Consider the following 57193-nt stretch of genomic DNA (forward strand, 5'->3'; position numbering starts at 1 on the left):
TCCCTCGGCGACAGTTTTTTGGTGGCGAAGCGGTTCCTGGCGTTTGGGGCACGTTTCTTTGGGCCCCTCGCCGACCCCCCCCCCCCCCCCCCCGGCGGCCCCCCCCCCCCCCCCCCCCCCCCCCCCCCCCCTGGGCCGTGCGTGCGTCAGCCGGTGTGCCACTCCTGCCCGAGGCCGTCCTCCGGGTCGAACGGGTCCTCCGTGGGGGACTGTGACGGCGGCTCGGTGGTGGGCGTCTGGGACGGCGTCTGCGACGGCGTGTGGGACGGCGACTGGGTGTGGCTCGGCGTCTCGGACGGAGTCTGCGACGGCGGCGCGGAGGAGGTCGGCGGCTCGCTGGTCGGCGTGTGCGTCGGCGTCCGGGAGGGCGTCGGCGGTTCGCTGGTCGGCGTCTTCGTCGGTGCGACGGCGGCGCCCTGGGTGGTGTCCAGTTCGAACGCGGACCGGTCGGTCACGCCGAAGGTGTAGGCGGCCCATATCTCCGCCGGGTAGCCGCCGCCGTTGATCCGGCCGGGCGCCGGCAGCAGTCCGGTCGCGCCCGTCATGGAGACGTGCCGGTGGGTCTTCGGGTCCTCGCCGAACAGGCCGACGGAGGTGACCAGGTCGGGGGTGTAGCCGGTGAACCAGGCGGACTTGTTCTCGTCGGAGGTGCCGGTCTTGCCCGCCACCTGCTGGCCGTCGCGCAGCGGGTTGGCGGCCACGGACCGGCTGGCCGTGCCGTCGTCCACCACGCCGGTGAGCACCGAGGTGACCGTGTCGGCGGCCGTGCGGCTGATCACCGAGCCGCCGACCGGGTCCGGCAGGTCCACGGCGCGGCCCCGGTTCTCCGCGGACTTGACGATGGTCGGGGTCACCTTGTGGCCGTGGTTGGCGAAGGTGGCGTAGATGCCGGCCATCTCCAGGGGGCTCGCGCCCATCGAGCCGAGCGTCTGGGCGGGCACCGCCTGCATGCCCTTGGTGTTCATGCCGAGGCTGTTCGCGGTGCTCATGACGTTGTCCATGCCGACGTCCACGCCCATCTGCGCGAAGACGGAGTTGACGGACTTGTTCATCGCCTGCTGGACGGTGATCGGGCCGTAGTCGACGTCGTCCTCGTTGGGCGGGGCGAAGCCGACCGGGCGGCCGTGGTCCCGCACCGGGCGCCGGTTGCTGCCGTCGTAGACGGTGTCGGCGGTGATGGGCTTGCCGTCCTGCGTGGTGGCCTCGCGCTCCAGCGCGGCGGCGAGGATGACCGGCTTGAAGGTGGAGGCGGGCTGGTAGTCCCTGCGGGTGGCGTTGCTCACGTAGTGCTCGTAGTAGTTCGAGCCGCCGTAGAGCGCGACGATCTTGCCGGTCTCCGGGTCGACGGAGACGGCGCCGGGCTGGATGTCGCCGTCGACCTTGCGCTTCGCCTTGTTCAGCTTGCCGGTCAGCTCGTTGCGGACGGCCCTCTCCAGCGCGGCCTGCTTCTTGCGGTCGATGTTGAGGGTGATGGTCCAGCCCTTCTCCATGACCGCGTTCTCCGCCTGCGACGGGGTCAGGCCCTCCTCGGCCATGAGCCGCTGCTCGAGCTGCTGGTTGGCGAGTTCGACCAGGTAGCCCTTCTGCCCGTCGAGGCCGGGGGCGCCCTTGGGCTCCTTGATCACGGGGAAGCGCATGGCGGCGCGCGTGGCCTTGGGGAGCCAGCCCTCCTCGACCATGTTGTCCAGGACGTAGTTCCAGCGCTCGGTGACCAGCCGCTTGCCGGTGTCGGTCGCCACGGCCCAGTCGTACTGGCTCGGCGCCTGGAGCAGCGCGGCGAGATAGGCGCCCTGCTCGACCGTGAGGTCCTCGGCGTCGACGCGGAAGTAGGCCTGGGCGGCGGCCTGGATGCCGTAGGCGTTGCGGCCGTAGTAGCTGGTGTTGATGTAGCCGGCGAGGATGTCGTCCTTGGACTTCTCGCGGTCCACCTTCAAGGAGATGACCAGTTCCTTCAGCTTGCGCGTGACGGTCTGGTCCTGGTTGAGGTAGTAGTTCTTGACGTACTGCTGGGTGATCGTGGAGCCGCCCTGCTTGCCCCTGCCGCGCAGCGTGTTGAGCAGGCCGCGGGCGGTGCCCTTGAAGTCGACGCCGGAGTCGCTGTAGAAGCTCTTGTTCTCGGCGGCGACGAAGGTCAGCTGGACCTTGCGGGGCACCTTGGACAGGTCGACGATCTCGCGGTTGACCTTGCCGCTGCGGGCCAGCACCGTTCCGTCGCTGAACTTGTAGACGTTGCTCTGCTGCTGGGCGGCGGCGTTGCCCTCGGGGATGTCGACGTACAGGTACAGGCCGACGAAGCCGAGGATGGCCAGCAGGCACACCCCGAAGACGGTGCCGAGGATCTTCTTCCAGGTGAACATGCGGCGCAGGAGGCTCTTGGCGGGCTTGCCGGCCGCCGCGGGTTCGGAGCGGCGGCGCTGGGGCGCCGCGCGGTGACCGCCACGCTGTCGCGCTCGTCTCTCTTCCGCTCGTCCCATGGGTCCCTACGCTCGCTTCCGTCTCGGGGTCAGCTCCGAAAGCTAACACCCGCCTATATGACAAAGGGCGTCCGATCCGGTCTTTTGCGGACGTGACAATCAGCACCCGCCCCCAAGGAACCGACGTTCGGGAGTGATACAGGGTTGCCTGCTCCGCTAAAAGTGATATCACTTAGCTAGACCAACGCCAGAAGACACCGAACCGGGGGGTCACCCATGTCCGACATACCCGAGATGCCCGCTCCGCGCGTACGTGAGTTCCAGGCGCACAGCATCGGCGGCGGGCTCGCCCTGCTGCTCGGCCTGCTCGGGCTCGGCGCCGCGGCCGCGCTGTTCGCCTCCGCCGGAGCCGCCGCCTCCCCCGGCGCGCGGGGCGCCCTCGTCGCGGCCGGCGTCGTCGTGCTGCTCGCGGCCCTCGTCGCGATGCGCGGCCTGAACACGGTCGCGCCGGGCGAGGCCCGGGTCGTCCAGCTCTTCGGACGCTACCGGGGCACGATCCGGCAGGACGGACTGCGCTGGGTGAACCCCTTCACCTCCCGGACCCGGATCTCCACCCGGGTGCGCAACCACGAGACCGCCGTACTGAAGGTCAACGACGCCTACGGCAACCCGATCGAACTGGCCGCGGTCGTGGTGTGGAAGGTGCGGGACACCGCGCAGGCCACCTTCGAGGTCGACGACTTCGCCGAGTTCGTCGCCACGCAGACCGAGACGGCCGTACGGCACATCGCCATCGAGTACCCCTACGACGCCCACGACGAGGACGGCCTCTCGCTGCGCGGCAACGCCGAGGAGATCACCGAGAAGCTGGCCCGCGAACTCCAGGCGCGGGTGGAGGCGGCCGGAGTGGAGATCGTCGAGTCGCGGTTCACGCATCTCGCGTACGCTCCCGAGATCGCCTCGGCGATGCTCCAGCGGCAGCAGGCGGGCGCGGTCGTCGCGGCCCGGCGGCAGATCGTGGACGGCGCCGTGGGCATGGTGGAGGCGGCACTGGCCCGGATAGCGGAGGCGGACATCGTGGAGCTGGACGAGGAGCGGAAGGCGGCGATGGTGTCGAACCTGATGGTGGTGCTGTGCGGGGACCGCGCCCCGCAGCCGGTCCTGAACACCGGAACCCTCTACCAGTGACCGACCCGTCGCAGACCCCGCCGGACCGGCCGCGGCAGCGCAAGCAGGTGCTGCTGCGGCTGGACCCGTCGGTGTACGAGGCACTGGCCCGCTGGGCCGGGGACGAGCTGCGGTCGGCGAACGCGCAGATCGAGTTCCTGTTGCGGCGCGCCCTCGCGGAGGCCGGGCGGCTGCCCCGGGACGCCGGCCCGCTGCCGCGCCGGGGCAGGCCGCCCGGCGACTCCGGCACCACCCCCGGCACCCCGCCGCCACCGTCCTGAGCCGGACCCCTCCGTTCGAGGGGCCCGGCCGTCGCCGTACCGGGGTCCCGGCTGTTACGGAACCCTGACAAAGGCGCCCCACCTGCGCCGACACACCTTCGCGCCGACTCTCTGCACGGTGTGTATACATCGTGCGTATACACGGTGTGTAGAGTGCTGCCATGTCCATCGGTCACACCCTCCTCGGGCTCCTGGAGTCCGGCCCGCGCCACGGCTACGACCTCAAGCGCGCCTTCGACGAGAAGTTCGGTCACGACCGGCCGCTGCACTACGGCCAGGTCTACTCCACGATGTCCAGGCTGCTGAAGAACGGTCTCGTGGAAGTCGACGGGATCGAGGCCGGCGGCGGCCCCGAACGCAAGCGGTACGCCATCACCGACGCCGGCGTCACCGACGTCGAACGCTGGCTCGCCACCCCGGAGAAGCCGGAGGAGTACCTCCAGTCGACCCTCTACACCAAGGTCGTCCTCGCCCTCCTCACCCACCGCGACGCCGCCGACATCCTCGACACCCAGCGGTCCGAGCACCTGCGCAGCATGCGCATCCTCACCGACCGCAAGCGCAAGGGCGACCTCGCCGACCAGCTGATCTGCGACCACGCCCTGTTCCACCTTGAGGCAGACCTGCGCTGGCTGGAACTCACCGCCGCGCGCCTCGACAAGCTCCGTGCGGCGGTGACCCGGTGACCCCTCCCCCCGGCTCCCTGCTCGCCGCCGAGGACCTGCGCAAGGCCTTCGGCCCCACGGTCGCGCTCGACGGCGCCCACTTCTCCATCCACCCCGGCGAGGTCGTCGCCGTGATGGGCCCCTCCGGCTCCGGCAAGTCGACGCTGCTGCACTGCCTGGCCGGCATCGTGCCGCCCGACTCCGGCTCCATCACCTACGACGGACGCGAACTCGCCGGCCTGAGCGACACCGAACGCAGCGCGCTGCGCCGCCGCGACTTCGGCTTCGTCTTCCAGTTCGGCCAGCTGGTCCCGGAGCTGACCTGCGTGGAGAACGTGGCCCTGCCGCTGCGGCTGAACGGCAGCCCCCGCAAGGAGGCCGAACGAGCCGCGCTCACCTGGATGGAGCGCCTGGAGGTGGACGACCTCAAGGGCAAGCGGCCCGGCGAGGTCTCCGGCGGCCAGGGCCAGCGGGTCGCGGTGGCCCGCGCCCTGGTGACCGGCCCCCGGGTGATCTTCGCCGACGAACCGACCGGCGCGCTCGACTCCCTCAACGGCGAACGGGTGATGGAGCTGCTGACCGACGCGGCCCGCTCCACCAACGCGGCCGTGGTGCTGGTCACCCACGAGGCCCGGGTGGCCGCCTACTCCGACCGGGAGATCGTCGTGCGCGACGGCAGGTCCCGGGACATGGAGCGCGCCATATGAACATCCGGCAGTGGGCCAGGGACCTGGGCATGGGCGTCCGGTTCGCGGTCACCGGCGGGCGCGAGGGCTGGGTCCGGATGGTGCTGACGGCGGTCGGCGTGGGTCTCGGCGTGGCGCTGCTGCTGCTGACGACCGCGCTGCCGAACGTGCTGGCGGTACGGCACCAGCGCGAGCAGGCCCGCACGGACCTCACCTACAGCGCGGCCGTGCCGCCGAAGGGCGAGAACACCGTGCTGGTCGGCACGGCCGACACCAAGTGGAACGACAAGGACGTCCGGGGCCGCTTCCTCGAACCCGAGGGCCCGCGGGCGCCCCTGCCGCCGGGCGTGGACCGCTTCCCGGCGCCGGGCGAGATGGTGGTCTCCCCCGCGCTGGGGAAGCTGCTCGCCTCCGACGAGGGCAGGCTGCTGCGGGAGCGGCTGACGGACCGGATCACCGGCACGATCGACGAGCCCGGGCTGATCGGCTCGCACGAACTGGCCTTCTACGCGGGCGCCGACCACCTGGTGGTCAAGGAGAACAGCTCGCGCGTGGTGCGGCTGACCGCGTTCGGGGACCGGCACCCGACATCCGAACGGGCCGACCCGGTGCTCATCATGATGACGCTGGTGGTGTTCGTCGCCCTGCTCACCCCGGTCGCCGTGTTCATCGCCGCGGCCGTGCGGTTCGGCGGCGAGCGGCGCGACCGCCGGCTGGCGGCGCTGCGGCTGGTCGGCTCCGACCGCCGGATGACCCGCCGGATCGCCGCGGGCGAGGCACTGGCCGGAGCACTGCTCGGCCTGGCCGTCGGTACGGTGTTCTTCCTCGTCGGACGGCAGACGGCGGGCTCGGTGGAGGTGCTGGGCGAGAGCTTCTTCCCCAGCTATCTGAACCCCTCCCCCGTCCTGGTCGTCCTGGTCGCGGTGGCGGTCCCGGCCGCCGCGGTGGGGGTGACGCTGTTCGCGATGCGCGGGGTGGCCGTCGAACCGCTCGGCGTGGTGCGCACGGCCAAGCAGGCCCGGCGGCGCCTGTGGTGGCGGCTGCTGTTGCCCCTGGCGGGCCTCGCGCTGCTGTACCCGATGATCGGCAAGGGCCGGTCCAACGGCGACTTCAACGAGTACCTGGTCATCGGCGGCGTGCTGCTGCTCCTGGTCGGCGTCAGCGCACTGCTGCCCTGGCTGGTGGAGGCGGTCGTGGCCCGGCTGGGCACGGGCCCGGTCTCCTGGCAGCTGGCCGTGCGCCGGCTCCAGCTGAGCAGCGGTACGGCGGCCCGCATGGTCAACGGCATCGCCGTGGCGGTGGCGGGGGCGATCGCGCTGCAGATGCTGTTCGCGGGCGTGGAAGGGCAGTACACCCGGGACACCGGCCAGGACCCGGAGCGGGCGTCGGTGGAGGTCGACCTCTCGAACGGGTCCGCGCTGCCGGCGGCGGCCCGCGAGTTCCCCCGCACCAAGGGCGTACGGGCGTCGGTGGCGATCTCCTCCGGTTCGATCGGCGACCGGCGCCTCGACCCCCGCGCCACGGTGAACATCACCGTCGGCACCTGCGCCGCGCTGCGCGAACTGGCCCGGCTGCCGTCCTGCCGGGACGGTGACGTGTTCGACATCCCGGACCCGGACGACAGCCCCGAGGGCCGGGCCTTCGTCCGGCCGGGCCGGCAGGGCTTCATCGACGCCACCTACTCGGGCGGCGTGCGCGGGCGCGAGGTCCCGTGGACGGTACCGGCCGGGGTGCGCCAGGTCGGCGCGCGCAAGGACGCGCTCCAGGAGCACGTCAGCGGCCTGCTGTTCACCCCGTCCGCGCTGCCCGCCCGGGCCGAGCCGACGCTGTACCACCAGGTCTACCTCCGCCTGGACCTGTCGGTGCCGGAAGCGGACCAGTACGTGCGCAACACGGCGGCACGGGTGGACCGGCTCTCGGCCGTCTGGCACTGGACGGCGACCTCCCAGTCCCGGAAGTACACCTCCCTGCGCACCGGCCTGTTCCTCGGCGCGGTCTGCGTGCTGGCGCTGATCGGGGCGAGCCTGCTGGTCTCCCAGCTGGAGCAGTTGCGCGAGCGGCGCAAGCTGCTGTCGTCGCTGGTCGCCTTCGGCACCCGGCGCCGCACGCTCGGGCTGTCGGTGCTGTGGCAGACGGCGGTGCCGATCACGCTCGGGCTGCTCCTGGCCTCGACGGTGGGCCTGGCCCTCGGCGCGGTGCTGCTCAAGATGACGGACACGACGGTGTCCGTGGAATGGGCGAGCGTGCTGTCGATGGCCGGCGCGGGCGCGGGAGTCGTCCTGGTGGTCACCCTGCTGAGCCTGCCGCCGCTGCTGCGCATGATGCGGCCGGAGGGACTGCGGACGGAGTAGGCGGCGCCCCGCGCCCCCTACGGGCGCGGGGCCGCTACCCCGGACCGTCCAGCACCCGGACCGGCAGGGCCCGCAGCGCGTCCCGCAGCGCCGCCGCCAGTTCCTCGTACTCCGCCGCGCGGGCCGCGCCCGCGCGCATGGCGAAGGCCACCCGCCGGCTCGGCGCGGGGTCGGCGAAGGCGCCGGTGAGCAACTGGCTGCTGCGGGAGGTCTCCAGCTTCAGCGCGGTGCGCGGCAGCAGCGTGCAGCCGAGGCCGCCCGCCACCAGCTGCACCAGCGTGGACAGTCCGGCGGCCGTGGTGGTGACCGGCGCGTCCTCGCGGCCCGCCTCCCGGCAGATGTCGAGGGCCTGGTCGCGCAGGCAGTGGCCCTCGTCCAGGAGCAGCAGGTGCAGCTCCTTCAGCGCCTCGCGGGGTATGCCCTCCCGGCCGCCGAGCCAGTGGTCGAGCGGGGTGACGAGCACGAAGTCCTCGTCGAACAGCGGGAGTTCGACCACGCCGGGCACGCCGAGCGGCACCGCCAGCAACAGCAGGTCGAGCCGGCCGGAGTGCAGGCCGTCCAGCAGGCTGGCGGTCTGCTCCTCGTGCACCTGGAGGTCGAGCTGCGGGTAGCGCTCGTGGACCAGCCGGAGCACGGCCGGCAGCAGATAGGGCGCGACCGTCGGGATCACCCCGAGGCGCAGCGCGCCCGTGAACGGCGCCCGGACCGCCTCGGCCTCCTCCAGCAGCGCGCCGACCTCGTCCAGCACCGCCCTGGCCCGCACGGCCAGCCGCTCCCCCGCCGACGAGAGCAGTACCTTGCGCGTCGTACGCTCGAGGAGGGTCACCCCGAGGGTCTCCTCCAGCGCGGAGACGGCGCCGGACAGGGCGGGCTGGCTCATCCCGATGGCCGCCGCCGCGTCCCGGAAGTGCAGGTGCTCGGCCACGGCGACGAACGCCCGCAGCTGCGACAGCGTGGGCTGCCGTCGCTTCCCGTTGCCGGTCGTCACTGATAACCGCCTCCAATCAACACGACCGAGTGTAGCTATTTCCCTAATCAATGCACCCTGTGCCACCATCGTCGGAGTCCAACCCCTGGGAAACACCCCAAAAGGGAAGTTTCTTCGCTGCAAGGAGAATCTGTGCTCACTGTCGGTGACAAGTTCCCCGAGTTCGATCTGACCGCCTGCGTCTCGCTGGAGAAGGGCAAGGAGTTCGAGCAGATCAACCACAAGTCCTACGAGGGCAAGTGGCTCGTGGTCTTCGCCTGGCCCAAGGACTTCACGTTCGTGTGCCCGACCGAGATCGCCGCGTTCGGGAAGCTGAACGACGAGTTCGCCGACCGGGACGCCCAGATCCTCGGCTTCTCCGGTGACTCCGAGTTCGTGCACCACGCCTGGCGCAAGGACCACCCGGACCTGACCGACCTGCCGTTCCCGATGATGGCGGACCCCAAGCACGAGCTGATGCGCGACCTCGGCATCGAGGGTGAGGACGGCTACGCCCAGCGCGCCGTCTTCGTCGTCGACCCGAACCACGAGATCCAGTTCACGATGGTCACCGCCGGTTCCGTGGGCCGCAACCCCAAGGAGGTCCTGCGGGTGCTGGACGCCCTGCAGACCGACGAGCTGTGCCCCTGCAACTGGTCCAAGGGCGAGGAGACCCTCGACCCGGTCGCGCTGCTGGCTGGTGAGTGACCCGTGTCCCTCGACTCCCTGAAGTCCCGGATCCCGGACTACGCCAAGGACCTGAAGCTCAACCTGGGCTCGGTCATCGGCAACTCGGACCTGCCGGCGCAGCAGCTGTGGGGCACGGTGCTGGCGACCGCGATCGCCGCCCGCTCCCCGATCGTGCTGCGTGAGCTGGAGCCGGAGGCGAAGGCGAACCTGTCGCCGGAGGCGTACCAGGCCGCCAAGTCGGCCGCCGCCATCATGGCGATGAACAACGTCTTCTACCGCACCCGGCACCTGCTGTCCGACCACGAGTACGGCACCCTGCGCGCGGGCCTGCGGATGAACGTCATCGGCAACCCGGGCGTGGAGAAGGTCGACTTCGAGCTGTGGTCGTTCGCGGTCTCCGCGATCAACGGCTGTGGCATGTGCCTGGACTCGCACGAGCAGGTGCTGCGCAAGGCCGGCGTGGAGCGCGAGACCGTCCAGGAGGCGTTCAAGATCGCCTCCGTGGTGCAGGCGATCGCCGTCACCGTGGACGCCGAGGCCGTCCTGGCCGAGTAGGACCCGTCCCGAAGACCCCGCTCACCGCGTGTGAGCGGGGTCTTCGTCGTCCTCGGCCCCCTCGCGGGGAGCGTTCTCCGCGCTCTCGCCGGGGGCCTTCTCCCCGGCGGGAGCGGCCTTCCCGTCGCTCTCGCCGGCGGCCTTCTCGCCGCCCCCGCCGGAAGACTCCTCGCCGCCCCCGCCGGGGGCCGCGGCGCCCGCCTCGCCCCCGGCGGGTGCGTCGTCCTCGTCCTCCCCGGCCTGCTGCCGCGCGTACGTCCGCAGGTACCCCACCACCGTGTTCGTCACCGCGACCAGCGGTACGGCCACCACCGCGCCGCCGATGCCGGCCACCATGCCGCCGGCGGCCACGGTCAGGACCACCGCCAGCGGGTGCACCCGGACCGCGCGGCCGAGGATGAACGGCTGGAGCACATGGCCCTCGATCTGCTGGACCGCGAGCACCACCACCAGGGTCATCACCGCCGTGAACACGCCCTGGGTGACCAGTGCGACGATCACCGCGAGCGCACCGGAGGCGACCGCGCCGACCAGCGGGATGAACGAGAACAGGAAGATGAACACGGCCAGCGGGACGGCCATCGGCACGTCCAGGAAGTAGATGCCGATGCCGATGAAGATCGCGTCGATGAGGGCGACCAGCACCGTGCCACGCACGTACGCGGTCAGCGTGCGCCAGGCCCGCGGACCGGCGCCGGCCACGCCCGGGCGGGCGGCGGCGGGCACCAGCTTCAGGAACCACTCCCAGATCCGCTTGCCGTCGTAGAGCAGGAAGAGCGTCGAGAAGAACACCAGCAGGATGCCGGTCAGCGCCTCCACGATGACCTGGACGCCCTCCAGGCCCGCGGACGTTATCTGGTCGGCGTTGGCGCCGATCGCCTCGCGCAGGTTCTTGGCGATCTGGTTGATCTGCTTGTCGGTGACGTGGAAGGGGCTCTTCAGCAGCCAGTTGCGCAGGTCGTCGATGCCGGACTGGATCTGGTTGGAGAGCGTGTCGATGTTCTCCATGACCTGCCAGGTCACGAACCAGCCCATGAGGCCGATGACGACGAAGCCGCTGATGGCGGTGAGCGCGGTGGCCGGACCGCGCGGCACCCCCCGGCGGGTGAGCCGGGCGACCGTCGGCTGGAGCAGGGCGGTGACCAGCAGGGCGATGACGAAGGCGAACACCACCAGCTGGACCGCGCTGATGACCCGCATCAGCACCCACAGGGTGCCGGCCAGCACCAGCAGCCGCCAGCCCGCCTCGGCGGCGACCCGGACACCCCAGGGCACGGCCTCGGCGGGGTCGGGCCGGCGCCCGGACGGCGGGGCGGCACGGCGGGCGGGTCCCGGCGCGCTCGCGCGGGCGGCCGGGGCCGCCTCGGCACCGGACGTCCCGGCCGCGGACCCGGGGCCGACGGGTTCGTCCCGCTCCTTCTCCACCTCCGCGCGGCGCTCGTCGAGCCGCTCGCTCATCTCGGCCAGACCGCGCCCGATCCGGCCCAGCCACCGTGGCACTCGCGCCATGCTCCGTCCTCTTCCCCCGCGTCTCCGCGTCCTCGCCACCACTCCCCCGAGGAGTCGTCCGCGTTAGACCGTACAGGGCGAAAGCCCCTCCCCTGAGGACGGGGAAGGGCTGCGCGAGGGTGAGCTGCGGCCGGACGGGCCGGCGGGCGGCCTAGTACCAGTGGTTGCCCTGCCAGAACGTCCAGGCCTCGCAGGGGCTGCCGTACCGCTCGTTCATGTAGTTGAGGCCCCACTTGATCTGGGTCGCCGGATTGGTCCGCCAGTCGGCGCCGGCCGAGGCGTACTTGCCGGCGGGCAGGGCCTGGAAGAGACCGTAGGCACCGGAGGAGGCGTTGACCGCCTGGTAGTTCCAGCTGGACTCGTGGTCCACGATGTTGCTGAAGCACTGGAACTGGTTGCCGGCCACCATCTGGCGCGCCATCGCCTGGATCTGCCCCACGCTGTAGCTGCCCTGGGCCGGGAAGCTGGAGGAGTCGCGGACGTCGGTGCCGCCGCGGCTGGCCTCGGCCTTGGCCTCCAGACGCTCCTTGGCCTCCTTGGCGGCCTTGGCGGCCTCTTCCGCCTTCTTCTCGGCGGCCGCCTTCTTCGCGATCGCGGTCTCGGCGGCCGCCATGCGGGCCGCCTCCTCGGCGTCCTTCTTGGCGGTCGCGTCCGCCGCGATGGCCTGGGCGTCGGCCTGCTGCGTGAGGGACGCGGTCTGCACCTGCGCCTGCTGACCCGCGGGTATGTCCGCGAGGAGCGTGGTGTCGGCTGCCGTCGCCTCGGCGGCGTCGTTGGCCTGCGCGGTGCTGCCCGAGGCAACGCCGACGACGCTTCCGACAGCGGTGACCGCGGTGGCCGAGGCCACTGCGAGTCCCCGGACCGAAATCCGGCTCACACGGTTTCCTTCCAGCATCGCCCGCTTCGGTGACCCTGGCGGACGCGATCGTGCCCCTGGCACAGGCCTCCCAACTGCGGGGTCACGGGAGGCACGGGCCCGGTGGGCAACTCCCCGAGGGGGAGCGCCGCGTGGTGCGCGGGCGGCATACGACGATCTGTATGGAGTTGGCGGGGCCTGCGGGGCGCCGTACCGCTGGGGGTACGGCTGTGTCGTATGCGGGGCCTGACAGGAACGAGACTCTGCCGTAACCGGACGCCGCGTGGCAATTCTGTGTTGCGTGTGAAAGCTCACATCCCGTTTGGCCCTGAGGATTTCAGGAAAGTCCCACGCACGACGGCGCCGCCCGGCTAGGCTCTTTGCCTTTGCCGGGCGGCGCCAACCGCTGGGCGGGGTGCGTCAGATGTGGCCGTCCTCCAGCATTTCGGTCACAAGTGCGGCGATCTGGGATCTCTCGGACCGGGTCAGCGTGACGTGGGCGAAGAGCGGATGCCCCTTCAGCTTCTCCACTACGGCGACCACTCCGTCGTACCGCCCCACCCGCAGGTTGTCCCGCTGGGCCACGTCATGGGTGAGGACCACCCGGGAGCCCGCCCCGATCCGGGACAACACCGTCAGCAGGACGTTCTTCTCCAGCGACTGCGCCTCGTCCACGATCACGAACGCGTCGTGCAGCGAGCGGCCGCGGATGTGGGTCAGCGGGAGGACCTCCAGCATCCCGCGCGCGGTGACCTCCTCGATGACCTCGCGGCTGGTGACCGCCGAGAGGGTGTCGAAGACGGCTTGCGCCCAGGGGCTCATCTTCTCCGCCTCGGTGCCCGGCAGATAGCCCAGTTCCTGCCCGCCGACCGCGTACAGCGGCCGGAAGACCATCACCTTCTGGTGCTGGCGGCGCTCCAGGACGGCTTCCAGGCCCGCGCACAGCGCCAGCGCCGACTTGCCGGTGCCGGCCCGCCCGCCCATCGAGACGATCCCGACGTCCGGGTCGAGGAGCAGGTCGAGCGCGATGCGCTGTTCGGCGCTGCGGCCCTTGATGCCGAACGCCTCCCGGTCGCCGCGCACCAGGCGGACGTTGCCCTCGGCGGTGACCCGGCCGAGGGCCTTGCCGCGTTCGGACTGGATGGTCAGACCGGTGTGCACGGGCAGGCCGGACGCCTCCGGGACGTACACGTGTCCTTCCTCGAAGAGGATGTCCACCTGTTCGCCGGGCAGGGTGAGTTCCGACATCCCGGTCCAGCCGGAGTTCTCCGTGATGGCGAGTTCGGCCCGGTACTCCTCGGCGAGGAGACCGACGGAGGACGCCTTGATCCTCAGCGGGAGGTCCTTCGACACGACGGTGACGTCGTATCCCTCCGCCTGGAGGTTGCGGGCCACCGCGAGGATGCGGGAGTCGTTGTCGCCCAGTCGGTAGCCCGTGGGCAGCACGCTGGGGTCCGAGTGGTTGAGCTCGACCCGGAGCGTTCCGCCGAGTTCCCCGGTCGGAATCGGGGCGTCGAGGCGGCCGTGCCGGACCCGGTAGTCGTCGAGCAGGCGCAGGGCCTGCCGGGCGAAGTAGCCGAGTTCGGGATGGTGCCGCTTGGCCTCCAACTCCGTGACCACCACGATGGGGAGCACGACCTCGTGCTCGTCGAAGCGGGTCAGGGCGTTCGGGTCGGCCAGCAGGACGCTGGTGTCGAGAACATACGTGCGCCGGTCGGGCTTGTGGCGCTGTGTGCTGGTCACCACGGAAGGACGTACCCCCTCGGATGTGGTCGGGGAGCGACGAGGAGTTGCTGGACCGGTGTCCGGCCCCCGCGCACGGCGGGCCGTGAACCGGCCCTCCGCGGCTGATGCCGTGCCGTGAACGCACGGTCGGGCTGGTGCAAAGGGCCTCCCGGGCGGACGGCCCCGAGCCGCCCGCTGAGATACGACGCCCGTGGTTCGGGTGTCGACCTGTTGGGTTTATGCCCTCGAACGGGCGGCGCCATGCAAATGCGGCCACCGGCGCGCTGGTGAACTCCTTGTGACGTCCGTGCCAATCGGGGGGCACGACGACGCCCCGTCACCGGGCGGGGACGGGGCGGGGCGGGGGCGGTCAGCCGCCGTAGCGGCGGTGACGTGCGGCGTAGTCGCGCAGGGCGCGCAGGAAGTCGACCTTCCGGAAGGCCGGCCAGAAGACTTCGCAGAAGTAGTACTCGGAGTGAGCGGTCTGCCAGAGCATGAATCCGGACAGCCGCTGTTCGCCGCTGGTGCGGATCACCAGGTCCGGGTCGGGCTGGGCGCCGGTGTAGAGGTGACGGCCGATCATGTCGACGTCGACGGACTCGGCGAGGTCCTCCATCGACAGGCCCCGGTCGTGCGCCTCGTGCAGCATGGAACGCACGGCGTCGGCGATCTCCTGCCGGCCGCCGTAGCCGATGGCCACGTTGACGAGTATGCCGTCGGTGTGGGCCGTGGTCTCCTCGGCCTCCTTCAGCGTGCGCTGCATGCCGGCGGGCAGCAGGTCCATCGCGCCGACGTGGTGCACCCGCCAGCGGCCGTCGGCGGCGAGGGTGCGCACGACGTCCTCGATGATGCCGAGCAGGGGGACCAGTTCCGCCTGCGGCCGTTCGAAGTTGTCGGTGGACAGCAGCCACAGCGTGACCACCTCGACGTCGGTCTCGGAGCACCAGCCGAGGAACTCCGTGATCTTGTCGGCGCCGGCCCGGTGCCCGTGCTCGGTGCTGGAGCCGGACGCCTTCGCCCAGCGGCGGTTGCCGTCCACGATGACGCCGATGTGCTTGGGCACCTGGCTGTGATCCAGGTGACCTTCCACCCGGCGTGCGTAGAGCCTGACGAGCAGACCGCGCAGCTTGTCGCGCAGGTTCACGTGACCCTCCGGGGGTTGGGCGCGGGGTAGGGGGGTGCCGGAGCCTTGGGGGTGCCGGGGCCGTCGAGCCTACCGCTGCCGGAGGCTCGGTCCGGCCCGGGGCTTGGCCACGCGGCGGCGGTGCGCGCCGCCGGGGGCCGCGCCCCTCCGGGGGGACGCCGGGCCGGGGCCGGCCGGTTCCGGAACCCCGCCGTCCTCCCGTACGAAAAAAACGGGCCGGTCCGTGGGGGGGAGACGGACCGGCCCGAGGGGGGGTTTCCACCATAACCCTTCGTAAGGGATGGTGGGTGCATCGGCGTGCCACAACTACTCTCCGGAATCGCCCGGCGACGCCGAGGGGACCACGGAATACGGTATTCAGGGTGGTTGCACGGGCGATTCACAGCGGAATCCCAGGAGAATCCGGTCGGACGCGAAGGGATTCGCAAGGATTAGGCCGTCTTGGGGGATTCATCGGGCGGGCGCCCCGGATCCCTCCGATGGGCGACCCGGCCGGCGAACGGTGGACTTGACCGTTCCGCTACGGCGTCCCGGCCGGGGCCCGGCCGCGCCCCGGCGAAAGCCCCGGATGGTTCCACGGCACCGCGCGGCCCCCTCCGCCGCGCGCCGCCGGCCGCGCGGCTTTGCCGACGCGAATTACCTTGGTCTGAACTTATGTGACCGGTGGGGCCCCTGTGAACCAGGGGTCGATAACAATGCGGAAACCCGGTGTCGTCAGCGTTCCGGCTTGCGCGCGTCGAAGAGGTGCCGGGCGCTGTGCGCGACGAACGGCCCCTCCTTCCCGATGCGCTCGTGCAGCGCGCGCAGCCGTGGCTCGTACGCCTCGACCGTGAAGCCCGGGACCATCCAGACGACCTTGCGCAGGAAGTGGACGACGGCGGCGATGTCGTGGAACTCCATCCGCAGCCGCTCGGCGCGCAGGCCGGCCACCTCCAGGCCCGCCGCCTCGGCGTCGGCGCGCTCCCGCTCGGGGTCGCGGGCGCGGCGGACCTCCTCCGGCTGGGGCCCGAGGAAGTACTCGACCAGCTCGAAGACGCTGGCGGGCCCCACGTGCTGGGCGAAGTACGTCCCGCCGGGCCGCAGCACCCGGGCGATCTCCGTCCAGTGGGGGCGGACCGGATGCCGGCTGAGCACCAGGTCGAACGCCTCGTCCGCGAAGGGCAGCGGCGCGTCGTCCGGGGCGGCGACCACGACGACGCCGCGCGGCCGCAGCAGGGCGGTGGCCTTGGCCGCGTTCGGCGGCCAGCCCTCGGTCGCCGCCACGAGCAGCGGCCGGGCCGGCTCCGCCCGCCCCAGCGCGAAGTCCAGCACCTCCCCGCCGCCGGTCTGGACGTCGAGCACGGCACCGGCCCCGGCCAGCCGCTCCCCGGCCGACCGGGCGTACCCCCACGACGGCCGCGCCTCGTCGGCCCGCCCCTCGAACCACGAGAAGTCCCACCCCTCGGTGGGCACGGCGACGCCCTCGGCCACGAGATCTTCGAAGGAACGCTCGGCACTCATACGGCCATGCTCCCAGCGGAGCGACACGCGGGCCCGCGGTTTTCCCGCGACGGGCGGCCTCGGCCGAGGCCGCCCGGCCCCGGCCCGGTGATCACGGGGACACGGCGAACGCGCCACGGGCCGCCCGGGCGGTCCCGGCGGTCCGGGCGGTCCGGGCGGTCCGGGAAGCCGGCGCCCGACCGGTGGCTGGCCTCCCGGGCGGCGGGTCCCTGGGGGGGCCGGGAGTGCCGACGGGCCGGCTGCCCGCGATCGGAGCCGCCAGGGGCCGGGTGGGCTGGTGCCCGCGTCCTCGGCTGCGGTCGTCGGCGGACCAGCGGGGCGACCCGCTCCGCCGTGAGGCGCACGAAGCCCTCCGGGTCGGGTGCGTCGGCCGTCGGCCGGAGCACGACGGCGTCCGCGCCGGCCACGGCCAGGCGCCCCGTACCGCCTCGGCCACCCCGCCCTCCGGGAAGCAGTCCTCCCCCGGCCACAGTCCGCCGGGTCCCGACTCGTCCGCGCCGCGGGCCGCGGCCCGGAGCCGCTCGGGTGGGAGCCGGGGACGGAACAGGGCACCGCGTCCTGTCATGGTGGCCTTCCCGGTGGGGAGGACGGGAAAGGACGACGCGATTCACGGGCGGCGGCTGACGGCCGCGGAAGGGGAGGGTGGGGCATGGGGCGCTGGCGGGACGGGCGGGGGCGGCTGACCGTGCGGACGGACGCCGGGGAGGGGACGGCCGTCTCCGTTCCGCTGGAGATCTCGGCCTCCTACCGGGCCCGGACGAGGGGTCTGCTGGGCCGGGACGCGGTGGACGGGGCGATGCTGCTGTCGCCGGCGAGCGGGGTGCACACGTTCGGGATGCGGATCCCGATCGACGTGGCCTACCTGGACCGCCGCCTCACCGTGATCGCCGTCCGCACGATGCCCCCGGGCCGCCTGGGCCTGCCGCGCCCGCGGGCCCGGCACGTGCTGGAGGCGGCGGCCGGGGCGATGGCGGGGTGGGGGGTGCGGACGGGCGTACGGGTGGAGGTGGACGTGGCGGCGGAGGGGTAGCCGGTGGTCACCGCTCGGTGCGCGGGAAGGACACCTCGACCCGGCGGTTCTTCTTGCGGCCCGCCTCGGTGGAGTTGTCGGCGATCGGGTACTGCTCGCCGTAGCCGCGGACGTCGAAGGTGATGGACGGGGTGTTCAGGACCCGGTCCAGCACGGCCTGTACGGCGTCGGCGCGCCGCCGGGAGAGGGCGACGCCGTGGGTGGTGGTGCCGAGGCTGTCGGTGAAGCCGAAGACGCGGACCCGCGTGGCGTGCTGGGCCCGGATCTCCTCGGCGATGGAGGCGATGCGGGTCCCCGCCTCGTCGCCGACCGTGGCGCTGTCCTTGCCGAACAGCACCTCGGCCTGGAGCGCGAAGGTCACGTCGGCGTTGGTGTCCTCCCGCCGCTCGTCCCCGCTCTGCTCCTCCACGACCAGCTTGATGTCCAGCACCTTCGCCTCGGCGAGCGTGGCGCCCTCCGGGAGCCTGAGGTCGGGGTCGGTGGGGTCGACGTCGACGGGCGCGGCGGCGGTGGGTTCGGTGAGGGGGGGTTCGCCGGGTCCGGTGCCGCCGGCGGCGGCCGGGGCGGCGGGCAGGTTCAGGACGCACAGCAGCAGGACGCCGAGGAGGGCGAGGCGGGGTGTGGTGGTCACCGCGGGCCTCACCCGGAGACCTTGATGCCGGCGGAGGTGAACGTCGGCAGCTGGAAGTCCACTTCGGTCACGTCGGCCGGGGGCGCCGGGAACTGCATGAAGACGGCGAGGGTGGCGCCGGACTTGAGGGTCGTGAAGCCGGTCGTGGTCAGCGGCCGGCCCTCGGTGTCCCGCAGCACGTAGTACCGCTTCTTGCCCTTCGGGTCGACCAGCGTGGCCCCGCCCAGCGACCTGCCGTTCTTGATGATCTCGGTCTCGTTGCCGCTCAGCGCGGAGGGGATGACGGCGGTCCGGCCCCCGTCGTTCTTCAGCGTGCCGTTGACCGTCACGAAGCCGCCCGCGTCGCGCTCGGCCGAGGTCACCTGCAGCAGCAGGCCGTCCGACCCGCGCAGCTCGGCCAGCGGCCGGCCGGGGTCGTCCTCCTGGGTGCTCGGGCCCGGGTCGCCGGCCGTGGAGGCGGACGCCGGTCCGCGTGGCTTGTCCTGGCCGCCTCCGCCTCCCCCGCAGCCGGCCGCACCGGCGGCCACAGCGGCCGCCACGGTCAGGGCGGCCAGTCCTCTGCGGGCCTTCGCAGTGAACCGCATGCTCATCACTGTCGCTTCCTTCGTCATCGGTCGTTCGCCGGGGAGTCGGCCAGGTGGACGTCGAAGAGGTCCTCGGGCCCCGGCAGCTCCGTGGTGTCGTCCGGCTCGGGATGCCAGACCTTGTCCTCGCAGGTGAGCGCGGGCGGCGGGGTGTCCTCGGGCGGGTCGGTGCCGTCCTTCGGCGGCGCGGTGCCGTCCTCGGGCGGCGCGGTCCCCTCCCCCGGCGGTCCGGGCGGTCCGGGCGGTCCGGGCACGTCCTCGGGGGGCGTGCAGAGCGGTTCGATGACGGCCCTGGCGTGCGCCGTCGCGTGCACGTTCTCGGTGCCGGGCACGACGGAGTCGCCCACGGACTCGTTCGCCCGGGTGTCGACGACATAGCTCAGCGGCGAGTCGAAGGCGCAGCGCACCGTCGTCGCGTCGTTCCGCGCGGCGAGCTGGTCGGCGCGCCAGCAGGAGTCGTCGGCTCCCGCCCCGTCGAAGATGGCCTGCCAGCTCCCCGGGTCGTCCAGGTTCGCCCGCCACAGGCCGGCGAGCTGGTCGCGGGTCTCCTGCGCCGCCGCCAGGGCCGCCGCGTCCGCCGCCGTCTGGGCGCCGCCGCGGTTCACGGCCGCCTGCCCGACCGCGAGGTACGCCAACGCGAGAAAGAGCAGGCCCGCCACCACCGTGAGGTAGATGGGGAAGGCCTGCCCCGTGTCGTGCCGTAGGGAGATCAGCCGCCGGTGACCTCGGCGATCTTGTTGGTGATCGCGTCGTAGATGGACTGGCCGATGCTCGTGCCGGTGATCGCCAGGACGATCGCGACGACCACCGCGATGATGCCGAGGTACTCCACCGCGGTCTGTCCCCGGTCGCCGCGCGCGGCACGGGTCTGCAGATACGCGACGGTGGTGCGGAACCATTTGCTCACGGTCTTCCCCTCCAGCTTCGCCTCCGGTCCGGGCACCGTACGGCCGCTCGCGCCCGCCCCCGAAGGGCCCCAGGGCCCAACCGCGGACCCATTCGCTCCGCCGCGCCGCCACCTCAGGCCACCCCCAGCCACTTCGCGGTCGCCTGGGACCTGGTCGTGCTCTGGAGCTTGGCGAAGATGCGGTTGATGTGGTTCTTGACCGTCTTCTCGCTGATGAAGCAGGCGGCGGCGATCTGCTGGTTGGTCATGCCGGACGCGATGAGGTCCATGATCTCCGCCTCCCTCGTACTCAGCCGGAACCGCGAGCGGAACGACTGTCCCACAGTTGATTGCAATCGCGAAAGAGACACGGCATCGGAAACTGCCGTCATATCAACGGAGTTGGCGTCGGCATGTGCAGGTGCATCGGGAAGGAGGGCCGACAGTAACGCCCTCGTCGCCCCGGGGGTGACGTGCGGACGGCCCTCCCGCACGTCGCGTACCGCCCGGATCAGCTGCTCCGTGGTGAACTCGCCGTGCACCAGGTATCCCCCCGCCCCCAGCCGCAGCGCCTCCCGCACGGTCTCCGTCTCGTGGCTGTAGGTGAGCATCATGACGGGGGCCAGCCGCACCAGGTGGGGCAACGCCGAGATCCCGTCCACGCCGGGCATGCGGACGTCGAGCAGGATGACGTCCGGCCGGTGCCGCAGCGCCGCCTCGTACGCCTCGCGGCCGTCCCCCGCCTGCGCCACCACCGTGGTCCCGGTGCCGTCCGAGAGCAGGGCCGCGAGGCCGGCCCGGACCACGGGGTTGTCGTCGGCGATCAGCAGCCGCAGCGGCGGGGCGGCCGGGGCCGGCGGCGGGAAGCCGGGCAGGGGTCTCATGGTGCCTCCTCTCAGGGGGTGCCGGGCGCCTGGGGCGCGCGCCCGGACAGGGGGGTGCCTGGCGGGTGGGCCCGGGTCCCGGGCAGGGGGATGTCGAGGCGTACCTCCGTGCCCCGGGCGTGCGTGCCCCGGCCGACCCGGATGCGGGCGCCCGCCTGCGCGGCCCGTTCGACCATGCCGAGCAGCCCGAAGTGCCCGCACTCGCGCAGCCGCTCCAGGGTGGTGCCGGGCGGCAGGCCGGTGCCGTCGTCGTGGAGGGCGAGGCTGAGCAGGCGTCCCTCGACCGACGCCCGTACGTCCACCCGCGCGGCGGACGCGTGGCGGTGGGCGTTCTCCAGGGCCTCGGTGACGATGGCGAGGACGTGCCGGGCCACCGGCGCGGGCGGCGGCGGGAAGGGGGCGGGGTCGTCCGCCGGCCAGTGGCAGACGACCTCCAGGCCCGTGCGCCGGGCGAACTCCCCGGCCCGGCAGGCGAGGCCCGGCCAGAACGGGACCTCCCGCGGCGGGTCCCGGCGCAGGTCCGCCAGCAGTTCCCGGGACTCCGCCGCCGCCCGGCGCGCCGAGCGGGACACCAGCTCCGCCTGCTGCCGGACCCGGTCGGGATCCGGGGCGCCGGCCGAGGCGGTCGCGGCCAGTCCGTCCGCCGCCAGGGCCACGCCGTACAGGGTCTTGGCCACGGAGTCGTGCATCTCCCTGGCCAGCCGGGCGCGTTCGGCGCTGACCGCCTCCGCCGCCGCCAGCCGGGACCGGGTCTCGGCGAGGGCCTGGGTCGCGGTGCCGAAGCGGAGCATCAGGTTGCGCAGGGTCGAGCCCATGGCGCCGGCGACGACGCACAGGCCGGGCAGCAGCAGGGCCTGGGCGACGGGCTCGGGCCGGCCGGCCTTCAGGGCGGTGTGGACCAGCAGCAGGATCAGGGCCTGGAGCGAGGCGAAGCAGGCCGCGCCGCGCCAGCCGTAGACCAGGCCGGCCAGCAGCGGGGTGCAGACACCGACGTAGGCCAGGGTGGTGTCCGGGCCCGCCGAGACCAGGAGGAAGGCGCCGAAGAGGGTGTCGGCGGCCAGGAGGGCGGGGTGCCGCAGCAGGAGGGGACCGAAGCGCTCCCAGTCCCGGAAGAGGACGTAGGACACCATGACGGTGACGACCACGGCCGTGCCGGCCAGGCGGACGCCCAGGCCGGGGGCGGCGTGCAGCAGGGCCGCGGGGGCGGCTACGACGATCATGGCGAGCCGGAACCCGAAGACCTGCCGGCACATCGCCTGAAGCGCGCTGACCTGGAGCTTCTCGGAAGGCTCGGCCGACGGGGCGACGCCGCGCGCCGCTTGGCGCGCCCCGCGCCGGGGCCATGCCCGGCGGCGCCCGCCGTCCGTCTCGGCCCGGCGCACCCCGCGCCCGGGCCACGCCCGGCCCGTCCCGCGCAACCGCTCCAGGAACCGCACCCCCCTGCCCGTCGCCCCCATCGCCGTCATGCCCGTCCTCACTTCCCGGTGAGGGAGCCGAAGTCCACGCCGGAGCCGAGCAGCAGGCCCGCGCCGAGCAGGAGCATCGTCGCCGGGACCATGAACGTGGTGATCATCAGCGTGGCCTTGGGCACCGCGCGCGCGGCCTTGCGGCGGGCGTTCTGGGCGTCGGTGCGGCGCATGTCCTTGGCCAGGGAGACCAGGGTGTCCACGATGGGCGCGCCCAGCTCCTCGCCCTGCTGCAACGCCGTCACGAACATCGCCACCTGCTCGGAGTCGTTGCGCCGGCGCAGCTCCGCGAAGGCCTCGCGGCGGCTCATGCCGAGGTCCATCTGGCGCAGGGTGATGCGCAGTTCGTCGGCCCAGGGGCCCTCGTAGCGGGCGGCGACCCGGTCCAGCGCCTGCCGGAAGCCGAGGCCCGCGCTGACCACCACGGCGAGCACGTCCAGGAAGTCGGGCAGGGTGCGTTCGATGACGTGTCTGCGGACCCGGATCGCCGACCAGAGGCCGACCTCGGTCCACAGCGCCCCGAAGGCGAGCAGGAGCAGCGCCACGAACCACTGGCCGCGCAGCAGGAAGACCAGGAAGCCGACGCCGCCCAGCGCGCCGTAGACCGCGCGGCGGGCCGCGTAGCGGTCGATGGTCAGGCCGCCGGGGTTGCCGGCGAGGTCGATCCTGCGGCGGTAGCGGGCGACGAGCCGGGGGCCCATCAGGCGCAGCACCAGCGGTGCCCAGCGCATGCCGAGGCGGTCGACGACCGAGCCGACCGCGCCGGTGCGGGTGGCGCCGACCTCCAGGGCGACGGCGAGGTCGGCGGGGAGCCGGGCGTCGGCGCGGTACATGCGCAGGCCGGCGAAGACGCCCCAGACACCGGCGCCCATCAGCAGGGCGAGCAGGAACTCCACGGGTCACCTCCCTCAGACGTCGATGCGGCTCAGCCGGCGGATCAGGACGAAGCCGACGGCGTACATGACGAACGCGACGATCACGCAGACCTGGCCGGCCGGGGAACCGGTCATGCGGTCGAGCGCGCCGTCCTTGACGCCGTTCATCAGGAACAACGCGCCGACCCCGAGGACGGGCACGGCATAGGAGGTCATGGTCACCTGGGAGAGCTGGGTGCGGATCTCGCGCCGGGTCTCCTTGCGCTCCTCCAGGGTCTCGGTCAGGTTGCGCAGCGCCGAGACCACCTGCCCGCCCGCCCGGTTGGACAGCACCAGGGTCGTGACCAGCACGACGAGTTCCCGGGAGGGCAGCCGGCCGGCCAGTTCGCCGAGGGCGTCGTCCAGGGAGTGGCCGACGGCCAGCTGGTCGGCGACCTTGGCCAGTTCCTCGCCGGCCGGGGCCTCCAGTTCCTCCGCGGCCATGCCGATCGCGGTGCGCAGGGCGAGCCCGGCGTGGGTGGCGTTGGCGAGGATGCGGGCCAGCTCGGGGAGTTGGCCGATGAAGCGTTCGATGCGCTTGCGGTGCTGCCAGCCGAGGAACTGGAAGGCCGCCCAGACGCCGAGGAGTCCGGCGAGCGGGCCGAAGAAGGGCGCCAGGGTGGCCTGGCCGATCAGCCAGAGCGCGGCGACGGCGGCGAGCACGGCGGCGGTGAACTCGCCCGGGGTGACGTCCAGGCCGGTCGCCGCGAGGCGCCGCTCCAGCCGGCGCCCGGCCCGGGTGCGGCGCAGCCGCCGGTCCAGGGCGCCGAAGCGGCGCCTGCGGCCGGTGGCGGGCGGCGCCCCGGTGAGCGCGAGGCGGTCCACGAGGGCGGCGCGCCGGGCGCGGCCGGAGGCGTGGGCGTGCACGCCGGCCACCGCCAGGACGCAGGCCAGCAGGGTGACGCCGGTGGTGAGCTGGGCGAGGGTGCTCGGATCCATGGTCGGGGTCCTACCTGGCCTCTCGGGTGGCGAGCTGGTCGGCGGAGCGGGCCACGCCGAAGGCCTGCGGGAGGGGCTGGCTCGCCATGTAGAGGCGGTCGGCGGTGCGGCGCGGGAGCGGGAAGTGGCGGAAGGCGCCGTGGACGCGGCCGTCCGGGGTCATCGGGCGGGCCTCGAAGCGGGCGGCGGTGGCCAGCCGGTAGGGCTCCCCGCCGTGGCTGTCGAGCAGTGCGATCTCGGTGATGCGGCGGGCGCCGTCGGCGAACCGGGTGAGCTGGACGAGGACGTCGACGGCGCTGTTGATCTGGTCGTGCAGGGCGATGAAGGGGACCTCGACGTCGGACATCGAGGCGAGGGTCTGCAGCCGGGTGAGGGCGTCCTCGGCGCTGTTGGCGTGCACGGTGGCCAGTGAGCCGTCGTGGCCGGTGGACATGGCCTGGAGCATGTCCAGGGACTCGCCGCCGCGGACCTCGCCGACGACGATCCGGTCGGGCCGCATGCGCAGCGAGTTGCGGACCAGGTCGCGGATGGTGACCTGGCCCTTGCCCTCGACGTTCGGCGGGCGGGACTCCAGGCGGACCACGTGGGTCTGCTGGAGCTGGAGTTCGGCGGAGTCCTCGATGGTGATGATCCGCTCGTGCGGCGGGATCAGCCCGGACAGGGCGTTCAGCAGGGTCGTCTTGCCGGTGCCGGTGGCGCCCGAGACGATGATGTTGAACTTGGCCTGCACGAGGGCGGCCAGCAGGTACACCATGGGCTCGTCCAGCGAGCCGAGGCCGATCAGCTCCTGGAGGGTGAAGGAGCGCGGGAAGCGGCGGATGGTGAGCACCGGGCCGGTCAGGGACAGCGGCGGGATGATGACGTTGACGCGCTCGCCGGACGGCAGCCGGGCGTCCACCATCGGGTTGGACTCGTCCACCCGGCGGTTGACCGTCGACACGATCCGCTCGATGGTCTGCATGAGCTGGTCGGCGGAGACGAACCGCAGGGGCAGCTGTTCGACCCGGCCGCCGCGCTCCACGAAGATCGCGTCGGGGCCGTTCACCATGATCTCGGTGATGGACGCGTCCTCCAGCAGCGGTTCCAGGATGCCGAGGCCGAGCGCCTCGTCGACCACCCGGCGGATCAGCTGGGCCCGTTCGACGGTGGACAGGACCGGTCCCTCGCGGCTGATGATGTGCCCGAGCACGCGCTCCAGGCGGGCCCGGCGCTCGGCGGCGGCCAGCGCGCTCATCTCCGCGAGGTCGATCTCCTCCAGCAGCTTGGCCCGGTAGGAGGCGACCAGGTGTCCGTCCTCGCCCCGGCTGCCGTGTTCCTCCGGTGCGCTGATGCGTGCCCGCAGGCTCATGGGTCTGCCCCTCCTCGGTCAGTGGTCGAGCGGCATGGTGGCGGACTTGGTGGCGTCGCCGAGGTCCCACACCAGGGCGGGTATGCGCACGGTGGCGGTGACGGTCACCGCGTCGTCCCCTCCGGCGGCCGAACAGGACACCTCCAGCACGCCGCTCACCGCGTCGGCGCACGCCTGGGCGTAGGACTGGTCGAGGGACGCGGCCCTGGCCCCGGCGCGGGCCGCCGTACCGGCCTGTTCGGCGGCGTAGGCGACGGCGCCGAGCTGGACGCCGGCCAGCCCGACGATCAGCAGGAGGGGGACGAACCCCAGGTATTCGAGGGCGACCTGGCCGCGGTCGCGCTGTCGGCGCTCCGGCATCTCAGCGCTTCACCTCCTCGACGGCTCCGGCGTGGCCGTGCACGGTGGCGGGGAAGGAGATCAGGCCCGGGAAGAGGACCGGGACCTTGAGGGAGACGTCGGCCGTGACGTAGCCGGACGCGTCGCACCGCACCGCCGCGTCCGCCCGCCAGGCCCCCGACAGGTGTGCCAGCCCCGCCTCGGCGCACGCGGCCTGCCGCGCGCCGCCCCGGGGGGCCGCCGTGCCCGCCCGCACCGCCTCGTCGGCGGCGTTCCCGGCGAGCGTGAAGGTGTAGCCCACCAGCACGGCCTGCCACATCAGCACCAGCGTCAGGAGGATGAGCGGGGTCATCCCGAGCAACTCGACGCTGACCTGTCCCCGGTCCCCGTCCGGCCTTCTCATGGCACCGCTCATTCCTTCCGCCGCCGGAAGCCCACCGCCGCCCGGCCGGCTCCGCGATGGGTGGGCTGTTCGGCCGCCTTGGCCAGTCCGAGTTCCGCCGCGAGCGCCCACAGGGCCTGCTTCACCGTGCTCCTGCCGTCGAGTTCGTGGAGCCGTCCGGCGTCCACCACGGCCTGCAGTTCCCTGAAGCCCGCCGGTACGGCGGTCCGGGCCAGCGCGGTGCCGGTGATGCGCTGCACCAGCGCGGGCTGGATCTCCGCACCGCGCGTGTGCCGGTTGACGACGACCGTGGTCTCCTCGGCCTTGCGGATCTGGAGCCGGTCCCACATCCGTACGGCGCGTTTGGCGGCGCGTACGGCGATCACGTCGGGGGTGGTGACCAGCAGCGCGGTGTCGGCCATCTCGACGGCCGCCGCGCCGGCCCCGCCGAGCTGGGCGCCGCAGTCCACGACGACGACCTCGTAGCGGGCGCGCAGGGCGCCGACGAGCTGGCGGGCGGCGCGGTCGGTGACCTCCTCGCCGCGTTCGCCCTCGGCGGGGGCGAGCAGCAGGGCGAGGCCGGTGTCGTGGCGGAAGACGGCGTCGGCGAGGACGCGGGGGGAGATGTCGGTGATGGCGGCGAGGTCGGCCACCGACCGGCGGAACTGGATGTCCAGGTAGGAGGCGATGTCGCCGCTCTGCAGGTCGAGGTCGGCCAGCGCGGTGGCGCGGCCGGAGGCCTGGGCGGCCAGGGCCAGCTGGATCGCGGTGAGCGTGGCGCCGACGCCTCCCTTGGCCCCGCTGACCGTGACGACGGTGCCCCCGGCCCCGGCCGGCGCCTCGGCCCCGTGCCCGAGGTGCCGCCGCACCCCGGCCGACCACTGGGCGACGGCCTGGACCCGGCCGGCCAGTTCCTCGTACGACAGCGGGAGCCCGACCAGGCCGCGGGCGCCGGAGTCCATGGCGGCGGCGAACAGGCCGGGGCTGGCGTCGCTGGTGACGAGGACGACGCCGGCGGCCGGGAAGCGCAGGGCGACCTCGCGGATCAGCTCCAGGGCCGGGACTGGGCCGATGCGTTCGTGGACGACGACCACCTCGGGCAGTTCCCCGACCGACTCGGCGGCCAGCCGGGCGAGGGTGTCCACCAGCTGGGTGGAGTCGGTGACCGGGGGCTGTGGTTCGGCGTCGGGGAGCTGGCTGAGCAGGGTGGTGAGGGAGCGGACGGCGTCCGGGTCCGCGCCGGCCGCAAGGATCCTGGTGGGCATGGCCGCCTCTCACTTGTCCGTCGCGAGTTCGTAGGTGCGGTCCCGGTCGGGGACGGCGGTCTCGCTGCCGGGGGCCACGAGCGCGAGCCGGACGCGCTGGGCGAAGGACTCGGCGTAGGTGATGCGCTGGGCGTCCAGGGTGGACAGCGCGAAGGTGATGGGGACGGCGTCGGTGGGCCGCCGGCGGCCGTCGTCGTCGGGGTCGAGGACGGTGATCCGGCCGACGTCGAGGACCCGGGCGTCGGTCACGATGATCTTCGACTGGTCCGGGTCGCCCTCCTTGGGCCCCTCGAAGGTGGCGTAGACGTTGACCCGGGAGCCGGGGGTGATCTTGCCGGCCACGCCGGTCGCCGCGTCGACCATGATGGCGACCTCCTGCTGGCCGGGCCGGAGGGCGGGCCGGTCGACGATCATGTCGGTCTGGAGCAGGGAGCCCGCGCGCAGGGTGGTCACGGCGATCTTGCCGCGGATCTGCCCGAGGTCGGTGACGGCGTTGCCGGACAGCCACCGACTGGGCATCTCGATCTTCTCGAACTGGCCGGCGTCCAGGGTGGTGTACGGCTTGACCTCGGACCTGACCCGGTAGGCCGTGGTCTCGGGCCCGACCTTGGAGTTCACGTCGTGGATGACGGAGAGCACGCCGGCGAACGCGCCCAGGGCGCACAGGGCCGACAGGATCAGCAGTATCACGCCGCGGCGCTGACGGGAGTTCATGGACCGTGCAACCTCATTGGGGGAATCGGTCGAGCGGGACGGGTCGGGTGCGCGGGGGTCAGGCGGGCGTGCGGGGTTCCAGGGCGCGGGGCGGGGCGGGGGCGGGCGGGGCGGCGCCGCAGAAGACGCAGCGGTCGCCTATGACGTCGAGGCCGCACCAGTGACACGTGGTCTGCCGTACGGAGGCGACGAGTTGGTACAGGACGGACAGGTCGGCGAGGTAGCCGCAGAACTCGACCAGGCGGCCGGTCCCCCACCACACCGCGGACTCGGCGGGCAGCGGGGCCTCGCGCAGCCCGTGCACGCCCCACCGGGCGCCGAGCGCGGTGACCCACTCGCCGTGCGGCTGGCCCTTGGCGACCAGCATCCAGGTGCCGAACTCGGGTCCCCTCAGGGTGGCTTCTGGGCCGACCCGGACCAGCTGCGGTTCGGGGTGGGCGAGGACGGCGAACTGGCTGCCGGGCACCCAGGACCTGGCGTGCGCCTTCAGGCCGACCGGGACCCGGTCCAGCCGGGCGACGGAGCCGAGGACGGCGCCGGCGTGGATGTAGTGGGCGAGCAGCCGGCCGGCGGAGGCGAGCACGCCCGGGCTGAGGTCGCAGGAGGCGAGCTGGCGCAACTGCCGGGCCAGGACGGCGACGCCGAGCGGGGGCAGGCCGGGCCGGAAGAGGGCGACGCGGTCGCTCTCCAGCAGCGCGCGCAGGGTGTGCAGCCGCCGGACGACCGGCTCGGGGGTGGCCTCGGAACAGACGACGACCACGTATCCGTGCTGCTCGACGAGTTCTTGGAGGCCGGTGAGCCCCTCGTCCAGCGGACCGCTCTCGAGGCCGGTCAGCACGACGGCGGGCACGGTCCGCTCGTCCTGCGCCGGCAGCGCCATGTCGGCGCTGGTCACGGCAATGGCTGTTGGCACGCAGCTCTCCGCTCTTCACACCCGTCGGCCCACCGGGATCACTCCGGTGCGCCAGGACGACTTCATTGCGTGACTACCCGAGCACTGTATCCACGGCCGTATGGCCGGAGAACAGCGTGCGGGAAGCCGGTGGGGAACTCTCCCGCCGCAAGCCCCGCCAAACCAGGACAGGTTGAACCGCCGCCGCAGAACCGTTTTGGTCTGGACCTCTTGACACCCCGATTGGTCTGGACCAACTTGTAGGGCGAGCGGTGGCCACCGTCCTCTCTTTCCTCTCCCCTCCTCCCTCCCCGCCCACTCCCCACCGGAGGCTCCAGTGGACCGCGCACCAGGCATACCCAGACCCACCGGACGGCGCATCGCGACGTGGTCCGCCGCCACCGCCCTGGCCCTCTCGGTCGCGGGCCTCGCCGCGGCCACGCCCGCCTCAGCGGCCGACGTCAACAACGTGAAGAACGCGGGCTACGAGTCGGGCCTCGCCAACTGGACGTGTACGGCGGGCAGCGGCGCGACGGTCACCTCCCCCGTGCACGGCGGCACCGGCGCCCTGAAGGCGACCCCGGCCGGCCAGGACACCGCCAAGTGCTCCCAGGCCGTCGCGGTCAAGCCCAACTCGACGTACACGCTGAGCGCGTGGGTCCAGGGCGGCTACTCCTACCTGGGCGTCACGGGCACGGGCACCACGGACGTCTCCACGTGGACCCCCGACACGCCTTCCTGGAAGCAGCTCCAGACGACGTTCACGACCGGCTCCTCCACCACCTCGGTCACGGTCTACACGCACGGCTGGTACGGCCAGGCGGCCTACTACGCCGACGACATCTCCGTCTTCGGCCCCGACGGCGGCGGTGGCGGCGAACCGGCCCCCACGGTCCCGGCGGCCCCCTCCGGCCTCTCCGTGGCCGGTACGACCTCGTCCTCGGTCTCCCTGTCCTGGTCGGCGGTGACCGGCGCGACGGGCTACAACGTCTACCGCGACGGCACGAAGGTCACGGCGGTGTCGGGCACGTCGGCGACGGTGTCCGGCCTCACGGCCTCGACGGCGTACTCGTTCCAGGTCACGGCCACCAACGCGGCCGGCGAGTCGGCGAAGTCGGCGACGGTGACCGGCACGACGACCTCCGGTCCGGGCGGCGGGGGCGGCGGCTCGCTGCCCAAGCACGCGGTGACCGGCTACTGGCAGAACTTCAACAACGGCGCGACCGTGCAGAAGCTGTCGGACGTCCCCGCCGCCTACGACATCATCGCGGTGTCCTTCGCGGACGCCACGTCCACGCCGGGAGCCGTGACCTTCAACCTGGACTCGGCCGGCCTCGGCGGATACACGGTCGACCAGTTCAAGGCGGACCTCAAGGCCAAGCAGGCGGCCGGCAAGAAGGTCATCATCTCGGTCGGCGGCGAGAAGGGCTCGGTGTCGGTCAGCGACGCGAACTCGGCCGCCAACTTCGCGAACTCCGTGTACGGCCTGATGCAGACGTACGGCTTCGACGGCGTCGACATCGACCTGGAGAACGGCCTGAACGCGACGTACATGACGCAGGCCCTGCGGTCGCTGTCCGCGAAGGCGGGCCCGTCCCTGATCATCACCATGGCCCCGCAGACGATCGACATGCAGTCGACGTCGAACTCGTACTTCCAGACGGCCCTGAACGTCAAGGACATCCTGACGGTCGTCAACATGCAGTACTACAACAGCGGTTCCATGCTGGGCTGTGACGGCAAGGTCTACAGCCAGGGCACGGTCGACTTCCTCACCGCGCTGGCCTGCATCCAGCTGGAAGGCGGCCTGTCCCCGTCGCAGGTCGGCCTCGGCCTGCCGGCCTCCACCCGCGCGGCGGGCGGCGGCTACGTCTCCCCGGCGGTCGTCAACAACGCCCTGGACTGCCTGACGAAGGCCGCCAACTGCGGCACCTTCAAGCCGTCCAAGACCTACCCCGACCTGCGCGGCGCGATGACCTGGTCCACCAACTGGGACGCGGCCTCGGGCAACGCCTGGTCCAACGGCGTGGGAGCCCACGTCCACGCCCTCCCGTAACCGACCCCGTCCCCACCCCGGCGCCCGGACCACCCCACGGTCCGGGCGCCGTCGCGTATGCCCCGGGTGGCCGGTCCGGATCGCTCGGGCGGTTACCGGGTTAGACCTGCCGCCGGACGGGGTGTGATGATCCCGGTCATGTCCGACCACGGGGAAAAGGCCGTCTCGGCGCCGCCTGCGCGCAGGTCACGGCTGTACGACTACCTGGACACGCCTGAGCCCGGCGGGCAAGGGGCCGCCGAGGGGGCCGCGCGCGGGGAGCGTGGGTTCGCGGCGCTGCTGGGCGGGTTCCGGCGTACGGCCGTACTGGTCCCGCTTGATCCCGAGACCGGAAGTCCGCTGGCCGCCGATCTGGGCGGGGTGCGCTGGTTCTACGCGTTCTCGGACGAGGGGGCGTTGGCGCGGTTCGCGGTGGCGCGGGGCGAGGGGGGCCGTGAGTGGGCGTACCAGCGCTGGCTGGGGGCGCGCTTGCTGGATGCGGCGGTGGTGTCGGTGGGGGTGCCGTGCGGGGTGGCGCTGGACTGCGCGGACGGGGACGCGGGGATGGTGTTCCCCCCGGTGCGAGGGATCGTGCCGGACGGGGTGGCGGTGGACGTCGACGGCGGAACGGGGGACGTGCGGTGAGCGGTGAGGGCAAGGATCTGGCGACGCAGGGCCTGGACCTGATCGCGAAGGGGCTGACCGAGGCGCTCGGGGAGCTGAGGGAGCTGGGCATGGACGGCCTGGCGGGGGCCGGTCGTGGTTTCGGCGATATCGCGTTGTCCGGTCTGGAGCTGGGCCACGAGGGGTTGACGGGCGAGTTCACGTCGTTCTGCGAGCGGTGGGAGTGGGGGGTGCGGGCGCTGGTCGCCGAGGGCAACGCCTTCGCGGAGAAGGCGGGACTGGCGGCGGGCACGTACTACGAGACGGACCAGTATGTGAAGGGTGCCTTCAAGGTCGTCGTGAACGCGTCCGTCGGGAATCCGTACGCCTCCGAGGAGGAGGTGCAGAAAATGGGCTTGGGGGAGATCGCCGCGTCCGGCGGGGGTACGGACTATGGCGGGGAGTCGTTCCGCGAGGCGTGGGCGAACAGTGAGCAGGGCTGGAAGGACGCGGCCCGTGATGCGCTGACCTCGCGTTCCTCGGTTGTGCCGGGCGTGGGACCGGCCGACGTGGCGGGTGCTTTCGGTGTCTCGCGGGAGCGTTACGACGAGATGCTGGACGAGGCCTTCGGTCCCTCTGCCGAGGCCCGCGCCGAAGCGGCCGGGCAGCAGGGCGGGGAGGGCTGATGGGGATCGGGGACGTGACCAACGAGCTCCTCAGTGGCGGGGAGCATCTGGTCGACCGGGGCAAGAAGCTCGTCGGCAGGGGTGTGGACTACACGACGGACAAGATCGGTGACGGTCTGGACTACGTCGGGGCGCACAAGTGGGCCGATGTGGTGGAGGACTGGGGGGATGGGGTCGCCTCGGATCTGGGGGCGACGCCGGGTGAGCAGCGGCTCGGGGAGAGTGAGGAGGCGAACGAGCTCGTCCACGGTGATCCGGCGAGGATCCGGCAGAGCGCGAAGCACCTGCGGGACTTCCACCGTGCGTTCGACAAGGTCGGCCAGGGCTTGAAGAAGGTCGACTCCTCCGGGTGGAGGGGTGAGGGCGGGGACGCGTTCCGGGAGAAGTTCGGCGTGCACCCGGTCAAGTGGGCGCAGGCGGCCGAGGCGTGTGGGACGGCGGCGGCCGCATTGGAGTCGTACGCCGACACGGTGAAGTGGGCGCAGGGGCAGGCCGAGGAGGCCGTGCGCCTGTACAGGAAGGGCGTGAAGGCGTCCAAGGAGGCGTTCGAGGCCCACAAGGAGAAGGCCGCCGCCTACAACGCGAAGGTGGAGGCGGGCGAGGACCCCTGCCCCCGGCCCGGTGAGTTCCAGGACCCCGGCAAGGCCGATGTGCAGGCCGCGCACCACAAGCTGGCCCAGGCCCGCAAGCAGCGCAACACCGCCGCCACCGAGGCCCAGGGCAAGGTCAGGGAGGCCCTCGCCCATGCTCCGGCCGAGCCCCCGCCGCTGGACCGCATCAAGAGCGACCTGTCCGACGGTGCCCTGTCCGCCGGTATCGAACTGACCCACTTCGCCGGGGGCGTCGTCAAGGGCACGGCCGGCCTGGGCACCTTCGTGCGCGGCCTGAACCCCGTCGACCCCTACAACCTCAACCACCCGGCCGCGTACATGCAGAACGTCAGCATGACGCTCTCCGGCCTCGTCTCCACCGCCGCCCACCCCGAACGGGCCGCGAAGACCATGTGGGAGGAGTTCCGCAAGGACCCCTCCGAGTCCGGCGGCCGGTTCCTACCCGAACTCCTCGGCACCAAGGGCCTCGGCATGGAGGCGGGGCTCGCCGGGAAGGCAGCGGAGGCCGGCCTGACCCGGAGAGCGGCGCAGACGGCCGGTCGGGAGACCCGGGCGGGGGCAGAGGGCGCGGCCGGAAAGCCGGCCCGGGAAACGGTCGAGAACGACCCGCCGAAGCACTCTCACGACCAGAACAGCACCAAGGGCTGCGGCGACCCGGTCAACGTGGCCACCGGCAGGATGTACCTGTCGCAGACGGACGTCGCCCTCCCCGGGGTGCTCCCCCTGCTGCTGACCCGCCGGGTGGAGTCCGGTTACCGCCTGGGCCGCTGGTTCGGCCCTTCGTGGTCCTCCACCCTGGACGAGCGACTGGAGATCGACGCGGAGGGCGTCGTCTACGTCACGGAGGACGGCCTCCTCCTCTCGTACCCCCACCCGGCCCCCGGCCTGCCCACCCTGGCGAGCCACGGCCCCCGCCTGCCCCTGGACCGGGTGGACGACGGCTACACGATCACGGACCCGTACACCGGCCGAGTGCGCCACTTCACCGAACGCGGCCCTGACCTGGCGGTCCTGGAACAGATCGACGACCGCAACGGCAACTGGATCACCTTCGAGTACGACACCGAGGGCACGCCGCTCGGCGTCTACACGAGCGCCGGCCAAGGCGTCCGCATCACCACCGCCTCGAACCGCGTCACGGCGTACCACCTGACCGCGACCGGCGAGGCACTGAAGCGCTTCGGCTACACGGACGGCGACCTCACGGAGGTCGTGAATTCCTCCGGCCTGGACTTGCGTTTCGGCTACGACGACCGGGGCCGGGTGACGTCCTGGACGGACACGAACGGCCGCGGCTACACCTACGAGTACGACGACCAGGACCGCTGCGTCGCGGAGGCCGGCGAGGCGGGCCACATGGCCCTGCGCCTGGCCTACGGCGACCCCGCCCCGGAGACGGGCCTGCGGACGACGACGGTGACGACGGCCGAGGGCCACACCCGCCGCTACCTGGTCAACGACGCCTGGCAGGTGGTCGCCGAGACCGACCCGCTGGGCGCGACCACCCACTACCGCCGGGACCGCCACCACCGCCTGCTGACCACGACGGACCCGTTGGGCCACACGACGGCGTTCGAGTACGACGAGGCGGGCAACCTCGTCTCGGTCACCCGTCCGGACGCCCGCGGGACGAGGGCCGAGTACAACACCCTCGGCCTGCCGGTGAAGGTGGTGAACCCGGACGGCACGGTGATCCGCCATACCTACGACACCCGGGGCAACCGCACCTCGGTGACGGATCCGGCCGGCCAGACGACCCGCTTCACCTACACGGAGGCGGGCCACCTGACCTCGGTGACGGACCCGTCAGGCAACACCACCACGGTCGTCTGCGACCGCACGGGCCTCCCGGTGCAGGTGACGGACCCCCTGGGCGCGACGACCCGCTACGAACGCAACGCCCTCGGCCTCCCGACGGCGATCACGGACCCATTGGGTGGTGCCTCCCGCCTGGAGTGGACGGTGGAGGGTTGGCTGACCCGCCGCACGGCCCCCGACGGCAGCACGGAGACGTGGACGTACGACGGCGAGGGCAACTGCACCACCCACACCGACCCCCTCGGCGGCATCACCCGCTTCGAGTACACCCACTTCGACCTGCTGACGGCCCGCACGGGCCCGGACGGCGTCCGCTACGAATTCACCCACGACACCGAGTTACGCCTGACGAAGGTCACCGACCCGCAGGGGCTGACGTGGGAGTACGCCTACGACCCGGCCGGCCACCTGATCCGGGAGACGGATTTCGACAACCGCACCCTGACCTACGAGTACGACCCGGCAGGCCGTCTGACGACACGGCGCAACGCCCTGGGCGAGGTGACGAGGTTCGAGCGTGACGCGCTGGACCGGGTGCTGCGCAAGACCGTCGCGGGCCGGGTCACGACCTACGCCTACGACCTGACCGACCAACTCGCTCACGCGACCGGCCCCGACGGCACCACCCTGACCCTGCTGCGCGACCGCCACGGCCGCCTGCGCTCGGAAACGGTCGACGGCCGCACGGTGACGTACACGTACGACGCCCTGGGCCGCCGCACGAGCCGGGTGACCCCGACCGGGGCGGTGACGACGTGGTCATACGACGCGGCAGGCCGCCGCACAGGCATGACGGCATCGGGCCGCCCGATCGACTTCACCTACGACGAGGCCGGGCATGAACTGAGGCGCCTGGTCGGCGACACGATCACCCTGGAGCACACCTTCGACGCGCTGGGCCGCCTGACGATCCAGTCGGTGACCGGCGCACAGGGCCAGCGAGTCCAGCACCGGACGTACAACTACCGGGCCGACGGCAACCTGACCGGCATCGATGACGCCCTGTGGGGCCCCCGCCGCTTCGACCTCGACGCGACCGGCAGGGTGACGGCGGTCCACGCGGCCGGCTGGACGGAACGCTACGCCTACGACGAGGCGGGCAACCAAACCCAAGCCGCCTGGCCGGCGACCCACCCGGGAGCGGAGGCGACGGGCGCCCGCACTTACACCGGCACCCGCATCACCCGGGCCGGCAACGTCCGCTACGAACACGACGCCCTGGGCCGCATCACCCTCCGCCGGAAAACCCGCCTGTCGAGGAAGCCGGACACCTGGCACTACGAATGGGATGCCGAGGACCGCCTCACCTCGGTGGTCACCCCCGACGGCACCCGCTGGCGCTACACCTACGACCCCCTGGGCCGCCGCACAGCCAAACTCCGCCTGGCCGAAGACGGCGAAACGGTCGCGGAACGGGTGGACTTCACCTGGGACGGCACCACCCTCTGCGAACAAACGACAAGGTCTGAGGCTTTCCCCCACCCGATCACTCTGACCTGGGACCACCAGGGCCTACGCCCTCTCGCCCAAACAGAACGCATCACGGCAGCAGAAGCACCCCAAGAGGAGATCGACTCCCGCTTCTTCGCCATCATCACCGACTTGGTCGGCACCCCGACCGAGTTGCTGGACGACCAGGGCGAGATCGCCTGGCACACCCGAAGCACCCTCTGGGGCACGACGGCGTGGTCGACAAACAGCACCACCTACACCCCCCTACGCTTCCCAGGCCAGTACTACGACCCCGAAACCGGCCTCCACTACAACTACTTCCGCCACTACGACCCCGAAACCGCCCGATACCTGACCCCGGACCCCCTCGGGCTCACGCCGGCGCCCAACCCGGATACGTATGTCCAGAACCCTCACCTCTGGACAGATCCACTCGGCCTCGCCCCGGAGTGCAAGGAAACCGGGAAGGCTAATTCGAAGGAGAAGACGGACTACTTCGGCACCTACAACGAGGCCCGGGATCACGCTCGCCAACGCGCCGGGCTGGGCGACGATGCCGTTCCGTTCGTCCAGGAGATCGGCCCTCACGCCGGTCGCGTAACAGGAATGCAGAGCCCGGACGGGATGCGGGGTTGGCGAGTCGATTTCGATCCCAGGGATCCGGAAAAGGGGTTCCACGTGAATTGGTGGGTGAGGAACGGACCGAAGCGGAGCGACGGTTGGGACTACGGCGCGAGCGTCGTCAGGCACGATGATCCGAAGGCGGCCGAACAGGCATACTATGAAGTGCTGGCCCATCTGCCGCACACTTAGGAAGACGAGATGAGCATCGAGAACCAATTCGTGAAGGATTGGCGGAATTCGCACAGTTGTGAAGTTGTGAGCCACAGTGAGGCCCAGCAACTGTTCGACTATCTGAACACTCTTCCATGGGAGACCAGCAGGGTTGATTGGGGCGAGACACCGGGTATTCACATTCCGTTTGGAGAGGGTGATCCTCAGCCGCAGTGGGTCGGCAAATTCTCCGACACGCCACTAGGACGCCATGAGTACATCATGGTCGCCTACGCACCGGGAAAAGACGCTCTCTTGGGCGCCAGGGATGAAGTGCTGGCCGACCTCGACCTCCTGTACGCAGGAGCACCGGGGGTCCGGTATTTCTGTGGCGTCGACATCATCCAAGGCACTGCGATCGTGGCAGTGGAGGACTTTGCCGAGTTCTCCGACAACGGTGTGATCGTGCACCTGGCGGAACACCGCTGAAACGGTGAATCGCAGGATCAGAAGAACGGGGACTCTCATGTCGTTCGGGCCGCCCCCCGCGGGTTTTCCTCCTGCCGCCACCCCCGCCTGGACTCCGCCCTCGGGGATCGAGCAGGCGCTGTTCGAGGCCAAGGGGCGGGGGGACTGGGCCGCGTACTTCGGGGCGCTCGCCCAGGTCCGGTTGTTCTTCGAGATAGAGAAGGCCGGGGCGGATGCCACGCCCAGTGCGACGTACGCCCTCTTCGGGCACGACCCCCGGGTCGCCGGCGGGCGGATCTGGGCCGTGTACACCGAGGGCATGCTGCCCGCTCCGGAGCCCCACCGGGTGTTCGACTGGAACCGCCTGGAGTGGTTCGCCAAGGTGTGGCAGCCGACCGATCCGCCGATGATCGTCGTCAATCCGGGGAGCCCGTGCGAGGCGTTCCTGCCCTCCGCACCACCCCACTCGGCCGCCTGGGCCCGGTACGGGGAACAGGCCCCGCCGCGGGACCGGTCGATGCGGCTGCGCACCCTCCGCGTCGGCGCGCCCCTGCACGGCCCGGTCGCCCACGGCCTCGCCTGCGGTGCCCTCCTGTGCGTCAACAACGGCTCCTTCTGGAACGGCATGGCCTGGCACGGCACCGGCTATCCGGACGAACGCAAGCGGCTGAACGAGTGGTGGGGCATCACCACCCGTGAGCAGTGGCAGTACTTCCTGCGCGACCTCCTCGCCTGCGAACAGCACAGTTCCGTCTGGGACTTCGCCCTCGGCCTGCGCCGCACCATCGCCCGCGACTTCGGCGGCCACGTGGACGTCGGCTATTGGCGCCAGGCCGCCGCCAACGTCATCCGCGCCCGGTCCGAGGGCTCGGTCGTGGTCGGGGAGGACGGGGTCACCAAGACCGAGCCACGGCCCGCGTCCGAGGTCGAGGCGCACATCGAGGGCGTGCAGCGGCTCATCGGGCGCATCACCCGCTACGAGGCCCGGATGCGCGCCGACGGCGTGCTCGACGGCGGCCAGTACGTCTCCTCCGTCGACGCCTGGGACCTCGGCCGCGCCTCCAAGATGGCCCGGTGGGGGCTGGGGGCCCGCCTGGGCACGCTCAAGGAGGCCGAGTCCGCCGTCCTCCAGGCAGGCCGGGCCGCCGCCCTGTCCTACAAGTCCTGGCAGGACTTCTCCGCCGGCTACATCCTCGGCCGCTGCCTCCACTTCGACGACGAGGAGTTCGGCGACTGGTACCAGAACATGGTCGAGGCCCACCGCATCCTGATGTCCGACCCCGGCAGCCCCTGGCTCACGATTCCGTTCCGGTGAGGACCGGGAACACCGGCCGGTTTCCGTCACCCACTCGTCCGTGTACTTGACCTGTCCATGCCCGGCCCCCACCATGAGCGCCAATCCGCACAGCGGGACCACAGCGGACCCACAGGGCCCCACGAACGGCCCCCAGGGGTTCGTATCCGCACGTCGCACGGGAACACCCACTCCAACCCCCACAAGGAGCGTTCATGCGACTTCGCAGACGGGCCGCCGGGCTCGGCGCACTGCTGGCCCTCGCGCTCGCCGCGCCGGTCTCGGCCGGGCTCGACCAGGCCGGTGCCGACAGCGTGCAGAGGGCCGCATCAGACGACGACGGCATCCGGCAGTACGAGATCCACCAGCGCACCACCCCCGTGACCCGTACGGCCATCCAGTCCGCGGGCGTCACCGTCGACGAGGCCGACGAGGAGAGCGTCGTCGTCTCCGGGCGGGAGGGGCAGATCAAGAGGCTCCGCCGGATGGGGTACGACGTCCAGCCCCTGGGGGCCGCTCCCCAGCGCGGGCAGGCCCGGCTGTACGACTTCCCGAGCGCCGACTCGAAGTACCACAACTACGCCGAGGCGAACGCCGAGATCGACCAGCGGCTCGCCGCCTACCCGGGCATCATGAACAAGCGGGTGATCGGAAAGTCGTACCAGGGGCGGGACATCATCGCCATCAAGGTCAGCGACAACGTCGCCGCCGACGAGGACGAGCCCGAGGTGCTGTTCACCGCGCACCAGCACGCCCGGGAGCACCTGACCGTGGAGATGGCGCTCTATCTGCTGCGCGAACTCGGCGCGGGCTACGGATCCGACTCCCGCATCACCAACCTCGTCAACAGCCGCGAGATCTGGATCGTGCCCGATCTGAACCCGGACGGCGGCGAGTACGACATCGCCAGCGGGTCGTACCGGTCGTGGCGGAAGAACCGGCAGCCCAACTCCGGTTCCACGAACGTGGGTACGGACCTGAACCGGAACTGGAACTACAAGTGGGGCTGCTGCGGCGGGTCGTCCGGGTCCACGTCGTCCGAGACCTACCGCGGGTCCGCCGCCGAGTCCGCGCCCGAGGTGAAGGTGGTCGCCGACTTCGTGCGCTCCCGGGTCGTCGGCGGTAAGCAGCAGATCACGGCCGGGATCGACTTCCACACCTACAGCGAGCTGGTGCTGTGGCCGTTCGGGTACACCTACGCGGACACCGCCGCCGGGATGACCGCCGACGACGCCGCCGCGTTCCAGGCCGTCGGGCGGAAGATGGCCGCCAGCAACGGGTACACCGCCGAGCAGTCCAGCGATCTGTACATCACGGACGGGACGATCGACGACTACCTGTGGGGTACGCAGAAGATCTTCAGCTACACCTTCGAGATGTACCCGTCCTCGTCCTCCGGAGGCGGGTTCTACCCGCCCGACGAAGTCATCGAGCGGGAGACCTCCCGGAACAAGGACGCCGTGTTGCAGCTGCTGGAGAACGCCGACTGCATGTACCGGTCGATCGGCAAGGCCGCCCAGTACTGCTCCTAGCGGCTACGCCTCCTCGAAGTAGGCGTCGAGCACCGCGTCCAGCTGCTCGTCCCACTCCTTGAAGCGCGCCCTGGCCGGCGCCTCGATCTCGATCGGGAACCAGCGGCGGTCAGGGGTGTGCACGGTGACGGTGAACCGCTTGCCGAAGCGGGCGCTCTCCGTCTCCACCGCCGCGATCTCGTCCCAGCGGAACTCACAGGCCTCCTCGTCCAGGCTGAGGCGGACCCCCTTGCGGTCGGCCACGATCCGCGCCCGCCGGTCCGCCGCCTCGAAGACCGGGCCGTCGGCCGCCGGTTCCCCGGCCGGGTCCTCCGCGGATTCCCCGGGGGCCTCCTGAAGCACCTCCTCGGTATCCACCGGGGCCGCCTCGTCGCGCGGACCCGGCGGGTCCGCCGACTCCTCGGCCACCGGCCCGGCCTGATGCGGCGTCGGCCCCGTGATCCCCGGGATGAAGGCCGGGTCGAAGCCGGCACCCGTCACGGGCTCGGTCCTGGGCGGCTCGACCTTCGCCGGCTCGCTGCTCGATCCTATGCGCTGCTCCACGGCGGCAGTATGGACGACTTCCCTGTGCCGGAACCAGTCGGCCCACGAACACGCCGTGGAACCGGTCAGCTCACGAACACCCCGGCCACCACCGCCACCGCGAACCCCGCCAGCGACAACACCGACTCCAGGACCGTCCAGGAGCGCAGGGTGTCGCGTTCGCTGATGCCGAAGTACTTGGCCACCATCCAGAAGCCGCCGTCGTTGACGTGCGAGGCGAAGATGGAGCCCGCCGAGATGGCCATGATGACGAGCGCGGCGAACGCCTGCGAGTGTCCGCCCTCGGACAGCAGCGGGGCCACGATGCCCGCCGTCGTCACGATCGCCACCGTCGCCGAGCCCTGGGCGACCCGCAGCACGAGCGCGATCAGGTACGCCAGGACGATCACCGGCAGCCCGACGCCGTGGAAGGTGTCCGACAGGGCCTGGGCGACCCCGCCGGCCTTGAGCACGGCGCCGAAGATCCCGCCCGCGCCGACCACCAGCAGGATGTTGCCGACCGGCTTCAGGGAGGCGGTGGACACGGTCTCCAGGGACTTGCGGGACCAGCCGCGGCGGATGCCGAGGAGGTAGTAGGCGAGCAGCAGGGCGAGGGTGAGGGCGACGAAGGGGTTGCCGAAGAACTCCAGGACCGAGCGGAGCGGGGAGGGGTCGAGGGCGATCGAGGAGAACGTGGCCGCGAGGATGAGCAGCAGGGGCGTGCCGATGATGGTGAGGACCGTGGCCAGGGGCACCGGGGTCTCCCTCGGTGTCACGCCCTGCGCGCGCTGCTCGGCCGCCACCGCCCGCTTGGCCTCCTCGGCCGCCTCCACCATGTCCTGCGGTACGGCGACGAAGATCCGCCTTCCGGCCCAGGCGGCGTACGCCCAGGCGGCCAGCACGGCGGGGAGGCCGCAGACGATGCCCATGAGGACGACCCAGCCGAGCTGGACGTGCAGCAGCCCGGCGGCGGCGACCGGGCCGGGGTGCGGCGGCAGGAAGGCGTGGGTCATGGACAGGCCGGCGAGCAGCGGGAGGCAGTAGAGCAGGACCGACTTGCCGGATCGTTTCGCTGCCGCGTAGACGATCGGGGCCAGGACGAAGATGCCCACGTCGAAGAAGACGGGGATGCCGAACAGCAGGCCGGTCAGGCCCATGGCGAGCGGGGCGCGGCGCTCGCCGAACAGGGCGAGCAGGCGCGCGGCCAGCACCTCGGCGCCGCCGCTGACCTCAAGGATCGCGCCGAGCATCGTACCGAGGCCGATGATGATGGCGACGTGGCCGAGGATGCCGCCCATGCCGGACTCGACGGTGGAGACGGCGTCGGAGCGCTGGACGGTGCCGAAGAGTTCGGTGACCGAGAGGCCGGCCAGCAGGCCGACGGCTATGGAGACGGCGAGCAGGGCCACGAAGGGCTGGAGCCGGACCTTGATGATCAGGAACAGCAGCAGGGCCATGCCCAGGGCGGCGACCGTGAGCAGGCCGGGCGTGCCGTCGACGAGGAGGAGCAGGCCCCCGGTGTGGGGTGGCGCGGCGGGAGCGGAAGCGGCGAGCGGAGCGGACATGCGGGGGTCCTCTGTGTAAGTGCATCGTGCTTTCGGGCAGGGGGGAGCGCGGCACGGCACCCCGGGGGGTGCCGTGCCGTGCGGACACGCGGGAAGAGGGAGGGGGAACGCGGACGGGCGTCAGCCCAGTACGGCGAGCGCGTCGATCTCGATGAGGAGGCCGGCCGGCAGTCCGACGTAGACCGTGGTGCGGGCGGCGGGCGGCTGGGTGAGGCCCTGGTCCTCGAAGTACGCGTTGTAGAGGTCGTTCATCTCGGCGAAGTGGTCCACGTCGGTGAGGTAGACGCGGATCATCATCACGTCGTCCCAGGTGGCGCCGCCCTCCTCCAGGATCGCCTTGACGTTGGCGAGGGTCTGGAGGGTCTGCTCGCGCAGGGTGGGGCCGGCCGGCGTCGGGGGCTTGCCCTCCTCGGCGGGCAGGAAGCCGACCTGGCCGGCGACCTGGAGGATGTTGCCCTTGCGCACGCCGTGCGAGAACTTCGCGGGCGGGGTGGTGTGGGTCTTCGGGGTGAGCGCGGTCTTCTCGGTCATGCGGGGGTGCCCTTCACTGGCGTTCTTCCGGAGTACTCGCCGCTGATGGCGTCCGCCGTGCGGCGTACCAGCGGGAGCAGGCTGAGGAGTTCCTCGGCGGTGACGACCACGTTCGGCGCGGAGACCGACATCGCGGCGACCACCCGGCCGTCGGCCCCGCGCACGGGGGCGGCGACGCAGTTGATGGACTCCTCGTGGCCACCGAGGTCGGTGGCCCAGCCCTGTTCGCGCACCGTGGCCAGTTCCTTCAGGAAGGCCTCGGCGTGGGGGGTCGAACGGGCCGTGTACAGGGGGTAGTCGAGCTGTTCGGCGAGGGCGCGGCGCTCGGCCGCGGGCAGGTCGGCGAGGAGCAGCTTGGCGACGGCGGCGACGGTGATGGCCACCGGCTTGCCGATCCGGGAGTACATGCGGACCGGGTAGCGGCTCTCGACCTTGTCGATGTACAGCACCTCGTTCTCCTCGTACACGGCGAGGTGGACGGTGTGGCCGCACTGCTCGTTAAGGCGTACGAGGTGGGGGTGGGCGATCTCGCGGATGTCGAGGTTCTCCATCGCCTCCTGGGCGAGGGCGAAGAGCCGGGCGCCCAGGCGGTAGCGCTGGTCGGACTGGCGGTAGACCAGGCCGTGTTCGTGCAGGGTGCGCAGCAGCCGCAGGGCGGTGGACTTGTGCACGCCGAGGCGGTCGGCGACCTGCCCGAGGTCGGCGGGGCCCTCGGCGAGCAGCGGCAGGATGCTCAGGGCGCGGTCGACGGTCTGACTCATGGGGTGTTCGCCTCCTTCTCGGCCTGCTCGGCTCGCGTCCAGCCGGGGCCGAGTCGAAGTCTCCCCCATGCCTCGTCGTCCAGGGCGGCGAGGCGGTCGGCGTGGTCGCGGGCGGGGGGCGGTGCGAGGTCGCCGGGGACGGTGAGGGCCGCGGCGGCGAAGAGGTGGCCGTGCCGCAGCCGGGCCCCGAGGGGGAGCCCGCGCAGGGTGGCGGAGAGGAACCCGGCGGCGAAGGCGTCCCCGGCGCCGGTGGTGGCGACGACGGCGGTGCGCAGGGCGGGCCGGAAGGTGCCGTCGGGGTGGGTGCCGGTGAAGGCCGTGGCGCCCCGCGCTCCCTCCTTCACCACCAGCAGGCGCGGTTCGGGCAGCAGCCGGCGCACGGCGGCCGGTCCGCCGGTGACGTCCCAGGCGTGGGCCGCCTCGTCCTCGCCCACGAACACGAGGTCGGCGCGCCGGGCCAGCTCCAGCAGGACGCGGGCGCCGTCGCCGTCCCGCCACAGTCCCGGCCGGTGGTTGACGTCGAAGGAGACCAGCGGGCGTCCGGGGCCGGGGGCGGTCAGCTCGTACAGCAGCTCCCGGCACTCCCGGGACAGCGCGGCAGTGATCCCGGACAGGTGCAGCACCCGTGCCGCGCGGAGCGCCGCCAGGTCCACGTTCCGCGCGGACATGGCGGAGGCGGCCGATCCGGCCCGGTAGTACGCCACCTCGTGCGCGCCGGTGCCCCGCTCCCCGGCGGTGCGGAAGTACACGCCCGTGGGCCGGCCGGGATCCCGGCGCACGGCGGTGACGTCGACGCCGTGTCCGGCGATCCGTTCCACCAGGTGGTCGCCGAAGCCGTCCGCGCCGACCCGGCTGACCCAGCGGACGGGGTGCCCGAAGGCGGCCAGGGCGCACAGCACGTTGGACTCGGCGCCGCCGATGGCCCGGTCGAAGGAGGGCACGTCGGCGAGGCGGCCGGGACGGCTGGGCAGGAAGGTGACCATGGACTCGCCGAGCGCCGCCACGTCCACGTCCGGGACGGTCCGCGCGACGACCGAGGCGTAAGCAGCGTCGTTGATGATGACTCCCGTCGATCGCCGGGGCGACGGATCCGTTGACCCGGTGTTCGGCGAGATGCTAGACACCAGTAAGCACAAGACGCAATGGCTGTTGCAGAGAACGCAACGCCTGAGAGGGGCTTCATGGACACCGAAGCACTCACCCGCCTCGCCGAGGAGCACGTCGACCACCGCTTCAAGGGCCTGCCGCCGGACGCCGCCGGCCTGACCGTCGCCGAGCTGGCCGGCCAGCGCCGCAACCTCTTCCGGGACGGCGACGGCTTCACCACCCCCGTCCTCGCGCTGTCCGCCGAGCGCCTGGAGCACAACCTCGCGCTGATGGAGACGTACGCCGCGCGGCACGGCCTGGCCTTCGCCCCGCACGGCAAGACCTCCATGGCCCCGCAGCTCTTCCACCGCCAGATCGAGCACGGCGCCTGGGGGATCACGCTGGCGGTGCCCCACCAGGTGCGCGTCGCCCGGGCCTTCGGCGTCCGGCGGGTCTTCCTCGCCAACGAGCTGGTGGACGCCCCCGCCCTGCGCTGGGCCGCCGCCGAACTGGCCGCCGACCCGGAGTTCCGGTTCGTCTGCTACGTCGACTCGGTGCGCGGCGTGGAACTGATGGACGCGGCCCTGCGCGGCGCCGCCCGCCCGGTCGACGTGGTCGTGGAGCTGGGCGCCGGCGAGGGGGCGCGCACCGGCGTGCGCACGGAGGCGGAGGCCGAGGAGGTCGCCGCCGCCGTGGCCGCGGTGCCGACCCTGCGTCTGGTCGGCGTGGCGGGGTACGAGGGCGAGGTGCCGAAGGCCGATCCGGAGCGGGTGCGGGCGTACCTGCGCCGCCTGGTGGCGCTGGCCGCCGGGCTGGACCGGGCCGGGCGGTTCGGCGGGGCCGACGAGATCGTGGTGAGCGCTGGCGGCAGCGCCTGGTTCGACGCGGTCGCCGACGTCTTCGCCGGGATTCCCGCGCTGTCGAAGCCGGTGCTGAAGCTGCTGCGCTCGGGCGCGTACGTCTCGCACGACGACGGGCACTACCGCAGGCTCACCCCGTTCGGCCGGGTTCCCGAGGAGGGCGCGCTGGAGCCCGCCTTCCGGCTGTGGGCGCGGGTCGTCTCCCGGCCCGCCCCCGAGCAGGCCTTCGCCAACGCGGGCAAGCGGGACGCGGCCTACGACCTGGACCTGCCCACCGCCCAGGTGGTACGCCGGGACGGCGAGGAGCGCCCGGCCACCGGCATCACCGTCACCGGCCTGTCCGACCAGCACACCTGGCTGCGCACGGACGCGGAGGCGGACGTCGAGGTCGGCGACTGGATCGGCTTCGGCCTGTCCCACCCGTGCACGTCCTTCGACAAGTGGCAGCTGATCCCGGTGGCCGAGGCGGACGGCACGGTCGTGGACTACATCCGTACGTTCTTCTAGGAGGCCCGCGTGGAGGACCTGGTCATCCGGGACGCCGACGTCGTCGACGGCAGCGGGGCGGACGCGTACCGCGCCGACGTCGTGATCGACGCCGGCCGCATCGTCTCGATCGTCAAGGAGGCCGCGGCGGCGGGCTGCCAGCGCCCGCGCGCCGTGCGGGAGATCGACGCGGAGGGCCTGGTCCTCTCCCCCGGCTTCATCGACATGCACGCCCACTCCGACCTGGCCCTGCTGCGCGACCCCGACCACAGCGCGAAGGCCGCGCAGGGGGTCACGCTGGAGGTCCTCGGCCAGGACGGGCTGTCGTACGCGCCGGTGGACGACCGCACGCTCCAAGAGGTGCGGCGGGCGATCACCGGCTGGAACGGGTACGGCGACGACATCGACTTCGACTGGCGGTCGGTGGGCGGGTACCTGGACCGGCTCGACGGGGGCATCGCCGTGAACGCGGCCTATCTGATCCCCCAGGGCACGGTCCGGGCGCTCGTGGTCGGCTGGGAGGACCGCGCGGCCACCCCCGAAGAGCTGGACCGGATGCGGCGGCTGGTCGCGGAGGGGCTGGAGCAGGGCGCGGTGGGCATGTCGTCGGGGCTGACGTACACGCCGGGCATGTACGCGCGGGACGCCGAACTGACCGAGCTGTGCCGGGTGGTGGGCTCCTACGGCGGCTACTACTGCCCGCACCACCGCTCCTACGGCGCCGGCGCGCTGGAGGCGTACGCCGAGATGGTCGCCCTCGCCCGGGAGGCGGACTGCCCGCTGCACCTGGCGCACGCGACGATGAACTTCGGGGTGAACGAGGGCCGGGCGCCCGAGCTGCTGGCGCTGCTCGACCGGGCCCTGGACGCGGGCGCGGACCTCACCCTGGACACCTATCCCTACACCCCCGGCTGCACCACCCTCGCCGCGCTGCTGCCGAGCTGGGCGAGCGAGGGCGGGCCCGAGGAGATCCTCGCCCGGCTCGCCGACCCGGTGACGGCCGGGCGGATCCGGCACGACCTGGAGGTCACCGGCTCCGACGGCTGCCACGGCGTGCCGGTGGAGTGGGAGACGATCGAGATCTCCGGGGTGGCCGACCCGGCCCTCGGCGACTTCGTGGGCCGCACCGTCCGGCAGGCGGCGGACCTGCGCGGGGAGGCCCCCTGGGAGACGGCCCACCGCCTGCTGGTGCTCGACCGGCTCGGCACGACGATCCTCCAGCACGTCGGCCACGAGGAGAACGTGCGCGCGATCATGCGGCACCGCGCGCACACCGGCGGCTCCGACGGCATCCTGCGCGGCAGCAAGCCGCACCCGCGGGCGTACGGCACGTTCCCGCGCTATCTCGGCCACTATGTGCGCGAGGCGGGCGTGCTGACGCTGGAGGAGTGCGTGGCCCACCTCACCTCCCGGCCGGCGGCGCGGCTGCGGCTGCCGGACCGCGGGCTGGTGCGCGAGGGCTACCGGGCCGACCTGGTGCTGTTCGACCCGCGGACGGTCGCGCCCGGTGCCACCTTCGCGGAGCCGCGCCGGCTGCCGACGGGCATCCCGTACGTGCTGGTCGACGGCCGGTTCGTCATCGAGGACGACCGGCGGACGGACGCCCTGCCGGGCCGCTCCGTCCGCCGTACGCCGCTGTGAACCGTGCCTACGGCTTGGGCAGGGTGCAGCCGGCCGCGCTCAGGTTGAGCTTGTTGCCGGTGGTGAAGCAGGCCGGGATGTTGTAGGTCTCCTGGGCGTAGTTGATGCCCTGGCGGACGGTGACGTTGCCGCTCGCGTCGACCTCGCACGGGTTGTTCACCGTGCACCGCTGGCCGTCCTCGTTGCCGGTGTTGTTGACGGCGACGACCTTGCCGGTGGTGGCGTCGATCACCGGGGAACCCGAGGTGCCGCCGATGGTGTCGCAGGCGGAGGTGTAGCGGACCGAGTCCTTGAAGGTCCAGTCGCCCTCCTTCAGCCGGTACACGAACCCGTCTATGTTGCAGCTGTAGATGCGCTTCCAGTAGCCGGAGACCACCTTGATGGCGGTGCCGGCCACCGGGTGGGTGTCCTGCACGGTGAGCGGGCTGATGCCGTACGAGTTCCTGATCGCCGCGTACGTGGTGGTGGTGCGGTAGATCGTGACGTCCGTGTCGGTCATCGTCGAGTAGACGACCTGGTTGGCGCGGAGCGTGGCGATCTTGGTGCCGGCGGAGTTCAGCAGGCCGAAGGTGCGGCTGGAGGACTGGCCGGTGATGACCTGGCCGGCGCTCGGCATGCCGGTCTCCAGGCAGTGCCCGTTGGTCAGCACCAGGGCCGGGTCGGTGTCGGCGGAGCCCGGGAAGCGGATGACGGAGCCGGAGCAGTTGCTGAGCGAGACGGTGCCGGAGAAGTCGACGGCGACCGCGGCGGCCTTGGCGGAGTGCGGGGCGGAGGCGTGCGGGGCGGTGGTGTGCGGCGCGGCCAGCGCCGGGGTGGCGCCCAGCCCGACGGTCGCCAGGGCGCAGAGCGTGGCAAGGAGAGGCTTGTTCACGTGGGGGTCCCCTCGTACGACGGAGGCGACCGGAGGTCTTCCGGCCGCCCACACGGTTGTCATGCGCATTCTCAGCAGCAGAGGGGGGCCGGGACAAGAAGCGGCGACGGGTCATAGGGGTTTCCCTCGGCGCCGGGGCGGGAGGTTTCCCCGGCGAAGAGGCGGTGCGGCGGGCGGCTGCCCGGCCGCACGGCGCGGGCTCCGCCCGGACGCCGGGCAGGGATCCGTTCGAGCGCGTGGCGGAGGTTTCGCTCCGTCGCGGGCACGAAGGTCCGCCCCGGCCGGTGCGGGGGTTCGCCCGGTCGCACGGCGGACGGTTCACCCGCGCTTCGGCTTGGTGATGACGGCGCCGAAGAGGGCGAGCCCCTTGACGACGACGCGCGGGGAGTCCGGCCGCGCCGTCCCGGCCGGCGCACGCGCCTCGCGGCCGCCGAACACGCCGAACAGGCCGAAGCCCCTGACCTCCACGTCGATGTCGTCCGGTACGACGATCGTGGTGCCGCCCCACAGGGCCACGGCCCGGATCACCGTCCGAGGTGCGGCGAAACGGGCCTCGGTCAGGTCGAGCCGGCCGCCGCCCCACATCGACCAGGCGGTGAACCGGGGCGGCACCACCCATCCGCCGTCCCGCCGGAACCCGCCGAACACGCCCAGCGCCAGCCGGGACGTGGGCGCGCGGTCCACCACCAGCGCGTCCCTGGGCCCCGGCGCGGGCAGCCCGCTCGCGGCCGCCCGCAACTCGCCGCGCGTGCGGGCGGCGTGGATCCGGTCGAGCCGGCCGTCCAGTTCGTCCAGCGGCAGCCGGCCGTCCGCCACGGCGTCCCGTACGCGCTCGACGATCCGCTCGCGCTCCTCGTCGGAGACGAGCACGTCCCGACCGGGGTCCGCCCGCCCGGCACGGTCCGCTCCGTGCGTCCGCTCACCCATGGGGCCACTGTCCCACGGCGGGCAACTCCCCAGCCAGGCACGGACGTTGCCCGGCACGCAGGCCGCGAGGTCAGCGGGGCCACCTCGGCGTGTCGTGGCCGTGGCCCCAACCGTGGCGACCGTCGTGACCGAACGCCGGCGAAGCGGTGGGCGAGGACGCGGGAGTGGCCGTGGGGACGCCCGGCCGGGCGCAGGCCGGCGCGGTGGTGGCCCGCAGGCCCCCGGCCGGGCGGGCCGCCGTGGCCGCGAGGTCAGCGGGGCCACCTCGGCGTGTCGTGGCCGTGGCCCCAACCGTGGCGACCGTCGTGACCGAACGCCGGCGAAACGGTGGGCGAGGACGCGGGAGTGGCCGTGGAGGCGGCCGTGGGGACGCCCGGCCGGGCGGTGGGCCGGGCCGAGGCCGGCGCGGTGGCGGCCCGCGGGCCCCCGGCCGGGCGGGCCGAAGTGGCGCCCGGGCGGGGAACGGCGGCCGGGCCGGCGGCCGTGGCCGACGGCGTGGCCGCGGCCGGACCGGCGGAACCCGCGGCGGCCGGGGGCGACGCGGGCGGCGCCGTGGCGGGCGTGGCCTCGTCTTCCGTGCCTTCCGTCGCGGGGCCCTCCGTCGCGGGACCGTCGGCGATCCGGCCTCCGTCGGCGGGGCGGGACCCGTCCGGGGAACCCGGTCCGGACAGCGCGGCGATCACCGCGACCGTGCCGGCCGCCGCCGCGAGGGCGCCGGCCGCGGCCACCGCGCGGCGGCGCCCGCCCGCACGGCGCCGCGCCCGCCCGCGCCCGGCGGCCCGGCCCGCACCCGGCCCGGGCCGAGGGGGCACGGGGCGCGGGCGCTCCCCGGCCACCGGCGGCAGCTCGCGCGTCGCGTCGTAGTCGTCCTGCCAGCCGTGCGCGGCGGCCGGGTCGGCGTACTCGTCGTAGGCGGGGGCCGGAGCCGGCGGCGGGTGGTACACGTTCGGCCGGATTCCGGGCGCGCCGCCCGCTCCGTGCGGCTCGTGCGCTCCCGCCTCGTACTCCCGTTCCGTGGACATGTCATCGGATTCTAGGGACGCAAGTGCCCGGGAAGACATCCGGCGGCTTTTTCCGGGCAACCTTCGCGTCTCGCGTGGCGGAAAACACCGCCCACGAGGCAGGGGTGGGCCGTAAGCTCACGGCATGCAGGTGATCCAGTCGACCAAGCTCGCCAACGTCTGTTACGAGATCCGGGGTCCGGTTCTCGAAGAGGCCATGCGGCTGGAGGCGGCGGGCCACCGCATCCTCAAGCTGAACACCGGCAACCCGGCCGCCTTCGGCTTCGAGTGCCCACCGGAGATCCTGGAGGACATCCTCCGCAACGTCTCCACCGCGCACGGCTACGGCGACGCCAAGGGCCTGCTCGCCGCCCGCCGCGCGGTCGTGATGCACAACCAGACCATCGGCATCGAGACGGACGTCGAGCACGTCTTCATCGGCAACGGCGTCTCCGAGCTGATCGTGATGGCGATGCAGGCCCTGCTGGACGACGGCGACGAGGTGCTCGTACCGGCCCCGGACTACCCGCTGTGGACGGCCGCCGTCTCCCTGTCCGGCGGCACGGCGGTGCACTACCGCTGCGACGAGCAGTCCGACTGGATGCCCGACCTGGCCGACATCGAGCGCAAGGTGACCGACCGCACCAAGGCGATCGTCGTCATCAACCCGAACAACCCCACGGGCGCGGTCTACGACGAGGGGGTGCTCAAGGGCCTGACCGACCTCGCCCGCCGGCACAACCTGCTGGTCTGCTCGGACGAGATCTACGACAAGATCCTCTACGACGGCACCACGCACACCCCCACCGCGAAGGTCGCCCCCGATCTGCTCACCCTCACCTTCAACGGCATGTCGAAGGCGTACCGGGTGGCCGGCTACCGCGTCGGCTGGATGTCGGTCTCCGGCCCGCGCGCCCACGCCGACTCCTACATCGAGGGCCTGACGATCCTGGCGAACATGCGGCTGTGCGCCAACATGCCGGGCCAGCACGGCGTGGTCGCCGCGCTCAGCGGACGCCAGACGATCAACGACCTGGTGCTGCCGGGCGGGCGGCTGAAGGAGCAGATGGACCTCGCCTACGACCTGCTGACCCGGATCCCCGGCGTGAGCTGCGTGCGGCCCAAGGGCGCGCTGTACCTCTTCCCCCGGCTGGACCCCCAGGTCTTCAAGGTCAAGGACGACCGGCAACTGGTGCTGGACCTGCTGCGGCAGGAGAAGATCATGGTCGTCCACGGCACGGGCTTCAACTGGCCGGAGCCGGATCACTTCCGGGTGGTGACCCTGCCGACGGTCGGCGATCTCCGGGACGCGATCACCCGCATCGGCACCTTCCTGGACGGATACGGCCAACCGTAGCCGGCGGACCGCACTCCGTGACTCGGCTCAACTTTAGACGAAATCCAAGCTAAGATGGTTTCCTGTCAGAGCACAGGAGGCCATCCCCCCATGTACGAACCGATCCGCACCAAGTCGGTCCACACGATGGCCGGCACCCCCTCAAACTTCCCCCACCGGTCGCGCGAGGAGGAGCTGGACATCCAGCTCGCCGGGCACCTCGCCGCGCTGCTCGCGGTCACCGACGAACTGCGCGCCCTGAACCCGTCCGCCGACCTGGACACCGCCGCGGAACGCCTCGCGGCCCAGGTGGCCCGGCTGCGCGGCGGGCGCACCCCGCTCCGTGCGGCGCCGGCCGCCGCGGGCGATCCGGGCGCCCTGCACCGGCGCGCGCACACGCTCGCCGGACGCGCCCTGGTGGTCGCCGCCTCCCGCGCGGACACCGCGGCGGCGATCCTCGCGGCCGAGCGGATGGACGCCCACGCCGCCGCCGGTACCGACCCGAAGACGCTCAGCCCCGCCCACTGACCCCGCCCGGGGTCCGGTCCCCCAGACGGCCCCGGTCCGCGCGCACCCGCAGCGACGCGCGGACCGGGTGCCACCCACTCCGCCGGCCCGGCGCTCCGGTGCCGTCCCGCCCGGAGCACACGCAGACCCGGGGCCCCGCACGCCGTTGTGCGGGGCCCCGGGCGGGTGGTCACCGCGGCCGGTCGTGACGATCGCTGGTCAGGGCACATCCGGACCGGCCGCGGAGTCTTCGGGCGCGGGTCTCAGCCCAGGCGCTCCACCAGCGCGTGGTACTGGTCCCACAGCTCCTTCGGGGTGTGGTCGCCGAAGGTGTTCAGGTGCCCGGGGACCAGGGCGGCCTCCTCGCGCCAGACCTCCTTGTCCACGGTGAGCAGGAAGTCCAGGTCGGCGTCCGGCAGGTCGAGCCCGTCGGTGTCCAGCGCCTCCCTGGTCGGCAGCACGCCGATCGGCGTCTCGACGCCCTCGGCCCTGCCCTCCAGCCGCTCCACGATCCACTTCAGGACGCGGGCGTTCTCGCCGAAGCCCGGCCAGACGAACCTGCCCCCGTCGTCCTTGCGGAACCAGTTGACGTAGTAGATCCTCGGCAGCTTGGACTGGTCCTTGTCCTTGGCCACGTCGATCCAGTGGGCCATGTAGTCGCCCATGTTGTAGCCGCAGAAGGGCAGCATCGCGAACGGGTCGCGGCGCAGCTCGCCGACCTTGCCCTCGGCCGCCGCGGTCTTCTCGGAGGCCACGTTGGCGCCGAGGAAGACGCCGTGGTTCCAGTCGAAGGACTCCGTCACCAGCGGCACGGCCGAGGCGCGGCGGCCGCCGAAGAGGATCGCGGAGATCGGCACGCCCTTGGGGTCCTCCCACTCGGGCGCGATGATCGGGCACTGCGCGGCCGGCACCGTGAAGCGGGCGTTGGGGTGGGCGGCCGGGGTCCCGGACTCCGGCGTCCAGTCGTTGCCCTTCCAGTCCGTGAGGTGGGCCGGGGGCTCCTCGGTCATGCCCTCCCACCACACGTCGCCGTCGTCGGTGAGCGCGACGTTGGTGAACACCGCGTTGCCCCACAGGGTCTTCATCGCGTTGGCGTTGGTGTGCTCGCCGGTGCCGGGCGCGACGCCGAAGAAGCCGGCCTCGGGGTTGATCGCGTAGAGGCGGCCGTCCTCGCCGAACCGCATCCAGGCGATGTCGTCGCCGACGGTCTCCACCGTCCAGCCGGAGATCGTGGGCTCCAGCATGGCGAGGTTGGTCTTGCCGCAGGCGGAGGGGAAGGCGGCGGCGACGTACTTGGCCTCGCCCTGCGGCGGGGTGAGCTTCAGGATCAGCATGTGCTCGGCCAGCCAGCCCTCGTCACGCGCCATGACCGAGGCGATGCGCAGCGCGTAGCACTTCTTGCCGAGCAGGGCGTTGCCGCCGTAGCCGGAGCCGTAGGACCAGATCTCGCGGCTCTCGGGGAAGTGCGAGATGTACTTGGTCCGGTTGCAGGGCCAGGGGACGTCCTCCTGGCCCGGCTCCAGCGGGGCGCCCAGCGTGTGGACGGCCTTGACGAAGAAGCCCTCGTCGCCCAGCTCGTCCAGGACGGCCTGGCCCATGCGCGTCATCGTGCGCATGGAGACGGCCACGTAGGCGGAGTCGGTGATCTCCACGCCCAGCGCGGACAGCGGGGAGCCGAGCGGGCCCATGCAGAACGGGACGACGTACATCGTACGGCCCCGCATCGAGCCCCGGAACAGGCCCTGGTCGCCGGTGAAGACCTCCCGCATCTCGGCGGGCGCCTTCCAGTGGTTGGTCGGGCCCGCGTCCTCCTCCTTCTCGGAGCAGATGAAGGTGCGGTCCTCGACGCGCGCGACGTCGGTCGGGTCCGAGGCGGCGTAGTAGGAGTGCGGGCGCTTGACCGGGTCCAGCTTCCTGAACGTTCCCTTGGCGACCAGTTCCTCGCACAGCCGCTCGTACTCGGCCTCGGAGCCGTCGCACCAGACCACCCTGTCCGGCTGCGTCAGTTCGGCGATCTCGTTGACCCAGGAGATCAGTTCCCGGTGCTGGGTGGGGACGACGGTGGGAGCCGCGTTGTCGCGCGCCACGATTGCTCCTAAGTGAGGGTTTTTGTGTTGGTTCGCCCCGTGGGGGCCGCGACCCGGATGCTTCGTAGCCGCTCATCCGGTGCCGACCGCACTCATTTGATCATCCGAGTTTAGTGCCCATCTGTCCAGGGGGCATCACAGGTGAGCGGCGTGAGGAATCCCACGGTGTCCAGGTCGTTTTGCGTCCACGTTGGGTTCGGCTGAAGGACTTTTTGCCGACCGGTCTCCGGAGTGGCGTGGATGCGCACACATTGACGATCGATTTACGGCGGCCTGGGTACCATGCCCCGCATGACTGCGTCCGTCCCCGACGCGCCCACGGACACGCCGGCCGCAGGCCGCGGTCCCGTCGCGCTCTCCCTGCCGCATCCGGTCAAACCCCGTCTCCGCGGCTGGCTGCATCTCGGCATGTTCCCGGCCGTACTCATCGCGGGCCTCGTGCTCACCGCGCTCGCCGACTCGACCAGGGGCCGCATAGCCTGCGGCATCTACGTCCTGACGGCGTGTCTGCTCTTCGGTGTCAGCGCGCTGTACCACCGGGGCAACTGGAGCCCCCGCATGGACGGCGTGCTGCGCCGCCTGGATCACGCCAACATCTTCCTGATCATCGCGGGCACCTACACCCCGCTGACCCTGCTGCTCCTGCCCGACGGCAAGGGCCGCTGGCTGCTGTGGAGCATCTGGGCCGCCGCGGCGGCCGGCATCGTCTTCCGCGTCTTCTGGGTCGGCGCCCCGCGCTGGCTGTACACGCCCTGCTACATCGCGATGGGCTGGGCGGCCGTGTTCTTCCTGCCGGACTTCCTGCGCACCGGCGGCCTGGCCGTCATGGTCCTCGTGGTGGTCGGCGGCCTGCTGTACAGCGCCGGCGGCGTGATCTACGGCATCAAGCGCCCCAACCCGTCACCGCGCTGGTTCGGCTTCCACGAGGTCTTCCACTCCCTCACCCTCGCCGCGTTCGTCGTGCACTACGTCGGCATCTCCCTGGTCGCCTACCAGCACACCTGAGCCGCCCCCCGAGAAAAGCGCCGGGGTCCGCACGGGACCCCGTGCGATGCTGGCCGGGTGAACGGAACCGAGATCCACGTCGAAGTCGACCCCGGACTGCACCTGTTCGTGCCGGCCGCCCGCCGCCGCGGGCCCACGCCGCTGGCCACCGACGGCGTCTCGACGCTCGGCCATGTCGTCGAGTCCCTCGGCATCCCGCTCACCGAGGTCGGCACCCTGGTCGTGGACGGCCGCCCGGTCGCGCCCGGGCACATCCCCGGGGCGGCCGAGCGGGTCGTCGTCCGGCCCGTGGAGCGCCCCCAGCGGGTGCCCGGCGCGCCGCTGCGCTTCCTCCTCGACGTCCACCTCGGCACGCTGGCCCGCCGGCTGCGGCTGCTCGGCGTGGACACGGCGTACGAGTCGACGGACATCGGCGACCCGGCGCTGGCCGCCCGCTCGGCGGCCGAGAAGCGGGTGATGCTCAGCCGCGACCGGGGTCTGCTGCGCCGCCGGGAGCTGTGGGCCGGCGCGTTCGTCTACAGCACCCGCCCCGACGACCAGCTGGACGACGTCCTCGACCGCTTCGCCCCCGAGCTGCGCCCCTGGACCCGCTGCACCGCGTGCAACGGCCTGCTGCGGGACGCCGCCAAGGAAGAGGTCGCCGACCAGCTCAAGAGCGGCACCGAGCGGACGTACGACGTGTTCGCCCGGTGCGCGGACTGCGGTCGCGCGTACTGGAAGGGCGCGCACCACGACCAGCTGGAGGCCATCGTGGACCGCGCCCTGAACCGGCGCGGCGCGGCCCACGGCTGACGCCGGTTCAGGGCGCGGTCAGCCGCCTGCGCAGGGCCTCCGGGTCCGTCACCGGCAGATCGCAGACGAAGCCCCGGCAGACGTACGCGGCCGGGCCGCCGTCGATGAGGGTGCGGCCGGCCAGCAGCGGGAACTCCTCGCCGTCCGGGGCGCCGCAGGCGACGACGGCGCCCGGGGCGACGCCCAGCAGGGCCGTGCGGTGCAGGGCGGCCGTCCGCTCGTCGTCCGGGCCGGGACCCACGACGGCCACCTCGCGCGGACCGTCGAGCAGCGCCTCGGCGACGGCCAGCCCCCATCCGATGAACCGCGGCACGCGCGGCCCGAGGGTCTTCACGATCCCCAGTGCGCGCTCGGCGGCGGCCCGGTGGGGCTCGGAACCGGTGTGGGCGGCGTAGCCCAGCAGGGCGCCGGCCGCGGCGGTCCAGCCGGACGGGGCGGCGTTGTCGGTGGGGTCCTGGGGGCGGCGGATCAGCCGCTCGGCGTCGGAGGCGGTGTCGAACAGCGCGCCGGTCTCCGGGTCGGTGAACCGGTCCAGGACGTGGTCGAGCAGCAGTCCGGCGAAGTCGAGCCAGACGCCCTCGCCGGTGACCGAGGCCAGCGCGAGGAAGCCCTCGGCGACATCGCCGTAGTCCTCCAGCACGCCCGCGTTGGCGCCGACCCGGCCGTCCTTGCTGGTACGGGCGAGCCGGGCGTGTTCGTCCAGGTGGACGCGGACGAGCAGGTCGGCGGCGCCGAGCGCGGCCTCGACCAGGTCGGGCCGGTCGAAGTAGGCACCGGTCTCGGCGAGCGCGGCGACGGCGAGCCCGTTCCAGGCGGCGACGACCTTGTCGTCCCGGCCGGGGGCGGGCCGCCGGGCGCGGGCGTCGAGCAGCCGGCGCCGGATCGACGCGACCTTGTCCGCGTCGAACACTCCCTCGGTCTGCGGAAGTTGCAGCACGGACCGGCCGTGCTCGAAGGTGCCCTCCTCGGTCACGCCGAAGTACTGGGCGGCGAAGTGGGCGTCGTCGCCGAGGACGTCGCGCAGTTGCCCGGGCGTCCACACGTAGTACGCCCCCTCCACGTGCCGTCCGGTGCCGTCGTCGCTGTCGGCGTCGAGGGCGGAGGCGAACCCGCCCTCCGGGGTGCGCAGTTCGCGGACGAGGAAGTCGGCGGTCTCCA

Annotated in this window: 51 protein-coding genes and 1 pseudogene (1 of these 52 cut by a window edge); 21 read left to right on the top strand and 31 right to left on the bottom strand. The window is 72.4% G+C overall.

What is annotated here, in order from left to right; all coding sequences use genetic code 11:
• Nucleotides 1-146: 146 nt before the first annotated feature.
• Nucleotides 147-2474, bottom strand: coding sequence for a transglycosylase domain-containing protein (locus tag ACZ63H_RS23235; protein WP_469867907.1), 2328 nt, complete (start codon nt 2472-2474; stop codon nt 147-149).
• A gap of 216 nt (nt 2475-2690) precedes the next feature.
• Between ACZ63H_RS23235 and ACZ63H_RS23240 the strand changes: the two genes are divergently transcribed.
• The 5 genes from ACZ63H_RS23240 (at nt 2691) to ACZ63H_RS23260 (ending at nt 7564) form a co-directional block, all read left to right on the top strand.
• Nucleotides 2691-3602 (top strand): SPFH domain-containing protein, encoded by a 912-nt coding sequence (locus ACZ63H_RS23240; protein ID WP_469867909.1) that lies wholly within the window; start codon nt 2691-2693, stop codon nt 3600-3602.
• On the top strand, nt 3599-3862 hold the full coding sequence (locus ACZ63H_RS23245) for a type II toxin-antitoxin system antitoxin (protein WP_469867910.1): 264 nt from the start codon (nt 3599-3601) through the stop codon (nt 3860-3862). Before ACZ63H_RS23240 ends, ACZ63H_RS23245 begins: the two co-directional genes overlap by 4 nt.
• Nucleotides 3863-4023: 161 nt before the next feature.
• A complete protein-coding gene (locus tag ACZ63H_RS23250) occupies nt 4024-4548 on the top strand; it encodes a PadR family transcriptional regulator (protein ID WP_362197401.1) in 525 nt (174 codons plus the stop codon).
• On the top strand, nt 4545-5234 hold the full coding sequence (locus tag ACZ63H_RS23255; protein ID WP_469867912.1) for an ABC transporter ATP-binding protein: 690 nt from the start codon (nt 4545-4547) through the stop codon (nt 5232-5234). Before ACZ63H_RS23250 ends, ACZ63H_RS23255 begins: the two co-directional genes overlap by 4 nt.
• On the top strand, nt 5231-7564 hold the full coding sequence (locus ACZ63H_RS23260) for an ABC transporter permease (protein ID WP_469867914.1): 2334 nt from the start codon (nt 5231-5233) through the stop codon (nt 7562-7564). The genes ACZ63H_RS23255 and ACZ63H_RS23260 overlap by 4 nt, the downstream gene beginning before the upstream one ends.
• Before the next feature lie 34 nt (nt 7565-7598).
• Here the strand turns inward: ACZ63H_RS23260 and ACZ63H_RS23265 are convergent, their stop codons facing one another.
• Nucleotides 7599-8552 (bottom strand): LysR substrate-binding domain-containing protein, encoded by a 954-nt coding sequence (locus ACZ63H_RS23265; protein WP_469867916.1) that lies wholly within the window; start codon nt 8550-8552, stop codon nt 7599-7601.
• 132 nt (nt 8553-8684) lie between these two features.
• Between ACZ63H_RS23265 and ACZ63H_RS23270 the strand changes: the two genes are divergently transcribed.
• Nucleotides 8685-9239: a peroxiredoxin gene (locus ACZ63H_RS23270; protein WP_362197389.1), complete on the top strand. Its 555-nt coding sequence runs from the start codon at nt 8685-8687 to the stop codon at nt 9237-9239.
• A 3-nt stretch (nt 9240-9242) separates the two neighbouring features.
• The gene (locus tag ACZ63H_RS23275) at nt 9243-9776 is read left to right on the top strand and encodes an alkyl hydroperoxide reductase (RefSeq protein WP_469867918.1); all 534 of its coding nucleotides are present in this window, start codon (nt 9243-9245) and stop codon (nt 9774-9776) included.
• Between the two features lie 21 nt (nt 9777-9797).
• Here the strand turns inward: ACZ63H_RS23275 and ACZ63H_RS23280 are convergent, their stop codons facing one another.
• From ACZ63H_RS23280 to ACZ63H_RS23300, 5 genes are all read right to left on the bottom strand, one after another.
• Complete coding sequence (locus ACZ63H_RS23280; RefSeq protein WP_469867920.1) at nt 9798-11285, bottom strand: AI-2E family transporter; 1488 nt, start codon at nt 11283-11285, stop codon at nt 9798-9800.
• Between the two features lie 151 nt (nt 11286-11436).
• On the bottom strand, nt 11437-12162 hold the full coding sequence (locus tag ACZ63H_RS23285; protein WP_469867922.1) for an aggregation-promoting factor C-terminal-like domain-containing protein: 726 nt from the start codon (nt 12160-12162) through the stop codon (nt 11437-11439).
• Between the two features lie 399 nt (nt 12163-12561).
• Nucleotides 12562-13887 carry a PhoH family protein gene (locus ACZ63H_RS23290; RefSeq protein ID WP_469867924.1) on the bottom strand — a complete coding sequence of 442 codons (1326 nt, stop codon included), beginning with the start codon at nt 13885-13887 and terminating at the stop codon, nt 12562-12564.
• 349 nt (nt 13888-14236) lie between these two features.
• The gene (locus ACZ63H_RS23295) at nt 14237-15010 is read right to left on the bottom strand and encodes an isoprenyl transferase (RefSeq protein WP_469867926.1); all 774 of its coding nucleotides are present in this window, start codon (nt 15008-15010) and stop codon (nt 14237-14239) included.
• Between the two features lie 714 nt (nt 15011-15724).
• Nucleotides 15725-16510 carry a methyltransferase domain-containing protein gene (locus ACZ63H_RS23300; RefSeq protein ID WP_469867928.1) on the bottom strand — a complete coding sequence of 262 codons (786 nt, stop codon included), beginning with the start codon at nt 16508-16510 and terminating at the stop codon, nt 15725-15727.
• 649 nt (nt 16511-17159) lie between these two features.
• Here ACZ63H_RS23300 and ACZ63H_RS23305 point away from each other — a divergent pair.
• Nucleotides 17160-17540 carry a DUF192 domain-containing protein gene (locus ACZ63H_RS23305; protein ID WP_469867930.1) on the top strand — a complete coding sequence of 127 codons (381 nt, stop codon included), beginning with the start codon at nt 17160-17162 and terminating at the stop codon, nt 17538-17540.
• Nucleotides 17541-17547: 7 nt separating this feature from the next.
• On the opposite strand, the gene ACZ63H_RS23310 is transcribed toward ACZ63H_RS23305, so the two are convergent.
• From ACZ63H_RS23310 to ACZ63H_RS23375, 14 genes are all read right to left on the bottom strand, one after another.
• Entirely contained in the window at nt 17548-18171 is a 624-nt protein-coding gene (locus ACZ63H_RS23310) for an OmpA family protein (protein ID WP_469867932.1), read from the bottom strand.
• Nucleotides 18172-18179: 8 nt separating this feature from the next.
• Entirely contained in the window at nt 18180-18761 is a 582-nt protein-coding gene (locus ACZ63H_RS23315) for a hypothetical protein (protein WP_469867934.1), read from the bottom strand.
• A 17-nt stretch (nt 18762-18778) separates the two neighbouring features.
• Nucleotides 18779-19468 (bottom strand): pilus assembly protein TadG-related protein, encoded by a 690-nt coding sequence (locus ACZ63H_RS23320; RefSeq protein ID WP_469868051.1) that lies wholly within the window; start codon nt 19466-19468, stop codon nt 18779-18781.
• A complete protein-coding gene (locus ACZ63H_RS23325; RefSeq protein ID WP_318201671.1) occupies nt 19465-19662 on the bottom strand; it encodes a Flp family type IVb pilin in 198 nt (65 codons plus the stop codon). Before ACZ63H_RS23325 ends, ACZ63H_RS23320 begins: the two co-directional genes overlap by 4 nt.
• A gap of 113 nt (nt 19663-19775) precedes the next feature.
• Complete coding sequence (locus tag ACZ63H_RS23330; protein ID WP_469867936.1) at nt 19776-20525, bottom strand: response regulator; 750 nt, start codon at nt 20523-20525, stop codon at nt 19776-19778.
• 11 nt (nt 20526-20536) lie between these two features.
• Nucleotides 20537-21991, bottom strand: coding sequence for a sensor histidine kinase (locus tag ACZ63H_RS23335; RefSeq protein WP_469867938.1), 1455 nt, complete (start codon nt 21989-21991; stop codon nt 20537-20539).
• 8 nt (nt 21992-21999) lie between these two features.
• Nucleotides 22000-22887 carry a DUF5936 domain-containing protein gene (locus tag ACZ63H_RS23340; RefSeq protein ID WP_469867940.1) on the bottom strand — a complete coding sequence of 296 codons (888 nt, stop codon included), beginning with the start codon at nt 22885-22887 and terminating at the stop codon, nt 22000-22002.
• Between the two features lie 12 nt (nt 22888-22899).
• Complete coding sequence (locus tag ACZ63H_RS23345; RefSeq protein WP_469867942.1) at nt 22900-23844, bottom strand: type II secretion system F family protein; 945 nt, start codon at nt 23842-23844, stop codon at nt 22900-22902.
• Nucleotides 23845-23854: 10 nt separating this feature from the next.
• Nucleotides 23855-25192, bottom strand: coding sequence for a CpaF family protein (locus tag ACZ63H_RS23350; protein ID WP_469867944.1), 1338 nt, complete (start codon nt 25190-25192; stop codon nt 23855-23857).
• 18 nt (nt 25193-25210) lie between these two features.
• Entirely contained in the window at nt 25211-25552 is a 342-nt protein-coding gene (locus tag ACZ63H_RS23355; RefSeq protein ID WP_469867946.1) for a TadE/TadG family type IV pilus assembly protein, read from the bottom strand.
• Nucleotide 25553: 1 nt separating this feature from the next.
• The gene (locus ACZ63H_RS23360) at nt 25554-25934 is read right to left on the bottom strand and encodes a pilus assembly protein (RefSeq protein WP_467933211.1); all 381 of its coding nucleotides are present in this window, start codon (nt 25932-25934) and stop codon (nt 25554-25556) included.
• Between the two features lie 8 nt (nt 25935-25942).
• Entirely contained in the window at nt 25943-27178 is a 1236-nt protein-coding gene (locus ACZ63H_RS23365) for an AAA family ATPase (RefSeq protein WP_469867948.1), read from the bottom strand.
• A gap of 9 nt (nt 27179-27187) precedes the next feature.
• A complete protein-coding gene (cpaB, locus tag ACZ63H_RS23370; protein ID WP_469867950.1) occupies nt 27188-27892 on the bottom strand; it encodes a Flp pilus assembly protein CpaB in 705 nt (234 codons plus the stop codon).
• Nucleotides 27893-27950: 58 nt separating this feature from the next.
• Nucleotides 27951-28772, bottom strand: a complete 822-nt coding sequence (locus tag ACZ63H_RS23375; RefSeq protein WP_469868053.1) for a hypothetical protein — start codon at nt 28770-28772, stop codon at nt 27951-27953.
• Nucleotides 28773-29121: 349 nt separating this feature from the next.
• On the opposite strand from ACZ63H_RS23375, the gene ACZ63H_RS23380 reads away from it, so the two are divergent.
• The 7 genes from ACZ63H_RS23380 (at nt 29122) to ACZ63H_RS23410 (ending at nt 40057) form a co-directional block, all read left to right on the top strand.
• Nucleotides 29122-30840, top strand: a complete 1719-nt coding sequence (locus ACZ63H_RS23380; protein WP_469867952.1) for a chitinase — start codon at nt 29122-29124, stop codon at nt 30838-30840.
• 138 nt (nt 30841-30978) lie between these two features.
• Nucleotides 30979-31464, top strand: coding sequence for a hypothetical protein (locus tag ACZ63H_RS23385; protein WP_469867954.1), 486 nt, complete (start codon nt 30979-30981; stop codon nt 31462-31464).
• Complete coding sequence (locus tag ACZ63H_RS23390) at nt 31461-32108, top strand: hypothetical protein (RefSeq protein WP_469867956.1); 648 nt, start codon at nt 31461-31463, stop codon at nt 32106-32108. Before ACZ63H_RS23385 ends, ACZ63H_RS23390 begins: the two co-directional genes overlap by 4 nt.
• A complete protein-coding gene (locus ACZ63H_RS23395; RefSeq protein ID WP_469867958.1) occupies nt 32108-36802 on the top strand; it encodes a putative T7SS-secreted protein in 4695 nt (1564 codons plus the stop codon). Before ACZ63H_RS23390 ends, ACZ63H_RS23395 begins: the two co-directional genes overlap by 1 nt.
• A gap of 9 nt (nt 36803-36811) precedes the next feature.
• Complete coding sequence (locus tag ACZ63H_RS23400; RefSeq protein WP_469867960.1) at nt 36812-37252, top strand: hypothetical protein; 441 nt, start codon at nt 36812-36814, stop codon at nt 37250-37252.
• 37 nt (nt 37253-37289) lie between these two features.
• On the top strand, nt 37290-38546 hold the full coding sequence (locus ACZ63H_RS23405; protein ID WP_469867962.1) for a DUF1266 domain-containing protein: 1257 nt from the start codon (nt 37290-37292) through the stop codon (nt 38544-38546).
• 194 nt (nt 38547-38740) lie between these two features.
• Nucleotides 38741-40057 carry a M14 family metallopeptidase gene (locus ACZ63H_RS23410; protein ID WP_469867964.1) on the top strand — a complete coding sequence of 439 codons (1317 nt, stop codon included), beginning with the start codon at nt 38741-38743 and terminating at the stop codon, nt 40055-40057.
• A gap of 3 nt (nt 40058-40060) precedes the next feature.
• Here ACZ63H_RS23410 and ACZ63H_RS23415 read toward each other — a convergent pair whose 3' ends face one another.
• From ACZ63H_RS23415 to ACZ63H_RS23435, 5 genes are all read right to left on the bottom strand, one after another.
• A complete protein-coding gene (locus ACZ63H_RS23415) occupies nt 40061-40600 on the bottom strand; it encodes a hypothetical protein (protein ID WP_469867966.1) in 540 nt (179 codons plus the stop codon).
• Nucleotides 40601-40665: 65 nt separating this feature from the next.
• Nucleotides 40666-42144 (bottom strand): GntP family permease, encoded by a 1479-nt coding sequence (locus ACZ63H_RS23420; protein ID WP_469867967.1) that lies wholly within the window; start codon nt 42142-42144, stop codon nt 40666-40668.
• Nucleotides 42145-42264: 120 nt separating this feature from the next.
• Nucleotides 42265-42675, bottom strand: coding sequence for a RidA family protein (locus ACZ63H_RS23425; RefSeq protein WP_318201683.1), 411 nt, complete (start codon nt 42673-42675; stop codon nt 42265-42267).
• Nucleotides 42672-43436 (bottom strand): IclR family transcriptional regulator, encoded by a 765-nt coding sequence (locus ACZ63H_RS23430; protein ID WP_469867970.1) that lies wholly within the window; start codon nt 43434-43436, stop codon nt 42672-42674. The genes ACZ63H_RS23425 and ACZ63H_RS23430 overlap by 4 nt, the downstream gene beginning before the upstream one ends.
• A complete protein-coding gene (locus tag ACZ63H_RS23435; RefSeq protein WP_469868055.1) occupies nt 43433-44494 on the bottom strand; it encodes a sugar kinase in 1062 nt (353 codons plus the stop codon). Before ACZ63H_RS23435 ends, ACZ63H_RS23430 begins: the two co-directional genes overlap by 4 nt.
• Before the next feature lie 123 nt (nt 44495-44617).
• Between ACZ63H_RS23435 and ACZ63H_RS23440 the strand changes: the two genes are divergently transcribed.
• Nucleotides 44618-45889 (top strand): amino acid deaminase, encoded by a 1272-nt coding sequence (locus ACZ63H_RS23440; protein ID WP_469867972.1) that lies wholly within the window; start codon nt 44618-44620, stop codon nt 45887-45889.
• A gap of 9 nt (nt 45890-45898) precedes the next feature.
• Nucleotides 45899-47509 carry an N-acyl-D-amino-acid deacylase family protein gene (locus ACZ63H_RS23445; protein WP_469867974.1) on the top strand — a complete coding sequence of 537 codons (1611 nt, stop codon included), beginning with the start codon at nt 45899-45901 and terminating at the stop codon, nt 47507-47509.
• Between the two features lie 7 nt (nt 47510-47516).
• On the opposite strand, the gene ACZ63H_RS23450 is transcribed toward ACZ63H_RS23445, so the two are convergent.
• From ACZ63H_RS23450 to ACZ63H_RS23460, 3 genes are all read right to left on the bottom strand, one after another.
• Nucleotides 47517-48380, bottom strand: coding sequence for a trypsin-like serine peptidase (locus ACZ63H_RS23450; protein WP_469867976.1), 864 nt, complete (start codon nt 48378-48380; stop codon nt 47517-47519).
• Nucleotides 48381-48698: 318 nt separating this feature from the next.
• Nucleotides 48699-49307 (bottom strand): DUF1707 SHOCT-like domain-containing protein, encoded by a 609-nt coding sequence (locus tag ACZ63H_RS23455; RefSeq protein ID WP_469867978.1) that lies wholly within the window; start codon nt 49305-49307, stop codon nt 48699-48701.
• A 251-nt stretch (nt 49308-49558) separates the two neighbouring features.
• The gene (locus ACZ63H_RS23460) at nt 49559-50329 is read right to left on the bottom strand and encodes a hypothetical protein (RefSeq protein WP_469867979.1); all 771 of its coding nucleotides are present in this window, start codon (nt 50327-50329) and stop codon (nt 49559-49561) included.
• A gap of 124 nt (nt 50330-50453) precedes the next feature.
• Between ACZ63H_RS23460 and ACZ63H_RS23465 the strand changes: the two genes are divergently transcribed.
• On the top strand, nt 50454-51665 hold the full coding sequence (locus tag ACZ63H_RS23465; RefSeq protein WP_469867981.1) for a pyridoxal phosphate-dependent aminotransferase: 1212 nt from the start codon (nt 50454-50456) through the stop codon (nt 51663-51665).
• Nucleotides 51666-51755: 90 nt separating this feature from the next.
• Complete coding sequence (locus ACZ63H_RS23470; protein WP_469867983.1) at nt 51756-52172, top strand: SCO4983 family protein; 417 nt, start codon at nt 51756-51758, stop codon at nt 52170-52172.
• A 242-nt stretch (nt 52173-52414) separates the two neighbouring features.
• Here ACZ63H_RS23470 and ACZ63H_RS23475 read toward each other — a convergent pair whose 3' ends face one another.
• Nucleotides 52415-54238 (bottom strand): phosphoenolpyruvate carboxykinase (GTP), encoded by a 1824-nt coding sequence (locus tag ACZ63H_RS23475; RefSeq protein ID WP_469867985.1) that lies wholly within the window; start codon nt 54236-54238, stop codon nt 52415-52417.
• Between the two features lie 291 nt (nt 54239-54529).
• Here ACZ63H_RS23475 and trhA point away from each other — a divergent pair, with 291 nt between their 5' ends.
• Entirely contained in the window at nt 54530-55243 is a 714-nt protein-coding gene (trhA, locus tag ACZ63H_RS23480) for a PAQR family membrane homeostasis protein TrhA (RefSeq protein ID WP_469867987.1), read from the top strand.
• A 57-nt stretch (nt 55244-55300) separates the two neighbouring features.
• Nucleotides 55301-56035, top strand: a complete 735-nt coding sequence (locus ACZ63H_RS23485) for a Mut7-C RNAse domain-containing protein (RefSeq protein WP_469867989.1) — start codon at nt 55301-55303, stop codon at nt 56033-56035.
• Between the two features lie 7 nt (nt 56036-56042).
• Here ACZ63H_RS23485 and ACZ63H_RS23490 read toward each other — a convergent pair.
• A pseudogene (locus ACZ63H_RS23490) lies at nt 56043-57193 on the bottom strand (thioredoxin domain-containing protein); it runs 900 nt beyond the window's last position.

The sequence above is a fragment of the Streptomyces sp. NPDC104831 genome, assembly GCF_055583025.1.

What these genes read in the sequence shown, in the direction of transcription:
- ACZ63H_RS23235 (WP_469867907.1), bottom strand. Translation starts at nt 2,474, where the DNA reads ATGGGACGAGCGGAAGAGAGACGAGCGCGACAGCGTGGCGGTCACCGC.
- ACZ63H_RS23240 (WP_469867909.1), top strand. Translation starts at nt 2,691, where the DNA reads ATGTCCGACATACCCGAGATGCCCGCTCCGCGCGTACGTGAGTTCCAG.
- ACZ63H_RS23250 (WP_362197401.1), top strand. Translation starts at nt 4,024, where the DNA reads ATGTCCATCGGTCACACCCTCCTCGGGCTCCTGGAGTCCGGCCCGCGC.
- ACZ63H_RS23260 (WP_469867914.1), top strand. Translation starts at nt 5,231, where the DNA reads ATGAACATCCGGCAGTGGGCCAGGGACCTGGGCATGGGCGTCCGGTTC.
- ACZ63H_RS23280 (WP_469867920.1), bottom strand. Translation starts at nt 11,285, where the DNA reads ATGGCGCGAGTGCCACGGTGGCTGGGCCGGATCGGGCGCGGTCTGGCC.
- ACZ63H_RS23300 (WP_469867928.1), bottom strand. Translation starts at nt 16,510, where the DNA reads ATGAGTGCCGAGCGTTCCTTCGAAGATCTCGTGGCCGAGGGCGTCGCC.
- ACZ63H_RS23305 (WP_469867930.1), top strand. Translation starts at nt 17,160, where the DNA reads ATGGGGCGCTGGCGGGACGGGCGGGGGCGGCTGACCGTGCGGACGGAC.
- ACZ63H_RS23315 (WP_469867934.1), bottom strand. Translation starts at nt 18,761, where the DNA reads ATGAGCATGCGGTTCACTGCGAAGGCCCGCAGAGGACTGGCCGCCCTG.
- ACZ63H_RS23330 (WP_469867936.1), bottom strand. Translation starts at nt 20,525, where the DNA reads ATGAGACCCCTGCCCGGCTTCCCGCCGCCGGCCCCGGCCGCCCCGCCG.
- ACZ63H_RS23335 (WP_469867938.1), bottom strand. Translation starts at nt 21,991, where the DNA reads ATGACGGCGATGGGGGCGACGGGCAGGGGGGTGCGGTTCCTGGAGCGG.
- ACZ63H_RS23345 (WP_469867942.1), bottom strand. Translation starts at nt 23,844, where the DNA reads ATGGATCCGAGCACCCTCGCCCAGCTCACCACCGGCGTCACCCTGCTG.
- ACZ63H_RS23350 (WP_469867944.1), bottom strand. Translation starts at nt 25,192, where the DNA reads ATGAGCCTGCGGGCACGCATCAGCGCACCGGAGGAACACGGCAGCCGG.
- ACZ63H_RS23355 (WP_469867946.1), bottom strand. Translation starts at nt 25,552, where the DNA reads ATGCCGGAGCGCCGACAGCGCGACCGCGGCCAGGTCGCCCTCGAATAC.
- ACZ63H_RS23360 (WP_467933211.1), bottom strand. Translation starts at nt 25,934, where the DNA reads ATGAGAAGGCCGGACGGGGACCGGGGACAGGTCAGCGTCGAGTTGCTC.
- ACZ63H_RS23365 (WP_469867948.1), bottom strand. Translation starts at nt 27,178, where the DNA reads ATGCCCACCAGGATCCTTGCGGCCGGCGCGGACCCGGACGCCGTCCGC.
- cpaB (WP_469867950.1), bottom strand. Translation starts at nt 27,892, where the DNA reads ATGAACTCCCGTCAGCGCCGCGGCGTGATACTGCTGATCCTGTCGGCC.
- ACZ63H_RS23375 (WP_469868053.1), bottom strand. Translation starts at nt 28,772, where the DNA reads ATGGCGCTGCCGGCGCAGGACGAGCGGACCGTGCCCGCCGTCGTGCTG.
- ACZ63H_RS23385 (WP_469867954.1), top strand. Translation starts at nt 30,979, where the DNA reads ATGTCCGACCACGGGGAAAAGGCCGTCTCGGCGCCGCCTGCGCGCAGG.
- ACZ63H_RS23395 (WP_469867958.1), top strand. Translation starts at nt 32,108, where the DNA reads ATGGGGATCGGGGACGTGACCAACGAGCTCCTCAGTGGCGGGGAGCAT.
- ACZ63H_RS23400 (WP_469867960.1), top strand. Translation starts at nt 36,812, where the DNA reads ATGAGCATCGAGAACCAATTCGTGAAGGATTGGCGGAATTCGCACAGT.
- ACZ63H_RS23405 (WP_469867962.1), top strand. Translation starts at nt 37,290, where the DNA reads ATGTCGTTCGGGCCGCCCCCCGCGGGTTTTCCTCCTGCCGCCACCCCC.
- ACZ63H_RS23410 (WP_469867964.1), top strand. Translation starts at nt 38,741, where the DNA reads ATGCGACTTCGCAGACGGGCCGCCGGGCTCGGCGCACTGCTGGCCCTC.
- ACZ63H_RS23420 (WP_469867967.1), bottom strand. Translation starts at nt 42,144, where the DNA reads ATGTCCGCTCCGCTCGCCGCTTCCGCTCCCGCCGCGCCACCCCACACC.
- ACZ63H_RS23425 (WP_318201683.1), bottom strand. Translation starts at nt 42,675, where the DNA reads ATGACCGAGAAGACCGCGCTCACCCCGAAGACCCACACCACCCCGCCC.
- ACZ63H_RS23430 (WP_469867970.1), bottom strand. Translation starts at nt 43,436, where the DNA reads ATGAGTCAGACCGTCGACCGCGCCCTGAGCATCCTGCCGCTGCTCGCC.
- ACZ63H_RS23440 (WP_469867972.1), top strand. Translation starts at nt 44,618, where the DNA reads ATGGACACCGAAGCACTCACCCGCCTCGCCGAGGAGCACGTCGACCAC.
- ACZ63H_RS23455 (WP_469867978.1), bottom strand. Translation starts at nt 49,307, where the DNA reads ATGGGTGAGCGGACGCACGGAGCGGACCGTGCCGGGCGGGCGGACCCC.
- ACZ63H_RS23460 (WP_469867979.1), bottom strand. Translation starts at nt 50,329, where the DNA reads ATGTCCACGGAACGGGAGTACGAGGCGGGAGCGCACGAGCCGCACGGA.
- ACZ63H_RS23465 (WP_469867981.1), top strand. Translation starts at nt 50,454, where the DNA reads ATGCAGGTGATCCAGTCGACCAAGCTCGCCAACGTCTGTTACGAGATC.
- ACZ63H_RS23470 (WP_469867983.1), top strand. Translation starts at nt 51,756, where the DNA reads ATGTACGAACCGATCCGCACCAAGTCGGTCCACACGATGGCCGGCACC.
- trhA (WP_469867987.1), top strand. Translation starts at nt 54,530, where the DNA reads ATGACTGCGTCCGTCCCCGACGCGCCCACGGACACGCCGGCCGCAGGC.